General features: G+C 48.6%; 57 protein-coding genes, 1 tRNA gene and 3 pseudogenes (2 of these 61 cut by a window edge). 15 read left to right on the top strand and 46 right to left on the bottom strand.

Annotation, left to right across the window (positions count from 1 at the left end; translation table 11 throughout):
• Positions 1–588, bottom strand: partial view of an SDR family NAD(P)-dependent oxidoreductase gene (locus tag JI735_RS20910; RefSeq protein WP_202676384.1) — the 5' portion only. Its footprint begins 144 nt before the window's first position; 588 of the gene's 732 nt are visible here — the first part of the coding sequence; the start codon lies at positions 586–588; the stop codon falls past the left edge of the window.
• Positions 589–821: 233 nt separating this feature from the next.
• Here JI735_RS20910 and JI735_RS20905 point away from each other — a divergent pair, with 233 nt between their 5' ends.
• Positions 822–1,379, top strand: coding sequence for a TetR/AcrR family transcriptional regulator (locus tag JI735_RS20905; RefSeq protein WP_039837946.1), 558 nt, complete (start codon positions 822–824; stop codon positions 1,377–1,379).
• Between the two features lie 151 nt (positions 1,380–1,530).
• Here the strand turns inward: JI735_RS20905 and JI735_RS20900 are convergent, their stop codons facing one another.
• The 3 genes from JI735_RS20900 to JI735_RS20890 all read right to left on the bottom strand — a co-directional run bounded on the left by JI735_RS20900 (position 1,531) and on the right by JI735_RS20890 (position 3,919).
• Positions 1,531–2,301: an aminoglycoside adenylyltransferase domain-containing protein gene (locus tag JI735_RS20900; protein WP_039837945.1), complete on the bottom strand. Its 771-nt coding sequence runs from the start codon at positions 2,299–2,301 to the stop codon at positions 1,531–1,533.
• Between the two features lie 54 nt (positions 2,302–2,355).
• On the bottom strand, positions 2,356–3,348 hold the full coding sequence (locus JI735_RS20895; protein WP_039837944.1) for a hypothetical protein: 993 nt from the start codon (positions 3,346–3,348) through the stop codon (positions 2,356–2,358).
• Positions 3,349–3,574: 226 nt separating this feature from the next.
• On the bottom strand, positions 3,575–3,919 hold the full coding sequence (locus JI735_RS20890; protein WP_202676383.1) for a hypothetical protein: 345 nt from the start codon (positions 3,917–3,919) through the stop codon (positions 3,575–3,577).
• A gap of 194 nt (positions 3,920–4,113) precedes the next feature.
• Between JI735_RS20890 and JI735_RS20885 the strand changes: the two genes are divergently transcribed.
• On the top strand, positions 4,114–5,370 hold the full coding sequence (locus JI735_RS20885) for a S8 family peptidase (protein ID WP_051052128.1): 1,257 nt from the start codon (positions 4,114–4,116) through the stop codon (positions 5,368–5,370).
• Between the two features lie 66 nt (positions 5,371–5,436).
• Here the strand turns inward: JI735_RS20885 and JI735_RS20880 are convergent, their stop codons facing one another.
• From JI735_RS20880 to JI735_RS20865, 5 genes are all read right to left on the bottom strand, one after another.
• Positions 5,437–5,874, bottom strand: a complete 438-nt coding sequence (locus JI735_RS20880) for a hypothetical protein (RefSeq protein ID WP_039837943.1) — start codon at positions 5,872–5,874, stop codon at positions 5,437–5,439.
• Positions 5,875–5,886: 12 nt separating this feature from the next.
• The gene (locus JI735_RS20875; RefSeq protein WP_039837942.1) at positions 5,887–6,330 is read right to left on the bottom strand and encodes a LytTR family DNA-binding domain-containing protein; all 444 of its coding nucleotides are present in this window, start codon (positions 6,328–6,330) and stop codon (positions 5,887–5,889) included.
• A 123-nt stretch (positions 6,331–6,453) separates the two neighbouring features.
• Complete coding sequence (locus JI735_RS37410; protein ID WP_325175524.1) at positions 6,454–7,143, bottom strand: 3'-5' exonuclease; 690 nt, start codon at positions 7,141–7,143, stop codon at positions 6,454–6,456.
• Between the two features lie 8 nt (positions 7,144–7,151).
• Positions 7,152–8,507, bottom strand: a complete 1,356-nt coding sequence (locus tag JI735_RS20870; RefSeq protein WP_325175523.1) for a HelD family protein — start codon at positions 8,505–8,507, stop codon at positions 7,152–7,154.
• 364 nt (positions 8,508–8,871) lie between these two features.
• Positions 8,872–9,864, bottom strand: coding sequence for a Gfo/Idh/MocA family protein (locus JI735_RS20865; RefSeq protein ID WP_039837941.1), 993 nt, complete (start codon positions 9,862–9,864; stop codon positions 8,872–8,874).
• A 234-nt stretch (positions 9,865–10,098) separates the two neighbouring features.
• On the opposite strand from JI735_RS20865, the gene JI735_RS20860 reads away from it, so the two are divergent.
• Positions 10,099–10,896, top strand: a complete 798-nt coding sequence (locus JI735_RS20860) for a sugar phosphate isomerase/epimerase family protein (protein WP_233475990.1) — start codon at positions 10,099–10,101, stop codon at positions 10,894–10,896.
• A gap of 136 nt (positions 10,897–11,032) precedes the next feature.
• Here the strand turns inward: JI735_RS20860 and JI735_RS20855 are convergent, their stop codons facing one another.
• The 3 genes from JI735_RS20855 to JI735_RS20845 all read right to left on the bottom strand — a co-directional run bounded on the left by JI735_RS20855 (position 11,033) and on the right by JI735_RS20845 (position 13,488).
• Positions 11,033–11,788 (bottom strand): MerR family transcriptional regulator, encoded by a 756-nt coding sequence (locus JI735_RS20855; RefSeq protein WP_039837938.1) that lies wholly within the window; start codon positions 11,786–11,788, stop codon positions 11,033–11,035.
• 191 nt (positions 11,789–11,979) lie between these two features.
• Positions 11,980–12,873 carry a GNAT family N-acetyltransferase gene (locus tag JI735_RS20850; RefSeq protein ID WP_039837937.1) on the bottom strand — a complete coding sequence of 298 codons (894 nt, stop codon included), beginning with the start codon at positions 12,871–12,873 and terminating at the stop codon, positions 11,980–11,982.
• A 156-nt stretch (positions 12,874–13,029) separates the two neighbouring features.
• Positions 13,030–13,488 (bottom strand): DUF1801 domain-containing protein, encoded by a 459-nt coding sequence (locus tag JI735_RS20845; protein WP_039837936.1) that lies wholly within the window; start codon positions 13,486–13,488, stop codon positions 13,030–13,032.
• 192 nt (positions 13,489–13,680) lie between these two features.
• Here JI735_RS20845 and JI735_RS20840 point away from each other — a divergent pair, with 192 nt between their 5' ends.
• Positions 13,681–15,372: a M3 family oligoendopeptidase gene (locus JI735_RS20840; RefSeq protein WP_039837935.1), complete on the top strand. Its 1,692-nt coding sequence runs from the start codon at positions 13,681–13,683 to the stop codon at positions 15,370–15,372.
• A 172-nt stretch (positions 15,373–15,544) separates the two neighbouring features.
• Here the strand turns inward: JI735_RS20840 and JI735_RS20835 are convergent, their stop codons facing one another.
• Positions 15,545–15,928, bottom strand: coding sequence for an iron chaperone (locus JI735_RS20835; protein ID WP_039837934.1), 384 nt, complete (start codon positions 15,926–15,928; stop codon positions 15,545–15,547).
• A gap of 27 nt (positions 15,929–15,955) precedes the next feature.
• Complete coding sequence (locus JI735_RS20830) at positions 15,956–16,543, bottom strand: TetR/AcrR family transcriptional regulator (RefSeq protein WP_039837933.1); 588 nt, start codon at positions 16,541–16,543, stop codon at positions 15,956–15,958.
• A 119-nt stretch (positions 16,544–16,662) separates the two neighbouring features.
• Between JI735_RS20830 and JI735_RS20825 the strand changes: the two genes are divergently transcribed.
• Positions 16,663–17,202 (top strand): hypothetical protein, encoded by a 540-nt coding sequence (locus JI735_RS20825; protein ID WP_039837932.1) that lies wholly within the window; start codon positions 16,663–16,665, stop codon positions 17,200–17,202.
• Positions 17,203–17,442: 240 nt separating this feature from the next.
• Here JI735_RS20825 and JI735_RS36125 read toward each other — a convergent pair whose 3' ends face one another.
• The 8 genes from JI735_RS36125 to JI735_RS20795 form a co-directional block, all read right to left on the bottom strand.
• Positions 17,443–17,541 carry an RICIN domain-containing protein gene (locus JI735_RS36125; RefSeq protein ID WP_233475989.1) on the bottom strand — a complete coding sequence of 33 codons (99 nt, stop codon included), beginning with the start codon at positions 17,539–17,541 and terminating at the stop codon, positions 17,443–17,445.
• A gap of 23 nt (positions 17,542–17,564) precedes the next feature.
• Positions 17,565–18,425 carry a glycoside hydrolase family 16 protein gene (locus JI735_RS20820; protein ID WP_083886877.1) on the bottom strand — a complete coding sequence of 287 codons (861 nt, stop codon included), beginning with the start codon at positions 18,423–18,425 and terminating at the stop codon, positions 17,565–17,567.
• A 416-nt stretch (positions 18,426–18,841) separates the two neighbouring features.
• On the bottom strand, positions 18,842–19,495 hold the full coding sequence (locus JI735_RS20815) for a hypothetical protein (protein WP_051052126.1): 654 nt from the start codon (positions 19,493–19,495) through the stop codon (positions 18,842–18,844).
• Positions 19,496–19,895: 400 nt separating this feature from the next.
• Positions 19,896–20,111: a hypothetical protein gene (locus tag JI735_RS36120; protein WP_233182827.1), complete on the bottom strand. Its 216-nt coding sequence runs from the start codon at positions 20,109–20,111 to the stop codon at positions 19,896–19,898.
• Between the two features lie 91 nt (positions 20,112–20,202).
• Positions 20,203–21,120, bottom strand: a complete 918-nt coding sequence (locus JI735_RS20810; RefSeq protein ID WP_411829937.1) for an IS110 family RNA-guided transposase — start codon at positions 21,118–21,120, stop codon at positions 20,203–20,205.
• Between the two features lie 782 nt (positions 21,121–21,902).
• Entirely contained in the window at positions 21,903–23,198 is a 1,296-nt protein-coding gene (locus JI735_RS20805) for an SMI1/KNR4 family protein (RefSeq protein WP_039834270.1), read from the bottom strand.
• 49 nt (positions 23,199–23,247) lie between these two features.
• Positions 23,248–24,303, bottom strand: a complete 1,056-nt coding sequence (locus tag JI735_RS20800; RefSeq protein ID WP_039834269.1) for an Atu2307/SP_0267 family LLM class monooxygenase — start codon at positions 24,301–24,303, stop codon at positions 23,248–23,250.
• Positions 24,304–24,483: 180 nt separating this feature from the next.
• Entirely contained in the window at positions 24,484–25,554 is a 1,071-nt protein-coding gene (locus JI735_RS20795) for an ABC transporter substrate-binding protein (RefSeq protein ID WP_039834268.1), read from the bottom strand.
• Positions 25,555–25,757: 203 nt separating this feature from the next.
• Here JI735_RS20795 and JI735_RS20790 point away from each other — a divergent pair.
• Positions 25,758–26,860: pseudogene (locus tag JI735_RS20790) on the top strand (FecCD family ABC transporter permease).
• Complete coding sequence (locus tag JI735_RS20785) at positions 26,860–27,627, top strand: ABC transporter ATP-binding protein (RefSeq protein WP_039834266.1); 768 nt, start codon at positions 26,860–26,862, stop codon at positions 27,625–27,627. Before JI735_RS20790 ends, JI735_RS20785 begins: the two are co-directional and overlap by 1 nt.
• A 113-nt stretch (positions 27,628–27,740) precedes the next feature.
• Here JI735_RS20785 and JI735_RS20780 read toward each other — a convergent pair.
• The 5 genes and pseudogenes from JI735_RS20780 to JI735_RS20765 form a co-directional block, all read right to left on the bottom strand.
• Positions 27,741–27,813: transfer RNA gene (locus tag JI735_RS20780), tRNA-Lys, on the bottom strand.
• A gap of 145 nt (positions 27,814–27,958) precedes the next feature.
• A pseudogene (locus JI735_RS20775) lies at positions 27,959–28,141 on the bottom strand (SUMF1/EgtB/PvdO family nonheme iron enzyme); the annotation flags it as partial.
• A gap of 30 nt (positions 28,142–28,171) precedes the next feature.
• Positions 28,172–30,427, bottom strand: coding sequence for an excinuclease ABC subunit UvrA (gene uvrA / locus JI735_RS20770; RefSeq protein WP_233475988.1), 2,256 nt, complete (start codon positions 30,425–30,427; stop codon positions 28,172–28,174).
• Positions 30,403–31,038 carry a hypothetical protein gene (locus JI735_RS36115; RefSeq protein ID WP_233475987.1) on the bottom strand — a complete coding sequence of 212 codons (636 nt, stop codon included), beginning with the start codon at positions 31,036–31,038 and terminating at the stop codon, positions 30,403–30,405. The genes uvrA and JI735_RS36115 overlap by 25 nt, the downstream gene beginning before the upstream one ends.
• A gap of 25 nt (positions 31,039–31,063) precedes the next feature.
• Positions 31,064–31,978 carry a hypothetical protein gene (locus JI735_RS20765; RefSeq protein WP_039834263.1) on the bottom strand — a complete coding sequence of 305 codons (915 nt, stop codon included), beginning with the start codon at positions 31,976–31,978 and terminating at the stop codon, positions 31,064–31,066.
• A gap of 141 nt (positions 31,979–32,119) precedes the next feature.
• On the opposite strand from JI735_RS20765, the gene JI735_RS20760 reads away from it, so the two are divergent.
• Positions 32,120–33,010 (top strand): effector binding domain-containing protein, encoded by an 891-nt coding sequence (locus tag JI735_RS20760; RefSeq protein WP_039834262.1) that lies wholly within the window; start codon positions 32,120–32,122, stop codon positions 33,008–33,010.
• A gap of 548 nt (positions 33,011–33,558) precedes the next feature.
• Here the strand turns inward: JI735_RS20760 and pyk are convergent.
• Positions 33,559–34,644 (bottom strand): pyruvate kinase, encoded by a 1,086-nt coding sequence (gene pyk, locus JI735_RS20755; protein ID WP_202676381.1) that lies wholly within the window; start codon positions 34,642–34,644, stop codon positions 33,559–33,561.
• Between the two features lie 133 nt (positions 34,645–34,777).
• On the opposite strand from pyk, the gene JI735_RS20750 reads away from it, so the two are divergent.
• Together JI735_RS20750 and JI735_RS20745 are read left to right on the top strand one after the other, a co-directional pair.
• Positions 34,778–35,665 (top strand): fructose bisphosphate aldolase, encoded by an 888-nt coding sequence (locus tag JI735_RS20750; RefSeq protein ID WP_039834261.1) that lies wholly within the window; start codon positions 34,778–34,780, stop codon positions 35,663–35,665.
• Between the two features lie 80 nt (positions 35,666–35,745).
• A complete protein-coding gene (locus JI735_RS20745) occupies positions 35,746–36,111 on the top strand; it encodes a VOC family protein (protein WP_051051650.1) in 366 nt (121 codons plus the stop codon).
• 2 nt (positions 36,112–36,113) lie between these two features.
• Here the strand turns inward: JI735_RS20745 and JI735_RS20740 are convergent, their stop codons facing one another.
• The 16 genes and pseudogenes from JI735_RS20740 to JI735_RS20670 all read right to left on the bottom strand — a co-directional run bounded on the left by JI735_RS20740 (position 36,114) and on the right by JI735_RS20670 (position 50,778).
• Positions 36,114–37,484 carry an ABC transporter permease gene (locus tag JI735_RS20740; protein WP_039834260.1) on the bottom strand — a complete coding sequence of 457 codons (1,371 nt, stop codon included), beginning with the start codon at positions 37,482–37,484 and terminating at the stop codon, positions 36,114–36,116.
• Positions 37,484–38,194 carry an ABC transporter ATP-binding protein gene (locus JI735_RS20735; RefSeq protein WP_039834259.1) on the bottom strand — a complete coding sequence of 237 codons (711 nt, stop codon included), beginning with the start codon at positions 38,192–38,194 and terminating at the stop codon, positions 37,484–37,486. Before JI735_RS20735 ends, JI735_RS20740 begins: the two co-directional genes overlap by 1 nt.
• Before the next feature lie 163 nt (positions 38,195–38,357).
• Positions 38,358–39,509, bottom strand: a complete 1,152-nt coding sequence (locus JI735_RS20730; RefSeq protein WP_039834257.1) for a hypothetical protein — start codon at positions 39,507–39,509, stop codon at positions 38,358–38,360.
• Entirely contained in the window at positions 39,506–39,598 is a 93-nt protein-coding gene (locus JI735_RS37005) for a hypothetical protein (protein ID WP_267919298.1), read from the bottom strand. The genes JI735_RS20730 and JI735_RS37005 overlap by 4 nt, the downstream gene beginning before the upstream one ends.
• Before the next feature lie 5 nt (positions 39,599–39,603).
• Complete coding sequence (locus tag JI735_RS37000) at positions 39,604–40,917, bottom strand: sensor histidine kinase (protein WP_267918953.1); 1,314 nt, start codon at positions 40,915–40,917, stop codon at positions 39,604–39,606.
• Between the two features lie 3 nt (positions 40,918–40,920).
• Entirely contained in the window at positions 40,921–41,622 is a 702-nt protein-coding gene (locus JI735_RS20720) for a response regulator transcription factor (RefSeq protein WP_039834255.1), read from the bottom strand.
• Positions 41,623–41,840: 218 nt separating this feature from the next.
• Positions 41,841–42,371, bottom strand: a complete 531-nt coding sequence (locus JI735_RS20715) for a flavodoxin family protein (RefSeq protein WP_051051649.1) — start codon at positions 42,369–42,371, stop codon at positions 41,841–41,843.
• Between the two features lie 20 nt (positions 42,372–42,391).
• On the bottom strand, positions 42,392–42,850 hold the full coding sequence (locus JI735_RS20710) for an FMN-binding protein (protein WP_039834253.1): 459 nt from the start codon (positions 42,848–42,850) through the stop codon (positions 42,392–42,394).
• Between the two features lie 98 nt (positions 42,851–42,948).
• Positions 42,949–43,527: a TetR/AcrR family transcriptional regulator gene (locus tag JI735_RS20705; RefSeq protein WP_039834252.1), complete on the bottom strand. Its 579-nt coding sequence runs from the start codon at positions 43,525–43,527 to the stop codon at positions 42,949–42,951.
• Between the two features lie 106 nt (positions 43,528–43,633).
• Entirely contained in the window at positions 43,634–44,392 is a 759-nt protein-coding gene (locus tag JI735_RS36995) for an APC family permease (protein ID WP_202676380.1), read from the bottom strand.
• Positions 44,311–44,940, bottom strand: a complete 630-nt coding sequence (locus tag JI735_RS36990) for an amino acid permease (RefSeq protein WP_202676379.1) — start codon at positions 44,938–44,940, stop codon at positions 44,311–44,313. The genes JI735_RS36995 and JI735_RS36990 overlap by 82 nt, the downstream gene beginning before the upstream one ends.
• A 302-nt stretch (positions 44,941–45,242) precedes the next feature.
• The gene (manZ, locus tag JI735_RS20690; protein WP_039834250.1) at positions 45,243–46,067 is read right to left on the bottom strand and encodes a PTS mannose transporter subunit IID; all 825 of its coding nucleotides are present in this window, start codon (positions 46,065–46,067) and stop codon (positions 45,243–45,245) included.
• Between the two features lie 30 nt (positions 46,068–46,097).
• Positions 46,098–46,868 (bottom strand): PTS mannose/fructose/sorbose transporter subunit IIC, encoded by a 771-nt coding sequence (locus tag JI735_RS20685; protein ID WP_202676378.1) that lies wholly within the window; start codon positions 46,866–46,868, stop codon positions 46,098–46,100.
• 27 nt (positions 46,869–46,895) lie between these two features.
• Positions 46,896–47,378: a mannose/fructose/sorbose PTS transporter subunit IIB gene (locus JI735_RS20680; protein ID WP_039834245.1), complete on the bottom strand. Its 483-nt coding sequence runs from the start codon at positions 47,376–47,378 to the stop codon at positions 46,896–46,898.
• A 1-nt stretch (position 47,379) separates the two neighbouring features.
• The gene (locus tag JI735_RS20675) at positions 47,380–47,799 is read right to left on the bottom strand and encodes a PTS sugar transporter subunit IIA (protein ID WP_039834244.1); all 420 of its coding nucleotides are present in this window, start codon (positions 47,797–47,799) and stop codon (positions 47,380–47,382) included.
• A gap of 178 nt (positions 47,800–47,977) precedes the next feature.
• Positions 47,978–50,778: pseudogene (locus JI735_RS20670) on the bottom strand (sigma-54-dependent transcriptional regulator).
• A 207-nt stretch (positions 50,779–50,985) separates the two neighbouring features.
• Between JI735_RS20670 and rpoN the strand changes: the two are divergent.
• The gene (gene rpoN, locus JI735_RS20665; RefSeq protein ID WP_267918946.1) at positions 50,986–52,290 is read left to right on the top strand and encodes an RNA polymerase factor sigma-54; all 1,305 of its coding nucleotides are present in this window, start codon (positions 50,986–50,988) and stop codon (positions 52,288–52,290) included.
• Positions 52,291–52,386: 96 nt separating this feature from the next.
• Here the strand turns inward: rpoN and JI735_RS20660 are convergent, their stop codons facing one another.
• Positions 52,387–53,211, bottom strand: a complete 825-nt coding sequence (locus JI735_RS20660) for a Cof-type HAD-IIB family hydrolase (RefSeq protein WP_039834242.1) — start codon at positions 53,209–53,211, stop codon at positions 52,387–52,389.
• On the bottom strand, positions 53,208–53,957 hold the full coding sequence (locus tag JI735_RS20655) for a DeoR/GlpR family DNA-binding transcription regulator (protein ID WP_267919297.1): 750 nt from the start codon (positions 53,955–53,957) through the stop codon (positions 53,208–53,210). The genes JI735_RS20660 and JI735_RS20655 overlap by 4 nt, the downstream gene beginning before the upstream one ends.
• 359 nt (positions 53,958–54,316) lie before the next feature.
• Here JI735_RS20655 and JI735_RS20650 point away from each other — a divergent pair, with 359 nt between their 5' ends.
• From JI735_RS20650 to JI735_RS20635, 4 genes are all read left to right on the top strand, one after another.
• Entirely contained in the window at positions 54,317–55,510 is a 1,194-nt protein-coding gene (locus JI735_RS20650; RefSeq protein WP_039834240.1) for a serine hydrolase domain-containing protein, read from the top strand.
• Positions 55,510–56,328 (top strand): ABC transporter permease, encoded by an 819-nt coding sequence (locus JI735_RS20645; protein ID WP_039834239.1) that lies wholly within the window; start codon positions 55,510–55,512, stop codon positions 56,326–56,328. The genes JI735_RS20650 and JI735_RS20645 overlap by 1 nt, the downstream gene beginning before the upstream one ends.
• Positions 56,329–56,389: 61 nt before the next feature.
• A complete protein-coding gene (locus JI735_RS20640; RefSeq protein ID WP_233475986.1) occupies positions 56,390–57,139 on the top strand; it encodes an ABC transporter permease in 750 nt (249 codons plus the stop codon).
• Positions 57,136–57,671: the 5' portion of an ABC transporter ATP-binding protein gene (locus tag JI735_RS20635; protein ID WP_233475985.1), read on the top strand. It continues 289 nt past the right edge of the window; the window shows 536 of its 825 coding nt (coding positions 1–536); the start codon lies at positions 57,136–57,138; its stop codon lies beyond the right edge, outside the window. The genes JI735_RS20640 and JI735_RS20635 overlap by 4 nt, the downstream gene beginning before the upstream one ends.

Genomic DNA, 57,671 nt, shown 5'->3' with positions numbered 1-57,671 from the left:
GACGGGAGGGATGCTCATCGAAGACCCGCCCCAATCAGTTCGGAAGGCTCCCGGTTCTACGATGGTGACCTTGATGCCGAGCGGTTTTACTTCGTTATGAAGCACCTCCGAGAAGCCCGCAACCGCAAACTTAGCCGCCTGATAGGCTGCAAGCCCCGGTGTCCCTCCCACCCGTCCGCCGACGGATGAAATCTGAATGAAATGTCCGCTGCGCTGCTTGCGCAGGACCGGCAGCGCAGCTTTGGTCACATTGATCACGCCGAACAGATTGGCTTCAATTTGTGCCCGGAAATCCTCGTCAGGCGTCTCCTCAATGGGAGAGCTGTTCGCATAACCGGCATTGTTCACTATCACATCCAGCGATCCGAATTCATCCAGTGCCAGCTGGACTGCCGCTTTGGCTGAAGCAGCATTTGTGACATCCAGCTCAGCTGTGCGTACCTGATCGCCATATTTCTGTACAAGACTATTAAGCTGCTCTGGACGGCGGGCAGTTGCCACCACTTTATCCCCATTGTTTAAGACCGCTTTAGCAATTTCCAGACCTAAACCACGCGAGCTGCCTGTAATCAGCCATACTTTACTCATCATTATGATCTCCTTCAATTTGGAATGTTTAATCCAAAGCAAGTATAGTCCTCCAAAAGACAAAGATCAAGCATTTTTTGGATTATTCATTCCAACAATAATGAGCATAAGTAAATAAAATAGGTTAAATCGCATAAAAACATAAGATTATCCTCAGATTTCCGGAGTAAACATTCCACTAACTTGACACTTCAGCACACGGACACTACATTTAAGCTTACGAGGTGTATATGATGAGTAAACGCGACGATATCCTTAGCGCCACATTGGATCTGATTGATGAGGAAGGGCTGCAGTCTGTGACCATTGCCAAAATCATGAAGAGAGCAAAGGTGGGCTCCGGCACGCTTTTCAACTATTTTAGCAATAAAGAAGAGTTAGTGAACGAGGTGTACAAGGCAGCGCGCCAACATATGGGCGAAGCCCTGCTGCGCAATTACAATCCCGGTCTAAGCCTGTATGAAAGATTCAAATGCCTGCAGCTGAACAGGCTGCATTTTGGATTATCCTCTCCAAAGGAATTTCTGTTCATCGACAGCTATTCCTATTCTCCTTACATTTCGGCCGATCTCCGCAAAATGGAGGATGCTTCGCGGGAGATCATGCTCGCTCTGATTGAAGAAGGACAAACTCAGGGAATATTCAAGGAAATGGACCCGCACTTGTCCCATCAGATTATTCACGGGATTATGGTATCCATTGTCAAGGGCTTCATCATTCAAAAATACCCCCTGGACGAGCTGCAGGTACAGCAGACGCTGGAGGCTTGTTGGAAGGCCATCAGAGTGTAATAAACAGCCCCGGCACAGATCGCATAGATCCTGCCGGGGCTGTTTTAGACAAAAAGTACGTTTACTGAAACCGCTCAAAGCCATCATAATTACGCTGGCGGTAGATCAAATGTCCTGATGGATCAATATAATCAGAATCGCCCTATATTCCTCATGCATCACCTGCCGCTTTCTTATCAATAACACCCAGCATATATCCGGCAAAAGCGGCCCACTGACCGGGCTGCACTTGTCTGTCCTCTGGAACTCCATTATATTGATTCAGGCAGACCTGCACGAGCTCCTTGAACTCCGGCGGCAGACCCGCTGTTCCCCACTCTCCGCCTTCTCTTTTCGAAGCGATCTTGCCCTCCTGTAAGTAATACAGCACGCGGCATAAATTCAAGGTTATGTACATCGGGTTATCCATAATCTCAGCTGCCGCATCCGCGATGTCATGCAGGATAGAGGACAAGTAGGCGCTGGGATTAACCGGAGGATATTGCCTGGCCAGAGGTTCCCCGTATAACGTTCTGCCCCGGTAATAAGCGACAGCGATTTGTGAGGCCAGATCTGCGTCCTCATAACCTCCACATAGATAATCCGCATCAGCCCGGTACCTCTCCCGGTGGTAATCGGAGAAATGCAGCTCACATGGCGTCGGACAGGCCACCGATGCAAGTACTGCTTCCCGGATAACACTAATCTCCAGGCCGTTTGCTATATCATCACGCAGGGCCAGTAGCTTTTGTGCAATTCTTGCTGCGCGGGCATGGGGAAGCGGTGTGCGGATTACCACCAGAATGTCGATATCACTCCCAACCGGATTGAAGCACCCCATTGCCAGAGAGCCATGCAGGTATATCCCTGCCAGGTCTGCTTCTAATTCTTCTCTGAAAATCGCCGTAAACCGGTCCAGAATCGGCTCCACCTGAATATTCATTGTTTTGCGCCTCCTTGCAATCACTAGCTTCCATTATATTTGAATGACATTATGTCAAGGCCCGCCGAAGTCCTCCAGCTCCTGATTGACCCTGCCGATCATGGACTGCAACGAATCCTGGTCATATAAGAACGCGATGCTGGCGGGAAGGGGCTCTGCGGTTTCATGATTGAAGTCGGTAAAATCCATGCCTTCAGGAAGCTGATACACTTTAACGTCCTTCAGTTCATTCCATGCCTTGATGTGAGACTGCCTGCTCAGATCAATCACATTTACCAGTGCATGGCCTGTATCCACATATAAATAGCTGCCCCTTCTGCGGGGCGGCTTGGGACGCGCTGAATTCAGCAGAACCTCACGGGTGAATTCCTTGCCGGACATGTGCAGAATAATGACTTCATCGGTGTCCGCATCCACTCCAAGCATCAGATGGGGAGCCCAACCGGCAAAAAAACGCAGTGCCGCTGAATTCTGCAAATGATCGTCAAATTTCCAGCCGAGCGGCATCAAGGCGTATTCCCCGTCCGGCAGCTCCAGATACGCATTCAGCAGAGCTTGAAGTGTTTCGGTGCCCGGCGTTTCATAAGGCTCCAAGGCAGCCGGGTCCACCACATAATTAACTATCGTCCGCTTAACTCCACTGAAACTGTCCCTTATATCATGGTGTCTGTACAGATCCTCCAGCACCGGCAGAATTCCCGTATGCGTATCCACGAAAAGCTGCCTGGATTCGGGCTTCAGCTCCTGCAGATAGATCGTTTCAATGTTTCCTTCACGTATAACCTGCTTCACATCGGTAAAATGCGGTGCAACTTCCGCAAGGATTAACTCCCGGATATTAGCGTTATCCGCAGGAATCATTTGCTGGAAATCATCAGACAGCCAAGCCTGCTGGGCAATAAAATATTGCGCAGCTGCGGTCATGCCGACAGGTGGCGATTCCAGCTCCAGCCTCTCCATATGGAAGCTTTCATGCCCGCGGAAATCCATCCTCTCTGCTTGCTCGCTGTATTCCACCAGATTATAGCCCTTGATCCACTCATACATCGGTTAGCCCCCCTCTTACCTGGAAACAAAGTGACTTTATCTATACATATAGTAATTTCTTTTTATACCATATCATGGCGGCTGGAAATATAAAACATGGCTGATGTTTCACAAACTACTATTCCCGGGGATAGCCATCCCGGACATTCATATGATTTGAGCAACAACTCCAAAAAGCGCATACCGTCAAGGGTACGCGCTTTTTGGATTCACTCTTTTATCGGGATTAGAATCTGGCTACATAAAACTCGCGGTTGGGCGGGATGTTTCTTTGTACTAATTGATTGCCGGCTGAATCTCTGATTCTCAGGATATAAGATACCGTTGTCAGCGTGCTGATCGTAGGGAACCGAACGACACCAAATTCGTCAAAATCGGCAGTTACCACTGTTGCACCGCTAGTCAAGGAAGCTGTCCAGCCGGTGGAATCCTTTGGCACATTATTCAAGTCTGTAGCCAGCACTACGAATCTGTCAAAGGTTTGTCTGATTCTGCGTCTTCTTCTCACCGGAGTAGCCTTCGCCTTGCGGGCCATCATTGCTTTTTTGGCCAGTAATGCTTTTTTTGCCATTATTGCTTTTTTGTCAGGAGCTTTCATTTGCTTCACCACTTTCTGATAGGATACAGTAGTAGATGCAATTTATACGCGCAGCGAAACCGTTAATGCCTATCAATCGAGAAATGTGGTAGTGTCTTAGAATTATAGATATGTACCCATTGTGCCTTTTCGCGCATACCCTGTATCGGAGAGGTGGGGCGATAGCCATGCGCGAAAAACTGTGGTTGAAGCAGTATGCTTCCAAAATGAACCGTCCGCTGAGGGCCGAAATTCGTAAAACATATCATTCGGCCAAGTCATCAGCGGCGCTGCCTGTTATTGTTCAATTCAAACACAAGATAACCCCAAGCAGAATGTTGGCCTTACACAAGCATCTAGGCGCACATAGTTTTGCTATTAAACACCGTATTCCTATGCTTAACTCCCTTTCCTCCCATGTCTCCGTGAATTGTCTGAAACGGCTGTGCTGCTGGGAAGGTGTTCATAAGGTACATCTGGATCATATCAAATCCATATCGCTGGATATTGCCACTCCTTCCATTGGTGCGGCAGCTGTTCAAAGCAAGCGGGGACTTACCGGAAAAGGCATCAATATCGCCGTACTCGACACCGGAGTATTCCCCCACCCCGATCTGGTCCGTCCCGTGAACCGTATCTTAGCCTTCAAGGATTTCGTCAACCACCGGAAACGTCCTTATGACGATAACGGCCATGGCACACATATTGCCGGGGATGCAGCCGGCAACGGCTGGAGCAGCAAAGGAAAGTACAGAGGACCTGCACCTGAAGCAGGCATAGTAGGCGTTAAAGTGCTGGATATCAACGGAGATGGCTATGACTCTACGATTATAAAAGGCATAGAATGGTGTATTGCGGAGAAGAAACGGTTAAAGCTGCGCATTCTGTCCATGTCGTTCGGCGGATCTATAAGCACATCCTGCAGGGACGATCTGCTCTGCCAGGCTGTTGAAAAAGCCGTCCGGGCCGGACTTACCGTTGTAATCGCCGCAGGCAACAGCGGCCCCGGCCGCAAGACGATTGAGTCACCGGGCATCAGCCCTGCGGCGGTTACGGTTGGAGCTGTAGATGACCGCCGGACCCTCACGCAAAAAGATGACCGCATTACTTTCTACTCCAGCCGGGGTCCAACACCTTGCGGGAAAATTAAACCGGATCTTGTAGCCCCGGGAGAATCCGTCATTTCACTTCGCGCCCCCGGCTCCCAGCTGTCCCGGAATTCCCCGTACCTGCGGATCGGCAAACAATATTTCGTGCTGTCAGGCACCAGTGTCTCTACTCCTATCGTCTCCGGGGCCGCCGCCCAGCTGCTGCAGAGCTGTCCTTCGCTCACGCCCCGCCAGGTAAAGGCCAGACTGAAAAAAAATGCTTTCCGCCTAGGCCTGAAGCCGAATACCGCAGGCAGCGGGGAGGTCAATATGCGGTTTCTGCTTGGAAAGAGATGATTAACTACCTGCCCCGGGCAGATTTGCATATTTTTTGCAGATAAATTTCCAGGCTTATTTTTTGGTTTATGCCTTGCCTCCCTTCTGATATTCGCCCAGCTTCTCATTCAGCCGTTTGGCTTCCTTCTGGCCGTCAATATGCAGCATCGTGTATACCATTCCTTTGATCACAAGGCTGGTAATCAGAAAAGGGAGAAAGCGCTCATTTTCTCTAAACGGACCGGAGCTGAAAAGCCACAGCCACACGATCACAAAAACATCGGCAAGCAAAAAACAGATATAAAAGCAGAACGTTTGCGCTTTTTTACCAAGCCCGGGTGTGCTCACCAAAGCATATTTGAAGCACGTAAATGCCGAAGCCGCCACAATAATCTGCCACAGGATCGATGCTTTTACAGAACCGGTTGAACTCAAAAACTGCACAATGGCCACCAGAATGGTTACACATCCACACACCGCAAACCAATCCTTCACAATATGGGATACAAATTTACCGGTTTTCATGATGGAGCCTCCTCAGAGTCCTAGTTTTTGCCTGAGCACAGGAACATATTGCCGGGAAATGATGACCTTTTCGCCATTGTGCAGCAAAGCTTCGAATCTGCCATAAAGGAGCGGGCTGACGGACTTAATTTTGGCAATATTCAGGACAGTCGACTTCGAGGCTCTAAAAAAATCCCTGTGCGCATAAGCCAGCTCAATCTCATACAGCTTCAGCCTGGATTCATACACCTTCTCGGCACAATAGATAAAAACTTTGTGGTCCACCGCCTCGAAATAATACACCTCATCCGGATCGATGATATGCATTTGAAGATCGGTCATCCCGATCAGCTTCCTGGAAGCCGCCATGGCTTGAATCGAATATAGCAGCTTCAGCACCGCTTCATCCGGATCATTGCACCTTAAAATAATCTCAGGCTCGCTATCTTCCGGTATGCTCTCAATGGTGATTTTCATGAGCGTCCCTCCCGCGCTTCTGCTTACAATCCCAGTATATTTTTGTAAAACTGCATCTTCAAGGGGCTTTGCGCAAGCTGCACCCGGAGGACATTAAGCTGCTGTATAAGCAGGGCAGGATGGCTATAACCATCCGGAGGCTTCACCGCAAAAAGTTAACGCAAGCCCGTGCATCGCTCTGGTACAGGCAATATAGAGCATATTCCGGTCAAGCTCTGTCCTATAATTCACTGCATCACAAAAAGGGATAATCACCTGATCGAACTCCAGCCCCTTAGCCATATGTGCGGAGGTGATCATAATCCCCTCATGGAATCTGTCACTGCTGAAATCCAGCAGAGCTATATCCTTGTGGACCCTTTTTACAACTTCGTACAAACTTTGCGCCTGCTCCTGTGTCTTGCAGACCACCCCCAGGGAATGATGCCCCGATTCGCGGAAGCTCGCGATCAGCCTGTTGATCTGCGACAATTCTCCTTCAGGCGTCTCTGCACCGATGATTACCGGAGGTTCACCATGGCGTTCGACCGGAACGATCCGGCTGTTATGATTAATTTTCTGGGCAAAATGAATAATTTCGAGGGTGGAGCGGTAGCTATTCAGCAATTCAACCGTATCGGCTCCGGGAAAAACCTGTTTGATCTCCGAGATTGATGAAGAAGAATACGGGTTCACGGATTGGCTGCTGTCGCCGAGTATCGTCTTTTTGCATTTAAAAAGAAGTGATAAAACTTTGTATTGGATGGCAGTATAGTCCTGCATTTCATCCACCAAAAGATGTTTTACAGAATCAAAGCCTGCGGTTCCTTCCATTCGAAGCTTCAGATAGACCAGGGAAAGACGTCGCAGAATTCCAGCAGCTTTGCCTTTTTCGGCTTGAACAGCTCCGGCCTGCCGGTATGCCCGTAGAAATCCTTATAGAGAGTAAGCATATTAAGCGATTTGAACATTTTTTTGACAGCGGTTTTGATTTTATTGGCTGTGGCTGAAGGTAAGCTCCGCCCGTTCTCATCCCGGGTCCGGCCTGACAGGATCGATGCCGTCTTCTCCAGCCTTTGTCTAACCGGCAGACTGCGTGCGGACTGATAGGCGCTCTGCACTTCTTCTGCGGGAATCTGCACCTGAGCAACACAGATCCCCGCAGGAATAAAATAGGCTTCGCTAATGTGCAGAATGTAGCTCTCCAGCGCTTGAACAAAATCCATATCCGCCTTGTATCCGATCCGTTCAATTACGGAGTCATCCACCGAACCGGCCAGCTCTGCCACCTGCTGGTTAAAGGTCTGGAAACCGCATATTCCTGCAAGCTCTGCAGAAGCAAGCTCATCGAAGCTGAGTTCCCTGATTTTCTCTTCACCCAGCTCCGGCAGGACATTCGAAATATAATCGGAGAACACTTTATTCGGAGAGATAATCAGGATATTTTGCGAGGTTAAGGTTTCCTTATAACGGTACAGCAGATAAGCCACACGGTGCAGGGCAACAGAGGTTTTACCCGACCCGGCAACACCCTGGATGATCAGCTCATGGGCGGATTCATTGCGGATGATCACATTTTGCTCCTTTTGGATGGTGGCGACAATATTTTTCATTTTCTCGTCCGAGGTCTGGCTGAGCTCCTTTTGCAGCACATCGTCATTGATGTTCATAGAGCTTTCGATCATATATTCCAGCTCACTGTTTTTGATGCTGTATTGTCTTTTTAGCGTGATTTCCCCGGCCACCTCTCCGGAAGGTGCGGAATAGCCGGCCTTGCCGGCATTGAAATCATAGAACATGCTTGCGATGGGAGAACGCCAGTCATAGATTACATTCTCCTGACTGTCTTCTTCGGCAAAAGCATGCACCCCGATGTAGCAGGCCAAGGCTTCCGGATGATGGTCTTCCAGGAAATCAACTCTGCCAAAATAAGGTGTCTGAAGCAGCTTCCGCAGCCTGTCCCGCTTGACTACTGCTTGTTCACCATGATCAATGCTCAAGGAAATCTCAACTTTGTTGGCTGCCCGTTCCGCAGGATCGATCTGCGCGGAGTTCGCCCAGAGGTATTTTTTGGCCGCAAGAATCTCTTCCCCGGCTGAGTGTATACGCCTGTCTGCTGCTTCCAACGCGTTCTGTAGCCTTGCTGCTACTTTCTGCAAATATACTTTTTCATCCGTTTCACTTCGATTAACAATCATATTGCCCCTCTTTTCCTGATGAGAATACTCATAAGTATAGAGAGAAACCAAAAAAAATATAGACTTATACTTTCCGCTGTAGTATTATGCAATTATCGTGGGTCCAAAAAAGGCCATACGCGGGGACTCAAACTCCGATCCAAGATACAGATCTGATGAACTCATAAATGATATTTAATGAACTATAGATGACGTGAAGTACACGCCGTTTTACTGCATTACTGCCTGAGATTTACCGGGCGGGCTGCAGTGAGGCGGCTTTTTTATTTGCCGTAGAATAGAAGCAAGTTTCGGATTTGCTTAAATTTCAGAAATACGGATCTACAGTCCCGAAGCCAAATAAGCGGCACGTTGTGGGTGATTACTACATCAAAGCAGACAATATGGCATCGCACAGCTCCATGGTTCTCACATTATCCCGGCCGCTGGAGACAGGCGTCATCCCTTCACGGCAGCATTTCATGAAATGCGCCATTTCGCCGACGAAGCCCCGCAGATACAGATCTCTGTAGCCGCCGGACATCGCAGATGCGGATGGGGTGAACACCACATCCTGCTCCGCAAGCGATTGCCAGGGCAGTCCGCTGCCCGCCAGCGAATGGTGAACCGACAGCTTCACGACTTCATCCGCACAGACAAAACCGTGGTCGAAGGTAACTGTCAGGCTTTCGCTTTCTCTGGACCATGCGCTCATTCCGGCAAAATAGACACTGCCCACGACGCCATTGGCGAATTTCAGCGAAATGCTCTGGGCGATCCGTTCATTGTCATTGTTCGTGAACCCCGAGATTTGCACGGCTTCACCGAACAAAAAACGCAATAAATCCACAATATGAATGGCGGCAAGCTTCAAGAACTGCTCTTCATCTTTGCAGAAAGGCGTGCTGTCCACTGCGAAGAGGGCCTGGAAAGAACGGGCTGTGCCCAGCGTTCCTCCCGCAATCAGCTCCTTCAGCTTCAAGTAGACGGGGGCATAACGCTTCATGAATCCCACCATCAGCACCACTCCGGCTTGCTCGGCTGCATCTGCAACCTGAAGCGCTTCAGGACCATTCCAGCCAAGCGGCTTGTCCACATAGACATTTTTTCCGGCATGGATACAATCCAGCACCAGGGCGGTTTGATCCTGTGGCTGTGCGACTACCACGACTCCATCGCATTCTGTATCCTGCAGCATTTTCCGGTAGTCGCTGTAAGGTATGCCGCTGCTGCCGAACCGCTGGAGTGCAGCTCTGGAACGCTCCAGATTCCGGGTCGCAACCGCAACAATTTCTGCACCCGCTTGGATGGCCGACGGGTAAATATTCATAGATGCATGAAATCCTGCACCGATAAAACTGAGCTTTGTTGTATTCAAATGTGTTCTCTCCCTTGTATAATGATTCTTGGCCTTTGCATGGAATGATCCATGTACTTTGCGTTGATCCTAATATATCCTTTCTGATGAATCAAAAAAGGACGCCTGTCCTCCCCGCGGAATTCCAGTGGAACCCCTGCCGGATATCCCCTATACTAATCAAGGAAGCGATTGCAGAATCTCACAGAATGAAAGGAGCTCAGGATGCAAATTTCTGTGTTTTACAACCATATAGTGACTGCAAGCAAACAAACGGGACTGCCGCTGCCGGAGGTGCTGGGTCTGGCGCGCGGATATGGCATTCAGGCTGTAGAGCTGGATCTGGATGAGGTGCAGCCAAGCCCTGAGGCTATGAAAAAACTGCTGGAGCAAGCCGGAATTTCCGTAGCTTCCATGTACGCTTTTTTTGATTTCGGCAATGCTCCTGATGTCCGGCCCGGCCTTACATTCATTGATACGGCTGCATTTTTGGGTGCGGGCAAAGTTCTTGTGATTCCCGGCTTCATCGACGGGCCGGCAGACCAGGAGCTGCGGGAACGCTCGCTGCGGCACATGGCTGCGGCACTCAGGGAAATGAGCGAGTATGCCGGGCGCAAAGGGCTGATTGTCACCCTGGAAGATTTCGATGACAGCCGGGCGCCATTTTCCACTTCCGGAGAATTGCTATGGTTCCTGAATGAGGTTCCGAAGCTTGGCATCACCTTCGATACAGGGAATTTCATCTACCGGGGCGAAGATGCACTGGAAGCCTTCGAGAAGCTGAAATCGAGAATCGTTCATGTTCACTGCAAAGACCGCTCACTCGAAGAACACCCTGGTGAAGTTCCGAAGATCAGCACTAACGGGACCCGGCTGTTCCCTTCTCCTGTCGGTTCCGGCTGCATTCCGATTGAAGAGATTTTGGACCGGCTGGAGGCTATCGGGTACAAGAACACGGCAGCCATTGAGCATTTTGATGCTGCTGATCAACTGGCTTACATGAAACAATCAGCAGCATGGCTGCAGGCCAGATTCAACCAGCTTCAGACATAACAAACAGCAAGAGGGGACCACAGAAACTGTGGCCCCCTCTTGCTCTGCATACTTGCCGTTTGCTTTGCACACTACCTACTTGCTCTGCGCACTAGCCGCTTGTACTGCACACACTACCTACTTGCTCTGCACTAGCCTATTGCTGCTGCGCCGCAAACGCATCTGCTGCCGCGCTCAGATAGTACGCCAGTCCGGTCTGCTGCCCTTCAAGCATGCGGAGATGGAAGTCATCGCCGAGAAAAAAACGGTTCTGCGCTGCAAAATCCGCAGCAGATGCCGGATGCCCGTGCTGTCCCAAAAAATCCAGATGCTTGCGGATTAACTCCGCCGTGCTCACATCTCCTGCCTTAACTCCCGACCGCAAAGCGTCTGCCATAGCCGTCATAAACGCTGCGCCTTCCGCTGCCATATCGTTCATGTGCTGAACATCTATCGGAGCACCGTCAGCTAAGAGGTCATAATCGTACGTTTCCTTTAAGTGATCTCCCTGCTCCTGCAGGGCCGCTTTCCATTCTTGCTCACTCGCCAGTCCTTTGAACATTTCCGTATCTTTCATGGGTTCGCCTCTTTCTCTGCTTGTTACCGATTTCCGCAAGGTCTCAATAATCGTATCGATCCTTTGTCTGCGCAGCAGCAGAAGCTGTTCCTGCTCCACAAGTATGGATAAGCGGTCCGGTTCCTCCTTCAGCAGCTGCCCGATCTGCTCAAGCGTGAAGTCAAGCTCCTTATAGAGCATAATTTGCTGCAAGCGCTCCAGCTCCGCCATCCCGTACAGCCGGTACCCGGCTTCACTGATCTCTGCCGGCACCAGCAGACCTGTTTTGTGATAATGATGCAGGGTTTTCACCGTAGTTCCGGACAATACGGCTACCTCTTTTACTGTGTACAGCACTCTGTTTCCTCCTTTCCTTGACGAGTTTACAGGCTCCCCTAAGAGGAGAGTCAATACCCGATGCTGATACCGATCCAGAATCCAAGCTAAAATCCAACCTAAAATCCAACCCAGCTGCCGGGCTGATACCGGTGCGAATCTCTATGTAATTCGGGCAGAACCCGCATTCTATTGCACAAAGTGCAGTCAAACTAGTAATCAACTTCTCCAAGACCCCACACCCCGAACTCCACATCCATCTCAAAACCGATACGCTGGTAAAACGGCTGCATAGGACCTGTATATACCTTAACCATACCGAGCGACCGCAGGCGGTTCAGAGCTTCATAGATTACCGTCTGGCCGAGCCCCCTCAGCCGATAATCCGCATGGGTTCCCACAGGTTCAAGAATCCCGATCCGGTTCACCTCGTCCACAAAAGCATTGCAGAACGCCACGACCTCCCCCTGCCCGTTAACCAGAGACAAGTCGAGTTCGGGACAGTAGCCTGGGGCTTGGCGGATTCCCCCGTATAACTGCAGCATCTTCTCCGCATGAGCAGTCCCCGGATAGTTAAAGGCCATGATATGCCCCTGCGCTTTCGCCTGATCCGATACCTCTTCCCCGCATTGAAGCGAGAAACCCTCAGGGATAACCACCTTCATCTCCTTCTCCAGCCGGATAGAGACAAAATTATCACTTTCATTCGGGAGAAGCACATAGCCTCTGCTCTGAGCCGCCTCTTCCAGCTTTGTCATTACCTTCGGAACTGCCAGCTTCACGGCACCGGGCGCAGACTTCTTTTCAATGAATTCGAACATCTCACGCAGCAGCTCCTCCTCCGGCTGGTCCGTATCCAATTGGAAATAGAAATCCCCATCCCTGCAGACGACAGCAGCCAGTTCACCATTGTCGTGCTCCCACAGCCCGATATTTTGTTCCCACCCGGGAAGTAAGCCCGCCCTCAACTGGTAGAAAAAAATCTCGAACTGAAAACGGGCAATCGTCCAGCTGTTCGGCCGGTTCAGCCTTGAATGGACATGTGAAAGAAACCGGCTCACCTTCATCAGGTCGTCATGTGTATAGGCTCTATATTGGGTCCCCATATGCACTCATCTCCCTAACATCATATTTCCTTTATTGTAATGTGGCAGGTGAAGCAGCGGTATGCCCAGTTTGTATGAAAAAAGTTTTTGCCCGCGCGGATTGCCGCATTACAATCGTGCACCTGAAGCGGCATCCTATGGATTAGATGGTCTGGCTTAGTGTCTGCCTGTTACTTTCTCGTACAACTGAATATATTCTTCCACAGTAACCTTCCTGCATAGTTCAGCGATGAGATCATAGGGAAGACTGTTTACTTTTTTGAACCGGACACAGGATTTACCCATATCCAGCTTGGTCTGGACATGTTTCGGATACTCCGCTTTGAACCATGTCAGCAGTTCAGGGAACATATACATCCCCATATGGTAGAGTGCAATAAAATTCTTCTGCGAGGCTATACTGACAAAGGGAAGCGGCTGCTCCGGATGAACATGATAGCCCGGCGCATAGAGCTGATGGGGAACTACATAGTTGATCATTCCGTAGGACATGGTTTCCTGGAACCCCTCAGGCAGGTTGACCTTAATCGTCTGTCTAAGCTTCGTTACGGCTTCCCTCCGTTCCTCCGGCAACTGGCTGATATAACCTTCAGGACTGCTTGATGCGTATTTCATCCTTGCTCCTCCCTTGTATGGACAAACCGTGATACAGAATAGTACCAATATACAAAGAGCCGGATGGATTAACAAGCGCTAATGCCTCTATAACTCTCGAGTTTCCTTTTACATAGTGCTTAAAACTCTTTCAGATAATATAATAAAATCGAAATGTTTAGGAAAGCTACCCGAAAGGATGTTGATGAATTCATGAAATTTAGCGAATACCGGTATGAACGTCCGGATGTTGCCAAGCTGAAGGTACGCTATGCCGAGCTTTTGAAAGGTCTTAGCGCCGATAGTCTGGAGGAGCAGAGAGCGGCTTTTAGCGAGTTCAACAAGCTGCGGAATGAATTTGATACGATGGCAACCCTGGTCAGCATCAGACACTCGATCAACACAGAAGATGAATTCTACAAAGCTGAGCAAGAGTACATGGATGAAGCGGGACCCGTTATTCAGGAGTATATAACCGACTTCTACCGGGCACTTGTGCAGTCCAGGTTCAGAGGCGAATTCGAACAAGAATGGGGCACACAGCTGCTACAGATTGCCGAAATTTCATTACGGACGTTCAGTCCGGAGATTATTGAAGACTTGCAGCTGGAGAATAAGCTCTCCACCGAATATAGCCAGATTATTGCTTCGGCGAAAATTCCGTTTGAGGGTGAGGAGCGCACCCTGCCGCAGCTCGCACCGTTCGAGCTGTCGACAGACCGCGGGATGCGCAAGCGCGCTTCGGAGGCCCGGTATCAATTCATGGCCGAGCATGAGGCTGAGTTTGACCGGATTTTTGACGAGCTGGTCAAGGTCCGTACCGGCATCGCCAAAAAACTCGGCTACAACAGCTTCGTTGAGCTTGGCTACGACCGGATGCTGCGTACCGACTACAATGCCGAAATGGTCGCCAATTTCCGCAAGCAGGTGCAGGATTATATCGTTCCGGTCTCCCGGAAGCTGAAGGAACGCCAGGCGGCCCGCCTGGGCCTGGAGCAGTTGAAATATTACGATGAAAGCCTGAATTTCAACAACGGAAACGCGACGCCGAAGGGTGATCCCGACTGGATTATTGCGAATGGCGCCAAAATGTACAAAGAGCTGTCTCCCGAAACCGATGAATTTTTCGGCTTCATGCTGGAGAATGAACTGATGGATCTCGTCAGCAAAAAAGGCAAGCAGGGCGGCGGCTACTGTACCTACCTCAGCTTGTATGAGGCGCCTTTCATTTTCTCTAATTTCAATGGAACCTCCGGGGATATCGATGTGCTGACTCATGAGGTGGGACACGCATTCCAGGTGTATCAGAGCCGCCATATTCATGTGCCCGAATACGCTTTTCCAACCTATGAGGCCGCCGAAATCCACTCGATGAGCATGGAGTTTTTCGCCTGGCCCTGGATGGATTTGTTCTTTGAAGAGGACGCCGCCAAGTACCGTTTCAACCATCTGGGTGACAGTCTGCAGTTCATCCCATACGGCGTTTCCGTAGATGAATTTCAACATTTTGTCTATGCCAATCCGGATGCGACACCTGCCGAGCGCAAGCAGGCCTGGCGTGAAATCGAGAAAAAGTATCTGCCACTGCGCGACTATGAAGACAACACTTATCTGGAGCAGGGCGGATTCTGGCAAAAACAAGCCCATATTTTCCGCTCCCCGTTCTACTATATAGACTATACGCTAGCCCAGCTCTGCGCCTTCCAGTTCTGGAAGCGGTCGAACGAGGATTTCACATCGGCCTGGGCCGATTATCTGCAGCTTTGCCAGGCCGGCGGAAGCCTGTCTTTCCTCCAGCTGGTCGAGCTAGCCGGACTGAAATCCCCCTTCGAGGATGGCAGCATCCGTTCCGTGATCGGCGATATTGAAAACTGGCTGAACAGCGTAGACGACAAGCAGCTGTAAGCTTAAGGATGGCTGCCCCGGAGGCTCCGGCTGGCAAAGGGCAGCCATTCCTAGTGGAAAAAGGGCCACTATACAAAAAGGAACCCGCATAAGCGGGCTCCTTTTTTGTATGCGGACGCGGGAATTCCTTCGCCTTTGCGGCCGCGTTTATTCTTTTGCCTTACTGTCACGTTCATTTCTTGGCCTTTGCCGCTGCCTTTTCCCGGTTTTCCGCCGCTCTGAATTTCACGATCCGGCTGATCAAATCAAGCGGCAGCGGCTTATCCAGCGGAAACTGCACAGACCCTTTGGCTCCCTTATACTGCGCCAGCTCCTCCTGAAAAGCCTCAATCCCGCTGGGGGCCGGATACAATCCGATATGTTTCTTGAAAGCCGCGAAATGCACCAGATTCCCGTGCAGGAAGAAGGTCGGCATCTGGTAGCTTATTTTCTCTTTAGCCTCCGGCGCCGCTTCATGAATTACCTTCCTTACCGCTTCAAGCTTCTCGCGGATTTCCGGGGGGGCTTGGGTAATATAATCGTCGATGGACTCATAGGTGATCTTAACAGGTTCCATAACCGGCTCCTCTCTGTTATCCCGTTCTTACCCCTTGCTTATGGAATCCAAATGACCAGTCAGCACGCGGATAATCCGCTGCTTATCCAGGCGCTCAGGCTCCAGCATTGCATGCAGGGCCAGTCCGTCAACCAATGCGTACAGCCTTTCAGCTTCCACGTCCCTATCCAGGTCTTCTTTCAATATTCCCTGCTCATCCAGAAATTCGACCATCTTGTGTATGCCCAGATAAATATTATCGTTCAGCCCGTCATACTCCTCATCCGTATATTTCAGATGAAAAACAAAAGCGAACCATACCTCCATCTCAGCCATGGTACTGTCATCTAGAGGAATCAGCTCCATCAGCACCCTGGTCACCTGCTCCTTGGGCGGCAAATCAAGTTGCAGGACAGTGTCAATCCTGGCTTGGGCCCGGTCCTTGACCAGATTCATGGCAAAAGCAAGCAGCTCATGCTGTGTAGAGAAATAATGGCGCAAGGCCCCAAGAGAAACTCCTGCTTCCTGCGCAATATTCCGTACGGTCGCCCCTTTCATTCCCTGATTCATGATGACGCGCCAGGTCGCTTCTGCAATATGCGATTTTCGCTCCGAATGATCCACAATTTTTGGCATAGCCCTATTGTAGCACACTTAAAACTTCTCGCGCAATTTAATAATACAATTGTATTATTTAAAATTTGCTGCTATAATTTCATGTATTAAGCGTATAAATTAGACATTAGGGGTGGATTATGAATTTCGTTGCCTGGGCGATTGTCGCCTGTGAGGTCTTATTCTGGGTTGTTATTCTTGCCGGTTTTTCAGCACGTTATCTATTCAAACGCCAGAAGCTGGGACTGTTCTTCCTCGCCCTGACTCCGGTTCTGGATCTGTTTCTGTTAATCATTGCCGGCATCGATTTGTACAACGGCGCTTCCGCCACTACGGCTCATGCAGTTGCAGCCATCTATATTTCCGTATCTATTGTGTTCGGCAAAAGCATGATCAGCTGGGCAGACGAACGCTTCCGCTATTATGTAACCAAGCAGGGGTCCCCGCCAGTCAAACGCTACGGTATGGAACATGCCAGACATTATTTCAAAAGCTGGCTGAAGCATTTGCTTGCTTTTCTGCTTGGGGCCGGGATTCTGTACGGACTCATGATCTGGATCGACGACCCGGCCCGTACGGAAGCGCTCTTTAGCATCCTGAAGGTATGGACCATTGTAGTTGGGATTGATCTCCTTATTTCAAGCTCATATTTTATCTGGCCGAGAAAAGCAAAAGCCTGAGCCGCCTGGATTCCCATGCCTAACTTCCAGCCGCCAGGCAAGTAGAAACGGCTACGCCGTCCTTATTAGGAGCCTATGCTTCCGAAGCAGCGATACAGAGTATCGCTTTCAGGTACCCGTTTCAGCGAGAAATAAAAGGATAATTTATAGCGTGAAGCATATAAATTCTTATATTTCAAAAAAACACACCATGCGGTGTGTTTTTTTCTTAAGACAAGATCCTCATTCATCCGCTGGGTGCTAGTTCACCTTGGTCAGAACCCACTTCTGGGCGTCGCTTCCGTTAGTCCATTGCTGGACCGCAGCCCCATCTGCCGTCGAAGAGCCCGATACATCCACGGCCAAACCGCTTGCTTAGGAGATCAGCTTGTAGTAGCCCCCGCCTGCATCTGTGATGCTCCGCCGCTCACGATGTTCGGCGCATTGGAGGCCTGATAGACACGCACATAGTCAACCAGCATTTGGGCCGGGAAAGGAGTAGCGGCATTGGGACTTCCAGGCCAGTTGCCTCCAACGGCCAGATTCAGCAGAAGGAACGACGGCTTCTGGAATTCCTCTGTATTTCCGGTCCCGTTTTCAATATAAAACTCATTAAACTGATTGCCATCCACAAACCAGCGGATATATTTCGCGTCCCACTCAATGCTGTACACATGATACTGGGAGAAGTCCAGAGTTCCGGATATCTGCCCGTAATCGGCCTGGCCGTTCGCATCCCAGTGCACCGTTCCGTTGACAAAAGCATTGTTATTCACACGTTCCATAATATCCGTTTCCCCGCATTTGGGCCAGCCCACGCCGGGTACGTCAATATTGGTTCCCAGCATCCAAAAAGCCGGCCATAACCCCTGACCTGAAGGGAGCTTGATTCTGGCTTCGATTTTCCCGTAAGTAAAGCTCTTCTTGCCTTGTGTTTTTATACGTGCAGAGGTATAGCTGCTGCCGTTGTAGGACTCCTTCAATGCCGTAATCACGAGATTGCCGCCTGTGACCTGCAGATTCTGCGGACGGTTGGTGTAATATTGCAGCTCATTATTCCCCCATCCGCTGTTTCCGGTACCGATTTCGGCAGTCCAGTTGGATGTGTTCAGGGATGTACCGTCGAATTCGTCGCTCCATGCCAGATTCCAATTCGTAGCCGCGTGCGCATTGCCTGAGGGAAACAACGTAATCAGGAGTGCAAACATCACCAGCAAGCTAAGCATTTTACCTCTTTTCAACATCTTATTCCTCCTCGAATGTTACAACTATTTCAATACACGCCGCGCGGACGTGCACTTGAAACCCGACTGTCTTGCATATGTATGGCTTCCACATTAACCAGCCTGCAGTTGCAGGTTTAGTATTTCCGCCGTTTGGAGCTCCGTATCCCCAACCAGTTTCGTTCCTCCCGCAAAATGTCCCCCGCTGCCGCAACCGCTTTCGTAACGCCTCTCTTTGCATTGTATATATCCGCCACCCATAATATTCCTGTTATTCCATAAGCTCCTCTTCCGCTTTGCCGAATTTCCTAAGCCGCGAACAGGAATGCATACACCGTCCCGGCAAGAGAGTAACCTTATATTTCAAAAAAACAGACCTCTACCTTATACTGGAAGAGGTCTGTTTCGGCATTATTTACGGTAAAAAACAGAATGGCTTACTCCATGCCATGTTCTTTCCGGATGTTGTACAAGCCTTGAAGCAGCAGCTCGGACGGATCGCGGTTCAGCTGCAGATGGATTAACAGCATATGCAGCGGAATAGCGCATACGTTATTGCCTTCGGTAACCGCCGGAAATCCGGCTTCAAACACCGGACCATGGGTTTCATTCCAGGCGAGCCCGGCATGAACCTGCTCGGGTGCAAATTCTTCACGCACGGCTTCAATACAATGCGGCACCAGCACGTTATCGATCATCGCCTTGGCTTCTTCTTCACTGGTTGGAGGCGGTGTGAGGGGTTTGCCCCCCTTAACCTTCATCAAGTCGATGAAAAACGAAGCCATCCAGACATTCGGACTGTTGTTCGTCTGGAATCTCGTGACCAGTTCATGGAGGAAAAATCCGCAGGAATAGACATCCTTCGCTTCATCCAATACATGAAATACAAATACCGGGCCATAAACCTCCATGTTCATCACTTGGCCCTGAACTTCATTGAAATGCATCTTAAGGGCCACGATACCATTATGGTGAACCGCCTTTACAAGCTCAGCCATCTGCTCTTCAGTCATGGTTTGCTGTGTGCTGGTTGCTTCTTCGCCTGTTTGTACTTCATTCGTTGCTTCGTCAGTCGTTGACTTATTGTTCATTATCATATTCACCCCACTTCCTATCATACCATCCCAGGGCTGTAAGCGACATCTTGTTATGGACAAGACATGCAATTGACAATTTTGCAAGTAAAAACGGCTGTGCCGTCCTCCACGGGACAGCGCAGCCGTCTTGGTTGGTTCTAGCGTTGCCGGGAGAACGACTCCCCATGAATCCTACGGCAACTCTTGAAGTGGAAAAAGGTTACCTAATTTGCCGAAGTACCCTACCCTTGGGCAGATGAAGTGCAAAAAGGGACACTAATTCAGCTCATTTCACCATTGTTCAAGAAATGTAGCCCAATTTATACGAAAATAACTTTTCCGCTTCACAGCTCGAAAGTGAATTTCGCTTTAAAGATTCCCTAAATCGGAACTTCATTTTTTTAAAAAGTGGTTATCATGTGGTAGGTGTCAGTTCCACTTGGTAGCCTAGCTTTTGAAGTTTTTTAATCAGGTAGTTTGCGGTCTGCTCTGGGGTGTTCAGATATTCCGTCCCGAGCTCTGTATAGGGGACTTTATCCCGAAGCATCACATACATGATTCGGATCATCGCATGGGCTAATGCGATGATGGCTTTCTGTTTTCCTGCCCGTTTCACGATCCGGCTGTACATGGCGGAAAGCCGATTATTCTTGGACTTACTCGCCGCCCAAGCACACTGGACGAGTACGGCTTTCAGACCTCGGTTCCCGCGTTTGTTCTTTTTACTTTTTTTTACCGGCACTCTCATGGTTGGCTGGACACACCCCCACCCAAGAGGCCAGGTGGGCTTCGCTTGGAAAAGGAGACATGTCGGTACCCAGTTCCGCCACGATGCTCGCCGCCGCATCGGTGCTCACGCCTGGAACGGTATCCAGCAGTTCAATTTCCTTCATGTATGGCTGCACCAGTTCCTCAATTTCAGCTTCCAACGTCTGGATTTCACTCTCCAGATACTGCAAATGTTCCAAATGACGCCGGATCATCTTCCGGTGATGCAGGCGCAGTCGGCCGTTCAATGCCTCCACAAGGGAAGGCACCTTCATCTTCAGCCGGGTATGAACCAGCTTGCGGACCTCATGCACATCCAGCACTTCGCCATTCACCATCGAGTCCAGTAGCGCACGCCCGGAAACGCCAAAAAGATCGGAGACATACGTGGTCAGTTTAAGGTTGGCATCTTGTAGAATTTTGTGAATCCGGTTCTTTTCTTGCGTCGCGTTTTGCTTAAGTTTGCGCAGATACCGGGTAAGGTCACGCAAATCGCGGATGGGCTCGTCCGGGACAAAGCTTCCCTCAATCAAGCCGCAGCGGTGGAGCTTGGCGATCCACTCGGCATCCTTGACGTCAGTCTTCTTCCCGGGCATATTGCGGATACGATGCGGGTTGGCCAGCGTGATCGTACAGGTGCTCTCCAGAATGTTCCATACGGGTTTCCAAAAGACCCCTGTACTTTCCATGGCAATCTCGGTACATCCCTGCTGCTCCAGCCACTCCTGTAACCTCAAAAGCTCACGGGTTGTGGTTCCAAACGTCTCGGTCACGGACCTGGGTTTCTTCTCCAGGGGGCCACTCAGCAGACAAACCACCACTGTCTCCTGATGAATATCCAACCCGGCACAACGTTCACGAATGGCATCCATATTCCCTACCTCCAAGCCAAAAGTATGCGTGGATCATGCAACCTAAAGAGATAAAATTTTATACACGTGCTCATGGCAACACTCGGCGATCCTCGTCGTTGCAGTGGGTCAGATTAGGTTTCGGGATGTTTCACCAATATTGAATCGACCTCTGATCCACGGCACAATTTTACCAAATATTCACTCTGACTTCACCTGATTTTCATGACCGACGGTGGCCGCCAGGCCATGGGTGATTAGGTTTACTTTTTCCACTTAACTCTCAGAACTTCTTAATTTTCGGAAAAATAAGTTCCCTTTTTCCAACTAGCACCTGCGAGGAAGCCGGTAAAGACGGATCGCCCTATTCCTTCGCGATCGATCCGCAGCCGTTACGGACAGGGGAGCCGTTATGGATAGAAGATTCGTCTATTCCGCAGGACTACGGACTCAGATGCCCTTATTTGTCCCTTTCCCCTTTATTCCTGGCTCCATCGAACGATCTAACGGCTCCTGAGTCCGTAACTGCTGAAAAAGTAAGATTTTTGGCAAAATAAGGGCTCCTCTGTCCGTTTCAGTCCGCCGATGGAGCCCTATCCTCCTGCATCGCGTATATTCCTGTGAGGCTTCCAAGATATCCACATTATTCCACAATGTATTACAGTTAAATAAGGGGGAAGTCAGTTCCCACAAAACATATAAATTCTTATCTTGCAAGTAAAAACGGCTATGCCGTCCTTATAAGGACGGTGCCTGTTTCAGCGGGAAACAGAAGGATAACTTATAGCGCGAAGCAAATAAGCTTAAGCCAGCCGCCCAAGTGCATCGCGGACAGCCTGCTTTTCCTTTTTCAGCACAGCTTCATCCAGCGCCTGTTCCAGCAGATTACGGATCTGCCGCAATTCTGCAGCGCTAAAGAATGTAGCCCCGGTATTGTCATACAAAACAGGAAACGCAGCAATAACGATCTGGCGCTGGACGTCACTCCCGCCAAGCCATTGTATAATGTCAGACGGCGCGGGCTGCGAGAGGACAAATAGTGTATCCCACCCGCCATAAGGAAAAGCGGTCTTGTCCTCCATCCACCCAATCACCCTGCGGCTGTGAAAATCCTGCAGCAGCGAGTTCGCTTGATAACCGCTCAGCTGTTGCGTTTCCGCCAATCCCTCCAGCAAGCAGAAGACACGCTCCAACCCCTCATCCTCCGGAAGGCAATGAGCAGACAGATAAGCAAGTGTACTCCGGCTTACTGCAAGGGACGAAGTCCCTGACCAGAGTGAGCGTACGAATTCCGCTGCTTTTTCCTTAAGCGCATCCCCCGCAAGACAAAGGATGGCTTCTTTTTTGGAGCTGTCACGCTCCTGCCCCGCCCGTTCCAAAAAAGCCTGCAGCACCTCTTCAGCATGATACCGGCCAAAAGCTTCAGCGGTCTCCTGAGCCATCCCGAACATTTCTGCATAGCGAAGGAGTAAAGGGAGCTCCTTCTGTGCCTGCGCCAGAGTCAACGTCAAATATTCATTCAACCAGGCCATCCATTGTCTGCTGGCGGGCTTCTCCGGGTCCAACCCGGCCTCACCGCAAAATTCAGGATACTGCCATTCCTCCGCACCTACACAACCCAGCGCCGTAATCTTGTCAATGAACTCTGTGATCGACGGTGCCAGGAACAGATATTCCGCCGTTTCGTGGGCCCAATGCACAACTGCGGTTCCAGAGGCGCTATGCAAATCCAGCAGCAGCTCATCCCCGTTACCTGCCGGATGAAAGCTGAGATACCGCTGCGTCTCCCCGGAATCTTCTTCGCCGGGAGGGACAAAAAAATCCAGCCGGTCCGCATCCCAGCCCAATTCTCCGCTCACCTCAAAGGGAAGGAGTGCTGTGTCTGGCAGATTCCAATAGACATAAGCTTGACCCGCCCCCTCTTTCAGCAGGGTACGCAGCTCCTGCGGCAGCCGGATTCCAAGTCTCAACTCCGTTTCAGCAAGCCCGCTTTCCGCCGCAGGAGGACCTGCGTTGAATTGGGTGTCCGCACCTTTTTGCTCAAGTGCCTGAATCAGCTCCTGCCATTGCCGTTTCCAGGCAGCCATTTGCTCTTTCATCAGAGCTTCCACCTCCCCAGGTTGTCAACAGTTGTGTATCATAGGTATCCTACAGGTTGGTCTTCTCCCAAAGCGCTACTTCCTCACGGACACGGGGCGCCACCTCGGTGCCGAGCAGCCTGATCGCTTCCATCACCTCGGCGTGGGGCATCGTGCCATGCGGAACATGCAGCAGAAATCTCGTAACGCCTACATGCTTGCGCAGACGAATGATTTTATCCGCTACACGTTCCGGGTCCCCCACATATAAAGCTCCGTCCAAGCTGCATGCCGCATCGTAATCCGTACGGTGATAAGGCGGAAGCCCCTTCTCCACGGCTCTAACATTCGTCCGCGCATAGGTGGACGGGAAAAATTGTTCCATCGCCTTCCGGGTATCCGCAGCAATAAATCCATGCGCATGCGCCGCAACCGGCAGCCGTGAGCTGTCATGGCCTGCATGGGCAGCAGCTTCTTGATAGAGCCTGACCTGTGATGCAAACTCCAGAGGCTGCACCGGTCCGATCATGGCCAGCGCAAAAGGCAGCCCTAGTGTTCCCGCACGGACTGCGGATTCAGGACTTCCCGCACTGGCAATCCATACCGGCAAAGGCCGCTGCACCGGACGCGGATAAATTCCCAGGTTATGTATGGCAGGTCTATGCCGGCCTTCCCAGCTCACTCTTTCGGACTGCTGAAGCTTCATCAGCAAATCCAGCTTCTCTTCGAATAAGGTTTCATAGTCTTTCAGATCGCAGCCGAATAAAGGAAAGGACTCCGTAAACGAACCACGGCCCACCATAATCTCAGCCCGTCCGTCCGATATACTGTCCAGTGTGGCAAAATCCTGAAAGACGCGCACCGGATCGGCGGACGACAGGATCATCACCGCGCTGGTCAACCGGATTCGGGAGGTCAGGGGTGCCGCCGCAGCCATCACTACCGCAGGCGAGGATGCGGCAAAATCCGGACGGTGATGCTCCCCCACACCATATACATCCAGTCCCACCTGATCCGCGAGCACAATTTCTTCTACTACTTCACGGAGCCGCTCCGCATGGCTCATCGTTTCACCCGTGAATGCATCAGGTGTGGTTTCGACAAAAGTGCTGATTCCAAGTTCCACTATTTTGTTCCCCCAAGCTGTTGTCAAATTCAATTACTATATTCTATATCTTTATAGTTGAATATTCAAAATTAAAATTCCGCTAGATTTTATAGACATGCTGGCCGCAAAAAAACAGATCGGACCGTCACACGGATAACGGCCCAATCTGCTTCTAAAATACGGATTTCTTTACTCCCCTTATTGGTTAGCAGTTATTTGAGAAACCAGCTTCTCAGCCCCATCAAAGATGGAGTAGCTGTACCCCCAGAACTGGTTGAAGTCGATCGTATAAATGGTTTTGTTCTTAACAGCTTTCAGACTTTGCAGGGAAGGATCGGCATAAAAAGCCTTCAGCGTTTTCTCCGGGTCCACGCCTCCGGTATACACCGAGAGCAGCAGGACATCGGGGTTAGTTGCGATCAGCTGTTCTTTGCTGATTTCTCCTGTAACCGTACCGAAGCTGTTTTTGAGTCCCAGCAGACCAAGCACATCTCCGGCAAACGTGTCGGTGTTCCCGCTGTATACGGCAATTGCTCCGTTGCCGCCATCCGACACATAAGCAAAGGTCTTTTCCCCGCTGGCTGCAGCCTTATCCTGTAATGATTGTGCACGCTCTTTCAATTCAGCGATATAGGCGGCTGCATTCTCCTGCACATCAAAGATTTGCCCCAGCTGTTCAATGTCCTTGTACAAGCTGTCGAGTGTGGCTCCCTTAACACTGGTATTTTGCACGAATGTTTTGATGCCCAGTTCGTTCAATCCTTCTACAGTCCCGCTGCCCCAATCCGCATCCGCATACAGGTCACTGCGTCCCAGAACGAGATCAGGACTTGCGCCTACAACCAGCTCTTTACTTGCATATTCCTTGGAGATGACAGGAATCTTCTTGAATTCCTCCTGCACCGCCGGATCGCCCGCACCGTAAAGGGCGGCAACGCCGACCATTTTGTCGGTCAAGCCCAGCTTGATCAGCAGTTCAGCGGCTCCCTGGGTATTGGCTACCACTTTTTCGGGTGCCTTGTCAAAGGTTTGCGGCTTGGCCTTCCATTCCGTTCCTTCACCGTTATTGGTGTAGTTCTCAATAGTTAGCGGATATACCGTCTTGGTGCTTGGGGCAGCTTCCTGCGTACTGGCCGGAGCGCTGCTTGCAGGTGCAGCCGCTTCCCCCGGTTCATTCGCATTCTTCGTACCGGATGAACAAGCTGCAAGCATAACTGCCATTACCAAAACCGCCAGCAGCGGCACATATCTTTTAAATGATTTCTTCATTGCCCAAGTCCCCTTTTCTGTATGTACATTTGTGTATCCTGTATGATTTGTGACAAGACGGTGTCCTGCAAGGGATACAAACGTAGAATATAGAAAGTTGGACTGTCTGTCAATGAGAATAATTATCATTGACAATCATTCTCATTATGAATTATATTCTAAATTAAACACTAAACATATTGATTAAGGAGCCTTTTGAATCCATGCAAACTGAATCAGCGCAAACCGAACCGAAGCAGTCCATTATTCATACCCGTTATGGCTTTATGACCATCATAGGCATTCTGCTGATTATTACGATATTGTCAGCGGGCGCGGCTGTCTCCTTTGGACAGGTCGATATTCCCGTTTCGCAATCGTACCGGATTCTGCTCCACCACATCACGGGCATTCAAATCGGAGATATTCAGGAGCTGACCTCCGGTTCATTCGTCGATATTATATGGAAAATCCGCTTTCCCCGCGTTCTCATGGCCATGTTCATTGGTGCCGGGCTGACGCTGTGCGGAACCATTATGCAGGCGGCCGTACAGAACCCTCTCGCTGATCCATACATACTCGGTATCTCTTCCGGTGCATCGCTTGGAGCAACCTTCGCCATCCTGATCGGCTTTGGTTCTATGGGACTGCTGGGCCAGACAGGCGTCGCCTTCTGGGCTTTCGCGGGTGCGGTCGGCGCTTCGCTTCTGGTCTTGATTCTGGCCAGCGCAGGCGGCAAAATGACCTCCGTCAAACTCGTCCTGGCCGGCATGGTTATTAATGCTTTATGTACGGCCTTTGCCAACTTCATTGTCTACTTTGCCAACAATGCGGAAGGCATTAAGACTGTTACCTTCTGGACGATGGGCAGCCTCGCTGCTGCCAGCTGGGATAAGCTGCCGCTGATCTCGGCAGCTGTCGCAGCCGCCATTTTCTTTTTCCTGATGCAGTTCAGGGTTCTGAACGCCATGCTGCTTGGGGATGAAGCTGCGGTCACTCTGGGGATTCATCTGGGGTATTCCGCAAAGCCTATATGCTGATTACCGCGCTGATAACAGGGGTGATGGTGGCAAGCTGCGGCATGATCGGATTCGTGGGGCTCATTATTCCCCATTTGGTCAGAGGGCTGGTAGGCTCCGATCACCGGAGGCTGCTGCCTGCGTCCATTCTGTTCGGTGCGATCTTCCTGATCTGGACAGATGTGATCGCTCGGACGATTGTACCGAATGTGGAGCTCCCGATCGGGATCATCACCGCCTTGATTGGCGCCCCGATGTTCATGTACATGCTGATCAAAAAAGGCTACGCATTTGGAGGGAAAAACTAATGAATTTGAATGTTGAGCACTTAAGTGTATCTTTCGCCAATGCGAATATCGTAAAGGATGTCTCGCTGAAGGTCAGGAACAAACAATTCGTCGGCCTCATCGGCCCGAACGGCTGCGGGAAATCCACTCTTCTCAAAAGCATTTATAAAGTCATCAAACCGAGCCAGGGCAAGGTATCCCTGTCTGAAATGAATCTGATGAAATCCAGTCCCCGGCTCGTGGCGCAAAAGCTGGGGGTCGTCGGCCAGTTCAACGAACTGAGCTTTGACTTCACCGTGCGGGAAATGGTCGCGATGGGCAGAACCCCGCATAAAGGGATGCTGGAGACCGACAATCAAGAGGATGCAAATATTGTCTCGTCGGCTCTGCACAAGGTCAATCTGGAAGGTTATGCAGACCGCAGCTATAATTCATTGTCAGGTGGAGAGAAGCAGCGTGTAATTCTCGCCCGGGTTCTGGCCCAGCAGCCGGAATTCATGATTCTGGATGAACCCACCAATCATCTGGATATCAAATATCAGCTGCAAATTTTAAATATCGTCAAAAAGCTTGACATCGGCATTCTCGCTGCGCTCCATGATCTCACCCTTGCTGCGGAATACTGCGACTATCTGTATGTGATGAAAAAAGGCCAAGTGGCCGCCTGCGGGAAGCCTGAGGATATATTGACGAAGGAATTAATCGGCCAGGTATTCGATGTGGCCTGCGAGACTTACCGCAACCCTGTAACCGGGGCGCTTGGCATTGCTTATCTGGAGGCACAGTAAGTATTGCTGAGGAATAATGGATGTAGAAAGTTTTACTATGTTTATAAACTTGTTTACCCGGGCAAGAAATTCTACGCAAAAAAAGAAACGGCATTTCTGCCGTTTCTTCAGGATGGACTCTCAGGGACTCGAACCCTGGACCAATTGATTAAGAGTCAACTGCTCTACCAACTGAGCTAAGAGTCCACATATGCAGTACCGTCCTATTCTAATAAAGAGGCTGCAATGTGGATTTGTAAATTTCTCACGTTTAAGAGTGTAACATTTTTGAGCCCACAATTCAAGCTTTTATTTTTTCGAACGGTAAACTGCCTATTGCTTTATTATCCCATTATCGCAACGACCGGGCCAGACGGAAACCAAGATCATCAATATGGAACGTAGAGTGACTCCGGCGGCGGCAGGTGGCTCCGCAGCCCCTGGCCTCCTCCGCCCTGCTGCCGCCGCGGAAAATCCGGTAGGAGCCATACACATTCTCATCATAGATATCCCAGCACCATTCCCGCACATTGCCAGCATATTGTAAAGCCTTCACTTCAACCTCCTATAGCACCGTGCGGAGAAACCTTCCCGTATGGGAAGCTTCCACCTGAGCTACCTGCTCCGGTGTGCCTTCAGCCACAACATACCCGCCCTGATGGCCGCCTTCCGGGCCCATGTCAATAATATAATCCGCGGACTTCATGACGTCCAGATGATGTTCAACAACGATGACCGTATGTCCCTTGTCCACCAGCCTGCCCAGTGACAGCAGCAGCTTCTGGATATCCGACAGGTGCAGCCCTGTGGTAGGCTCGTCCAGGATATACAGGTTACGGGCTCCCCTCTTGATTTTGGACAGCTCATAGGCCAGCTTGACCCGCTGCGCCTCTCCGCCGGACAACGTGGTCGAGCTTTGGCCCAGACGCATATAGCCAAGCCCCAATTCATCCATAATCTCCAGCTTATGCTTCAGATACTTGTGGTCACTGAAGAACTCACGTGCTTCCTCCACTGTCATCTCCAGCACATCGGCGATGCTTTTGCCGTGGACCTTAATTTCAAGTCCTTCTTCGGAGAACCGCTGTCCCTTACACACCGGGCAGATGGTTTCAATGTCCGCCATAAACTGCAGATTGGTGACGATCACTCCGTCTCCGGCACATTGCTCACAGCGGGTGCCTCCCGCATGGGTCAGACTGAAATCAATCGCCTGGTACCCCCGGTCGGCAGCCTCCGGCTGCGAGGCGAACAGATCCCGGATTTTATCATAAATGCCAATGTAGGTTGCCGGATTGGACTTGCTGTTCCTTCCAATGGGGGTCTGGTCGATGTTGATGACATTGTTCAGCAGGTCCGCGCCAAACAGAAAATCATGCTCCCCCGCAACCATCCGCGCAGCCGTCTTGTCGATCTTCAGTTGCTTGAACAGAATCTCGTTGATCAGCGAGCTTTTTCCAGAACCCGAAACTCCGGTAATACAAATGAATACACCCAATGGAATGTCCAGATCCACATTCTTCAGGTTGTTCTCCCGGGCGCCCTGAATACTCAGAAAATCATCTCCCAGACTTCGGCGCTTCCCTGGAACAGGGATGTGGGCTTTTCCCGATAAATATTGGCCCGTTACAGACTGGGGTTCATTCATTATATCTTCCATTGTGCCGCAGGCAACGACATGCCCGCCATGAATCCCCGGACCCGGGCCAATTTCGATAATATGATCTGCACTCTGAATCGTATCCATATCGTGTTCAACCACAATTACGGTATTGCCGATATCCCGCAGTTTCTTCATCGTATCAATCACGCGGCTTGAATCCCGGGGGTGCAGGCCAATACTCGGTTCATCCATCACGTACAGCATCCCCATCAGCTCACTGCTGATCTGGGTGGACATTTTGATCCGCTGCATCTCGCCGCCTGAAATACTGTCGCTTCTCCGGTTAAGACTGATGTAGTGAAGCCCGATATCAATTAAAAGGGAAACCCTGGTCCGGATCTCTTGAATGATCGAGGAAGCCACATCCTGAACCTCAGCTTCGAACGTGAGCGTTTCCAGCGAATGAAGCAGCTCCGGCAGCTGTTTGCGGCTTAGCTGGTCTATATTCTCTTCTCCAAGCGTAACCTGGAGCCGCTGTTTTTTGAGTCTTGCACCGTTGCATTCCGGGCAGATCTTCTCGATCATACAATCCTTGATGAACGTCGGTTCGAAGGCTTCCGAGGTCGAAGTCTTCCGTATGTAATGCTTGTACCAGCTCTCCATTTCATGGACGAACCCCCAGAAAGGCCGGTCCCGTCCGATCATCCAGTTCTTCTTGGTCGAATTAGGGGGCTGGAGCATGGGGAGAACCTCGCCTTTGGTCCCATAAAAGAGAATATCGTGAATCTCCTTCGGAAGATCGCAGAAAGGCGTGTCCAGGCTGAAATGATACTTCTGAGACAGGCTGTACATCAGCACAGAGCGGTAGCTGTCCTTGCCCGCAGGGTTAAAGACTGTACTTTTGAGCGCTCCCTTGCTGATGCTTTTTTCCGGTGCCACCACCAGAAAACGGGGCTCCACCACATAAGACATCCCTACCCCAAGGCAGGTATGGCAGGCGCTTACAGGCGAGTTGAAGGAAAAATGGAACGGCTGCATGTCACACAGGAAGAAATGATGCTCCGGACAGCCAAACTCCTGATAGAAGGACGGGGCCACGCCTCCCGGAACCTCCACTTTGATCATGATATCCTCTTCCAATGCCAGCATTGCGGCTTCAATGGATTTGGTCAGTTGAATATAGGTATCCTTTTTCAGCTGGAAGCGGTCAATGACCATTTCAATGTGATATTCCCGGGTCTCATCGAGTTCTCTTTTTCCGCCAGTGAAAAAGGCTCGCCATCCACCAGCAGATTCTTATACCCCTTTTCCCTTAACTGCTGGAAAGTGAAGCTGTACTCCTCTCCAAATACTTTATAGACGGGAGCCCGCAGCTCTACCACTGTCCCGGAGGGCAATGAGGAAATCCGCTCGGCGATCTGGGCAGCGGACAGCTGTTTCAGGGAATGGCCGCATTCCGGACATCTCCCGACACCCGCCGTAGCGTACAGCAGGCGCAGATAATCGTTGATATCCGTGACCGTGCCGACGGTGGAACGCGGATTGTTATTGCTTTTTTTCTGTTCAATCGCGATTACCGGGGATAGGCCGCGAACATAGTCGACCTTTGCTTTTTTTAGCTGGCTGATTCGGCTCTTGGCGAAGGTTGAGATAGAGTCCAGAAACCGCCTTTGCCCCTCTCCGTAAATGACGTCAAAAGCAAGCGAAGATTTCCCTGAGCCGGACACTCCTGTGATCACTGTTAATTGGTCCCGCGGAATTTCAACGGAAATGTTCTTCAGGTTATTCTGCTTGGCTCCGGCTATCTCGATAGTCGTTCTTACTGACATGCTGAAGCTCCTTTCTGCACTCGTGTTAAGGAATATACAAATAACCAGCTTCCTCTACGGCCCGCTTGCTTTTGGGTGTAATCCGAATCGTCTGGGTCACCTTTTCAAGGATGCCTTGCTGGACCAGATAGTCCATAATGCCAAGCAACTGGTCACTCTGTACGTGGAAATGCTTATTGATCAGCGTTACGGTTTTGATCTCTTCATCCCGCATGAACTCAATGACCGGCTTTGAAAAAACCGGGAGATGACGCTCCAGCACCTGGTCCAGCCGTTCTAATCCGCTCTCTATTTCTTCTGCACTCATATGATGGGACATCGCCTCCTGATAGAACGGAACAAGAACCTCCGGGTTCAGCGTCTGGGCTCTCTGGATGGCTTCCCTGGATATGGCTTCCCCGTGGATGCAGAGCTCCATATGAGCAACTGATTCAGCCGCTTTTAACAAGTAATACTGCGCATAGAGAAGATCCTTTCTTACCGTCAGCCACTTCCGGGCCTTGTCGCGCAAATGCACCAGTTCACTGGCAATGTAGAGCGCTGAAATTGCAATATCATCACTGCCGGCTGTCTTGAGGTCTTCGAAATATTCGATCAGACTGTCATCCGTCGAATACACCATCTTCCCTTTGGAATAGTAGGATTGGGAAAAAGACCCGCCGAGCGCCCGCTCCATCCCCCGTTTGAACGTACTGCGGACCACAAGATACACATTGATCAGAATCCCGTCCTCATCGATACAATAGGTTGTAGTAGTAAGAGGCTGGTCCCTGACGATCATGGTCATGTCAATATCGCTTTTCTCCCAGATCACATCATAGGCCAGACTTCCGCTGACAATAAGGGCTATCACATTCGGATCACTGCTGACCTTGGAGATAAAGCTGTCCTGTGCGGCTATGTATCGTGCTCTCAGCTCTGCCTGCTGTACATTGTCCATCCCTCCTGCACTCCTCCTTCTTCTATAAAAATTTCCTTTTCAGATTTTCCGTTTATGGTAGAATCATACTACACTGCGGCTTAAAGAACCGGACAAAAATTGCTGGGTTATCCGGCACAAGTTCAGCACAAAGGAGCGATTATGGAACTTCATCTCCTGGAAACGATCAACCAGACTACAGAATTTATCGAAGACCATCTGCTGGAGGAACTAAGCCTGGACCGTATCTCAGAGCAGGTGAATATCTCCAAATTCCATTTACTCCGCATCTGGAAAGGGGCCACTGCCACAGGCCTGATGGAGTACGTGCGCAGAAGGCGGATCGCATTGTCGCTTGGAGATCTGATCCATGAACGGAACAGCATTGAGTTTATTTCCTCCAAATACTCTTTTGGCTGCGAACGCACTTATAGCAGAGTGTTCAAGGAGGAATTCAACATCAGCCCGGCCAAATGGCGGCGGAGTCCCACTCCACTGCAGATCATGGACCGGTTTAATGCCGATTTTCTGCACCGGGCGGGAGAAGGTCTTGTCTATTTCCATTCCACGAGCGTACTGCCCCCCTTTTCGATTGCCGGGCTTGACTATCAGGTGGATGTAAATGACAACATGGCAAATCAGACGGCCAACCGGCTGGGTGTCGCCTTCTTTTATAAGGACCGGCCAAGAATCATCAATCCGGTTAACAAAGATATTTATATCGGATATACCACCGTTCCGGAACCGTTTGAGGGCTATACCTGGTACCAGCCGTCCGTCGAAATTAATCAGAGCAGCATCGTTCCGCCGGATATGTCAGTCAAGCATGTTGTTCCCCACAGGTACGGTGTGTTCACCTATATGGGCCCCCACCGGCCCGAAGAGATTAATTCCAAGTCCTTAAGTACCATCTGGAAGTACATCTTTGAAACATGGATGCCCACCGTACAATTTGACCTGAAGGAAAAATTCAGCTTCGAGCTGATCAATTACGCCAGATGCAACAAGCAGTACTGCGAATGCAATCTGTATTATCCGATTTCGCAGGTGTAACTTGTCTGTCTAGAAAAAGAGAGCAAAAGGGGCTGCTCTATGGGGGGTTCCCGTATCCACTTTTTAGTCTAATTCAGAGAAGCCTTTATTTGTCCCTTCCCCCTTTATTCCAGGCTCGATCGAACGATATAACGGCTCCTGAGTCCGTAACTGCTGAAAAAGCAAGGTTTTTGGCAAAATAAGGGCTCCTCTGTCCGCTTCAGTCCGCGGATGGAGCCCAATCCTTCTGCATCGCTTATATCCTGTGAGGCTTCCAAGATATCCACACTTTTTTACATTGCATAATTTCCTATATGAGGAAAAAAAGCCTTGGGATGCGTCCCAGGGCCTTTCAATGCTTCTACTATTCTTAAAACAAGACTCTAATGATCAGGGGAATATTCGTTCCCTCTAACTTACCATAATATGCTATACTGATTGAACAATAGAAGGCTTGCACTATACCACGATTGAAACCAAATAAAAAGCCACTCAGCTCCCGAAACGGCAAAAAAGGCATTTCTGTCGTTCTATCTGTGACCCAAATTAATCCGCCCGGTTATAGATAGCTACCTTCTTAAACGCCTTATCAAAAGGGGCATCCGCGCATAGCTCTTCCAAAGAAATACCGCTCTCCCCTGCTCGCGCATGTTCTCCGCAAATTGGGCAACCGTATTCAGGACCTGCGTGCTTCGCACCGGATACTGTCCGACCGAGCTTTCCGCTGACAGCATCACGCCATCGCTCCCGTCCAGAACAGCCTGAGAGATATCTGTTACCTCTGCTCGTGTCGGAACCGGATGCTCCACCATGGATTGCAGCATTTGGGTAGCTGTAATTACATAGGTCTTGGATAGACTGCACTCGCGGAGCAGCGTTTTCTGAATGAACGGGATTCGCTCAAAAGGCAGCTCCACACCCAGATCTCCGCGCGCAATCATGATTCCGTCAGACGCCTCCATGATGGCTGGAAAGTTACGGACGGCTTGAATGGTTTCGATCTTGGAAATGAGCCCCGGTTGGCTGTATTTCCCCAGCAGGGATACATACTCGCGAATTTCTTGCAGATGCGAGGCCTCACGGATAAAAGAACAAGCGATCCAATCCACATGATGCTCCAGCAGGAACTGAAGATCCTGTTTGTCTTTCTCCGTAATGGCCGGCAGGCGGATTAGGTTCCCCGGAAGATTAACCCCTTTTCGGCTGCCGATCATGCCACCGACGATTACCCTTGTTGTGATCCTTTGCGGGTGCTTGTCCGTCACCTCAAGCTTGACTTCCCCGTCATTGATTAAGATAGCGGCTCCTTGTAAAATATCCTCCATCACACCGGGATTATCGAGCGCAGCGCGCTCCCGGCTTCCCGGCTCATCTGACTGTTCAAGGATAAACGTCTGACCCTCTTCTAATGTAACCGCGTCCCCTTGGATGCTCTTCAGACGGATTTTCGGTCCCTGCAAGTCCCCCATAATCCTTACGGGCTGTCCCGTTTCGGCGGCGGCTGCCCGCACAGCTTCAATGACCCGCCCATGCTCCTCATGGCTCCCGTGTGACATATTGAGCCGGGCGGTTGTCATTCCACCCCGCAGCAATTCCTTGAGGACAGCAGGAGAAGAACTGGCCGGACCTATCGTGCAGATCAAATCAATACTCATATGAATCCACCTTCCCTAACCTGTTTGGCTTCCCTGTCTTTTCGTCTAGTTTGCATTGTTCGTTTTTTCTAACTAAACTATACATGATTGAGACAGCTGTCATTCACTTTACGGAAGGAAAGGGGACATATCCATGAATACGAAACAATTGGACCGGATTCACACGGGGAAAGGCTTTATCGCGGCTTTGGATCAAAGCGGCGGAAGCACTCCCAAAGCGCTGCTGCAATACGGTATTCAGGAAGACCGCTATTCCAATGAAGAAGAGATGTTTGAACTGGTGCATGAGATGAGAACACGTATTATTAAGAGCCCGGCGTTTAATTCCAGTCACATTTTGGGTGCTATTCTTTTTGAGAACACGATGGACCGCTCCATTGACGGCCAATTCACCGCCGATTATCTCTGGGAGCAGAAAGGCATTGTGCCTTTTTTGAAAATCGATCAAGGTCTGGCCGGGCCTGAGAACGGGGTTCAGCTCATGAAGCCCATCCCCGGATTGGATGAGCTCCTGAAGCGCGCCGTGCAAAAAAATATTTTCGGGACCAAGATGCGGTCCCTAATCAAGGAAGCGAATCCCGCCGGCATCCAAAAAGTTGTCGAACAGCAGTTTGCTGTCGCGATGCAAATCGCCGCCTATGGCCTGGTGCCGATAATCGAGCCGGAAGTGGATATTCACATGGCAGATAAAGGACAAGCCGAGCGGCTTCTAAAACAGGAAATCTCCACTCGGTTATCCGCTCTTGGCAAAGACGTAAAAGTCATGCTGAAGCTGTCCATCCCGTCCGAAGATAATTTCTACAGCGATTTAATCCAAGACCCGCATGTGGTACGGGTGGTGGCTCTGTCCGGCGGTTATACGCAAGCGGAAGCCAACGACAAGCTCGCCCATAACCACGGGCTGATCGCCAGCTTCTCCCGCGCTTTATCCCAAGGGCTAAGCGACCAGCAAACAGACGAAGAATTCAATGCATTGCTCGCACAATCCACTGAGGCCATTTATGAAGCCTCCATTACCTGAGGAAGAAATAGCACAACCCCCGTGCTTTTAGCAGCCCAGGGGTTGTTTGGATTAAATGAACTGAACGGGGATGTGAAATCATGATATTGAGCCTGAATTGGATTACCCTCAGAGTGCGCGATCTGGAGGCTTCCCTAAATTTCTATCACGGCATACTGGGGCTTCCGATTGAACGCAGATTTGAGAGCAGAGGAAGACAGATAGTTATGTTAGGCACGGCGGAGCAGCCCAAGATCGAGCTTATTCAGGCAAATGACCAGGCTGTGAAGCCAGAATGCGGTGTTTCTATCGGGTTTGAAGTGAAATCGCTGGATGAGGCCATAGAGTACTTGAAAAGCCGGGGCATCCCCGCAGCGCGCGGGCCGGTCACGCCGAACCCCCATCTGCGGTTCTTTTACATCCTGGACCCGGACGGCTTTGAGGTGCAGCTGGCGGAGCATAGCTAAGCCTAGTCTTTCTTGATCGCAACCAGAGCATTAGTATTGGAAGCACTAATTGCCGGATATATCCCCGATATCACACCCGTCATTACTGCAAATGCAATACCTAGCGGGATACTTTTTGAAGATAGCACAATTGTCATTCCCGTCATTGACGCTCCAAGGGGTATTACAGATGGTGTTGTAAGCAGCTCATTTACTCCTGATAAGGATAAATAAGAAATTAACACCCCGATTACCCCGCCGAGCAATCCAAGCAATGCAGCTTCCGCGATAAACAAATTTCGGATTTGCCATAAATTAGATCCCAGAACCTTCATAATCCCGATCTGTCTGCGCCGCTGATGAGTCGACATCGTCATCGCAACAATGATGGATATAGAAGCAATCACAAGAATAAACAAACCTATTCCAAGGGCCATCTTCTTGATCATGTTGAATTTCTCATTTACCTCTACTTGATGGAACAAGTTTGTTTCTGTAGTTAAAATTAATTTTTGAATTTGCGCTTCTACCTGCTTCACATAATCCTGATTATCCACCCTAACCAAAAGCGAATCGTAGCCCTTCAATTCTGAGGAATCTCCTCTTAACCGGAGCTGTTCTGAAAGTAATTGTGCGGTTTCTATCGAAACATAGGCCTTCTTATCATATGCAGCTTCCTCCGCACGAACTCCGCGTGGCTGCTTTAAGATTCCAGCCACGCGAAGTGAGGAACTGGTTATGCTTTTATTGGACCCCATATCGTAGTACTGATATTGAACCTGCTGCTGAAATAAATTTGCAGGTGCCCTTTCCATTATATTAAATTGCCGGATCAAACTATCATTAAAAGGATCTCCTTGTAACCTCTCCATCATTATTTTGACCGTTTCGGCATCCATCAAGCCAAGAGTCGCTCCAGAGTTTAATACGACCGTTCCTACCGCGTCTGAAGGCCCCCCCTTCAGGAAGGTTTTGTCAAAACCGGTGAGCGATCGGAGATCCGTACCAATGACCTCTACATATGTACTCTTGTTGTCAATCGTGATCATTTCCAGGTTTTGGACCTCCATAAAAGGTGCAACTGCTGTAACATGCTGGAGCTTCTTAATAATCTCTACCTTTTGTTCGGTCAGCCTCCCCCGGTCGAAGTTTCCTTTTTCAGACTTGGCGCTGCTTTTTATAGCTATCCCTGCATTAGGTTTAACGGTGATTTCATTCATCTTGAAGTTCCTGTTCATCTGATCTAATGAGAATTGCTGTGCAGATTCGCCTATACTCATGGCTACTATCAAGGAAGCACAACCTATAGATATACCTGTCATGCACAATGAAGTTACTACTTTGCGTCTTTTGATTTGATCCCAGGCCAAGCTTGTGATGTCGCTGATCCGCACTAAGCCTCCCTCCTTGACGACAAATCTTCTTTCATATGCTCTTGTCCGGTCACCAGATATCCGTTGCGCAGTGTAATTATGCTCTGCATTTGTTCCGCAACCTCAGCCTCATGCGTTACAATGACAAAGGTTGTATTCTTAGCCTTGTTTAAGCGCTGCAGGATGCCAATGATTTCTTCCTCTGTTTTGGTATCCAAATTTCCGGTCGGTTCATCAGCAAAAATGATGGAAGGTTCTGTAATCAGCGACCTTGCTATACTAACGCGCTGCTGTTGTCCACCCGACAACTGTGAAGGAAAAAGATTTGATTTATCCGGAAGTCCTACTTCCTCCAGTAGGGCAAGCGCCTTCTTCCGGCGCACGGAGGGACGTACCGATTGAAATACAAGAGGTAATTGCACGTTTTCGATTACCGTCATTGTCGCGATCAATTCATAGGACTGAAAAACAAACCCGATATGTCCACGCCGGAATTCGGCCAGCCTATTCTCGCTCATCTTTACAATATCCTGTCCTGCAATATAAATTTGGCCTTCTGTCGGTTTCATTAAGCCTGCCATAAGATTCAACATGGTTGATTTACCCGATCCTGAACTCCCTAGTAGAGCGACCATCTCTCCCGGCTTTACTTGAAAGCTGACTTGATGCAGCACCGGTACGATCTCCGTACTATTACTAAAAGCATGTGACAATTTCTCTACTCGCAGCATCTTAAAAGCTCCTTTTCCATAATGAATAACATTTTGTTATCCACAGTATAAAAGATGGTTGTGTCGTGCTTTTAACAGAGCTGTATCCGAGTTGTAAATTGTTTCATATACAAAAATAAGACCAGCATAAAAGTATACGCTGGTCTATAGGCTATTGCCGTATTTAAAATGTAAACCGGTAAATCTCACTTTTATTTAACTGGCTACCGCTAATGAATAGATCGTCCTGATACCATTTCATCGTTTGTACAGAAGGGATGTTTCGATAGATCACCGTATCTGAATTCAGGCTTTCATTATCCAAATTAACCGTATGCAAATCACTCATTTGATTACTGTTCACTAAAAAATAGGCGATTCGGCTTTCATCGGAATGTAATGCAAGATTTGTAATGAAGCCTTCCTGTAAAAGCTTATACTTTCCAGTTCCTTGGTTGTACAGAAAAAGCCCATCCTTATTCTCTATTTTCCCCTGAACCAAGAGATTCCCGTTCTTCATCACCAAAAATTGACCAATCTGTTCACCTTGCGCCACTAATTTTACCTTGTTCGTATTGTTCAAATTCAGCGCAAATATCACTGATTTATTATTAATATCCGCTAAAAGGTACACCTCATCCTGGTTCGCCTTTTGGGTAAGCTCTGCAATAATTGTGATTCCTTTCAGATTACTTGAACCACTAGCATCTGCTAATAATTGCAGCAATTGATCATACGATAACAACTGCTGAACTTTACTCGTTGTGACATTATTCAGCGTAAATTCACTCCCGGTAAAGCCAAAGTAGCGTTCATTATCAATAAATAGCTGGTAATAGGATAAATAATTCCCAATCTGTTTGGTCTCCTTTTTCAACTCTAGGTTATACATATATATTTTTGAGTTCCCGTCTATATTTTCTGCTTTCGTATAAATAAGCTGTTTTGCATCGGGAGTCAAAATCATTCCATATCCAGCATTCTCAGCAATATCAGACAATTGATTATTATCCAGATGCAATTCTGCTATTTTCGCATCACTGAAAGAGTTGGTGTCTGGTACTTGAAAAATAACATTATTGTGGTCAAGCACTTGAAGATCATAAATGGGAAAATCATTGGTCAGCTTGGTTACCCCTTTTATCTCGAAAATCTCAGGAACTCTTGAGGTAAGACTTGTATTGAACTCACTGTTTTCCAAAACCACCGTTCTAGAGCTAATACTGCTCAGGGCATAGATGCCGCCCAGTCCATAGAATCCCAAAATAAATGCAAGCAGCAACAGACTCAAGATTATGTACTGCCGGAAATTCCCCGTTAAACTCCCGTTCTTCATTTCCAATCCCCCGGCAAGCTGATTTTGGTTTCTGTACCCTCGTTAAAAGTACTCCTCAGGTCAATTGATCCACCGTGGTCATCGACAATATTCTTTACAATGGCCAGCCCCAGCCCGGCACTCCCCTTCTCCTTGGGAGTATTCCTTTTCCCCTGTAGAATGGTTCAAAGACATGATTGAGATGTTCTGCTGGAATCCCCTCACCTTCATCCTTGACCTTGACTACTGCAAATGCTCCATCTTTGAGTGATTTCACTTGGATCATAGAGTTTACGTAACCGTATTTAACAGAGTTGTCCAGTAAATTGAGAAAGACTTCTTTCAGTTTATCCCGGTCCCCTAGAACAATAAGTCCTTCTTGAAGCTCGAAATGAATATCAATATTATATTTTCTGGCTTTTATCTGCATATCTTCACATGCTTCTTTAAGAATATCCGACAAGTCGACATTTTCGAAGCGATACGCGGTATTTAATGCTGCCGATTGGGATAGCTGCAGAATGTCAACGACCGTTTGATTCAGCCGCTGACTTTCATTGATAATATAATTAAGGCCTTTCTCAAAAAAAGGAGCATCTGTAAATCCGTTCTCCTTTACAATTTGTGCATATCCGAGAATGGTCGTTAAGGGTGTCTTCAGTTCATGTGTAACATTGTCAAAAAACACCTTGCTTTTGGCCTGGGTTTGCCTCACTTCATCCCGTTCCTGTTTAATAATTCCGATCTGATTTTTGATGTGGTTGATCATGATCTGAAAACGCCGGGCTAACTCACCAATCTCATCCCGCGACGAGATGGTAATATCAATGTCGAAATTCCCTAAAGTGACTTCATTGGAACCTTCGGTCAATTCCCGGATCGGCTTCGTAATTTTTCTGGAAATAAAGATGGAGGCAATAAAGATAAAACTGAAAATTAGAGCAGCAAACATTTTAATAATCGATTGAAAACGGGTATTCCTCTGATAGAGCTGGCTGTAATCTTTCTGATATTTCAGCAACCCAATAGTTGACTGCTTCAGAAGAATTGGAGAGGACAACGTGACAATAACTTGACGGTCCAGCCTGTTAATCGTATAGGTGGTTTGAGACAGGGCAGATTCAACCTGGCTTTTGTCTCCAGTCAAATAAAAAATCGTCACAGGACCGCCAATTCCAGCTGTTAATTCCTGTGAGAGCCTGTTTTTTTCCGAGATTAATGATTCTTTGCTCATCCTCTTTTTATGTACAAGAAAATATTGATTAATATAAATATCCAAATTTGTTTTCGTATTAATCATATCCTCATTAATAATCCGGTACATATTTTGTTCCGTAACTCTGTAGGACACAAACAGCATTGCTGAAAGACCTACAAAAATAATAATTGAAAAAACAACCACCAGTTTAAATTGAATTGGAAATTTCATTTTTCACCTCGATACCAGCTTGTATCCGATCCCGAATACCGTCTCTATCATGGACAAGTTGTGCTCCTCATCCAACTTTTTACGGATTCTTTGCACGTGAATATCCACCGTCCTGGTATCTCCTGCAAAATCAAAGCCCCACACCTTATCTAAAAGGTCGAATCTGCTAAATACTCTATCCTTATGCTCTGCAAAAAATAACAAAAGATCATACTCCTTATTAGTGAGCCCGACTTTTATCCCGCGTTTCAGTACTTCTCTTCTCCCTCTGTGAATCAGCACCTCTGACTCCAAATGGATGATTTCACTGGTGTCGTTCTCCAATGCACCTTCAATTAATTCAATTCTGCGAAAAATCGCCCTTATCCGGGCTATCACTTCTCTACTATCAAATGGTTTGGTAATATAATCATCGGCTCCAATTTCCATGCCCAGAATTTTATCCATGGTATCAGACTTTGCTGTAATCATGATAACCGGGATCGCGGAATTCAAAGAAACTTGTTTACAAATATCAAAGCCGCTCATGTCCGGCAACATCAGGTCCAGCAGAAGCATATCCGGTTTAAAATTCTGAAGAATCTCCAGCCCCTGTGTTCCTGTAGCCGCTTCTTTGGTTACATATCCTTCTTTGCGAAGGATATACGCAAGCAAATCACGTATAGAGTCTTCGTCTTCAATTAATAAAATCTTTTTTGGGTTCATTCTCTTCGCTAGTCTCCCTAATCACAATATGTATTAACGTCCTGGCACCTTCAATATTTTATCAGATATTTCTTCGTTCAACCTGCAGTTTGACCAACATTCCCATAAGTTACAATTTGGATACAACTCTGAACTCAACAAATATACCAATTAGCCGAATCCTATCCGGATCCGGCTCTGCGTTTGGTCTCTTCTTAAGATAATGCCATGAGCGTAGATTAACCCAACCGGTTGTCCTCCCTCAATTTCTTCATCATCGTATGGGTCAATGTATGAATATCGCTGTCGTTTAACCGGTAGGCGGAGGTATCTTTTCGGACAGTCTTTTCGCGATTAGGCAATAGGTCAGCTATATGCAGGTCGATAAGTACAGCGGGATCTGCACCTGCTCTTTTGCGGAGATCGCCTGTCAGCTTCGGGTTGGAGCCGTCCGCTCCACCGCTGATGGACAGGAACCCGTACCTCTGCGGATGTGACTTCAGATACTTGAGATATGCGCGGAGCGGAGCGGCCACATGGCCCATCCAAACGGGCCCGAAAAAGAGAAGCAAATCATATCTTTCCATGGTTTCCGGTGCCGGCTGTACCTGCGGTGTCCTGCTGAACATCATGTCCAGGGCAATTGAGCCCATCGTACGGGTTTTCGGTTCGGAAATTTGGATATGCTCTGCCGACAGCTCTTTGGCTACGCTCCCCGCTAAAGACTTATTGTTTCCGGTAAAAGAATACGAAATGACTGCAATGTTCATATGAATCCTCCTCTTACAAATTATTCTGACTGCGCCTGCTTTAGCGCATTTTCCAGTGCTTTAAGATGTGCTTTGGAGGTAAGCGTCGCGCCGCTGATGACATCTACCTGGAGCGATTGCGACTCTATCACATGGCCAAACAAATCAGCTATGCTTTGCCCCCTCTTCAGTTCCAACGGTTTTCCTTGTTTATCTAAAGCGCCTTTGAGTATTTGAATATCTGAGATCTGTCCCCCGCGGATGGTTACCTGAACCTTGGTATCTCTGAAATGATCCTTAGTGCCTGTGAATTGTCCCACATAAATGCCATTGCGCAGCTTTTTGAAATCTACATCTCCGAAGGTAAGCCGCCCAACTTCACGCCGCCCCGGCGCGCTAAAGAGAATTCCTCCCCCTATTAAGAGTGCAATTACGCCTAACATCATAAAAATAACGGTCCACCTTTTGGTTTTTCTTTTTCTTCCTGCAGAAATGCCCATCCACTCCCTCCTTTCTGGCTGTATTTGATCGATTTTATAAATGAATATAAGTAAATTCATTCATTTTATTCGATAAAGGAACTGCCCCCTTTGATCTGTTAGGAGCAATCCGTCAAACCCTTCATGATCAGTTCCGTCATATGGTCCAGAAGCTGCGGAAAATACTCCGGTCCAATTTCTTCCTTGTGAGTCTCTACGTTGATAATCGCGGTGAACACCATCATGATCATTTTGCTGTCGATATCACTTCGCATCTTGCCTTCAGCCTGCCACTGCTTCACAATCTCAAGAAAGCTGTCATAGAGAAAGTCAACCGACTGAGTGCCGTTTTCCTCCCGGAACAGCTGCTCAATTTTCCCAAACACGCTTTTGTTATACCATTCTTTAAGTATGGGGTTTGCAGTCATGCCTTCCATATTAAGCATCATCATTTGCCGTACTACTGTCAGCGGGCTTTGGCTCAAATCAAGAGCCTGCATACATTTTTGTTTCAGTTTGGCATTTTCTGCGAGAAAAATTTCCATAAAGAGCTTTTCCTTGGAGGAATAGTAGTTGTAAAAAGTCCCTACTGCCATTCCAGCCTTTTTGGTGATGTCCGAAACATTCGTATCTTTAAAACCTTTATCGCTAAACAGTTCTTTTGCACAATCATAAATCAGTGTTTTTTTATCTTCCACATTAAGCAGCTCCATGAATGAATAATTATTTTTTCATTCACATCATATGATCTGGATGAAGATTTGTCAATCATCAACCGCCGCCCTTAAAAGCGGCTCTGCCTTGCTACCGTTTTTGGCGGGACAGCACATAGTAGACCGGGAGTCCGGCCAGCGTAATGCCGATACCGACCAGAGAGCGCAGCGGATCACTGATGATCGTGCTGGCCAGAATATAGATTCCGCCTGCCACCCCGATTATTGGGGTAACCGGGTAGAGCGGCACACGGTAGCGTCCTTTTTCCGGCGGTATTTTTTGACGCAGAATGAATACGCCGAACACCCCCATGGTGAAGAAAATCCACAGCACAAACACCAGCAGATCGGTCAGTGTATTAAAGGTGCCGGAAAAAATATAGATGACCGCCAGCACACTTTGAAAGATAAGCGCATTGGCCGGGGTCTGGAACTTGGGATGGACGCTGCGGAGCACCCGTGAAAAAGGAATCTGGTTGTTCTCCCCCATCGCCTGAGGCACCCGCGCAGCGGTCATCAAATAACCATTCAGCGCACCGAGCACGGACACGATAATCCCTGCCGTAATAAAAGCCCCGCCGCCGCTGCCAAACAATGCCTCTGCCGCATCAGCCCCCGGAGTCGGGGAAGAAATGATCTGATCAAAAGGCAGCGCCTTGAAAACTGCAATATTAAATAACACATAAACAGCGATCACAAAGATTACCCCGATTGAAATGACTTTTGGCAGCGTCTTCGCCGGGTCTTTGATTTCTCCTGCCATATTGGTCACGCTGATCCAGCCGTCATATGCCCAAAGCGTGCCGAGGACCGCCACCCCAAAGCCTGCACCCGCCGCCGAAGTCTCCATCCCCCAAAGCCGGGTGCCAGATTCGAGAACAGGCCTACACCTACAATACCCGCTACCGGAATCAGCTTGCCAACCGTTGCAACGGTCTGGATGATTCCGCCGAATTTGGTGGCAATGACGTTCATAATCAGGATAAAAGCCAGAATAGAAACCGCCAGCAGCTTCTGCTGCCAGCCATTCAGCGGCAAAAAGTAGCCGGAATAAGTGGCAAAAGCAATTGCGAGCGCCGCTGCAGAAGCCGGATAGGAGATTACAGCCTGTACCCACCCCAGCAGATAGCCGAATACCCCGCCGTATAATTCACCCAGATAAGTGTACAGGCCTCCCGACTTAGGAATTGCAGCTGCGATTTCCGCTACGCTCAGGGCCGAAGCCAAGGTAATGATTCCTCCAATCCCCCAGGCCAAGATACTCATCCAGGGTGTACCGGCATTATTCAGCACAATACCGGGCTTCAGAAAAATCCCTGAACCGATAATCATTCCTACAACAATGGCCAAAGCTTCAAAGAATGTTACCGATTTTTTTAACGAGTTCGTAGTGTTCATAGTGAAATTTATAGTCCTTTCATCACGACATTATTGCGTATTCCCAACTGATGATATTACCATGAAATCGTGGATCTGAAAGCGAACAATTTCATTTCCAGACATCTATTGTTCAGTCTTCTCCAATTATGACTGAGCTATTACTATTCCTGTTGATTAGCCCAAAAAAAGGCCGCACATTCGGTAGAATGTTTGTACCCCTACAAACATCCGAACCGAGGCGACCTCATGAGAAAGTTACTTCATTTAATCTTGATTACATCCTGTGAGCCAAAGAGTCCAAGCGAAAACCCTGTCTGCTCCTATGCCAGTACGCCCAGCGCGTATCCGATAATGCCTACCGCAAATAAAGCAAAGATGAGAGCAATGGCATTTACTTTCTTTTTGAGCAGTTTCATGCAGAGGAAGGTTAGAAGCAGGGGCAGCAATCCCGGCATTAACTGGTCCAGAATCATTTGGACTGTAGTGATTACCTCTTTACCGTCCGTACCCGTATATTTGGACACGACAAGCGGCACATTGATGCTGGTCCATTTGGATACGAGTGCACCCATGACGAATAGCCCTAATATGGAGGCCGATTCCGTAAGCTTACGCAACCGATTGCCTGACATGTCGGACACGATCTCCGTTCCTTTTTCATACCCGTATTTCAAGCCATACCACTTGGTCGCCAGCCTGCAGACGTTGAAGAGAAGGAAGAACAGCAGGGGTCCAACAATACTGCCGGTCAGAGCAATGGATGCGCCGAGCGCTGCAAGAACCGGACGCAAGGTTCCCCAGTAAATTGGGTCCCCTACCCCGGCGAGCGGACCCATCAAACCGACTTTGACTCCGCTGATAGTAGCGTCATCAATAGGTTGGCCGTTAGCCTTCTGCTCTTCCATGGCGGCAGTGACACCCATAATCGGGGCCGAGATAAAGGGCTGTGTATTGAAGAACTCAAGATGCCTCTTTAAAGCTTCTCTTTGATCTTCTTTCTTGCTGTATAGCCGTTTGATCGCCGGGATCAAAGTGACGCAGAAGCCGATCGACTGCATTCGTTCAAAGTTGAACGACCCGAGCAGGAACCAGGACCGGAAAAACATGCTGTTCAAATCTTTTTTCGTTAATTTCTTATCTTCCATTTTATAATCCCCTCTTTCTTTAGAAACTTGCTACAGTTCATCAATTTCGCCCACCGCCACGTTCTTCGTGTTATATTTCGGATTCAACTGGATGTACAGAACGGCCAGCACCGCGCCCACAATACCAAAACCTACAAGGTTGATGCCCGTGAAGGCGGCAACGACGAAGCCAAGGAAGAAGAAAGGCATCAGATACTTGGCGGACATCATGTTGATAACCATCGCATAACCGACGACGACGATAAAGCCGCCCGCGATTTGCAATCCTCTCGTTACGACATCCGGAATCGCATTCAGCAGGTCCGTGACCAATCCCGTCTCGGCGGCTACCGCTACCAAAACAGCCGGCAGAGCAACGCGTAAACCTTGCAATAATAGCGCAATAAAGTGACATAGCTCAATTCCCTTGAAATTTGAGGATTCCGCATATTTATCCGCCAGATGCTGGAAGAACACGGTGATCGTCCGGACAAAAATCGTAAGTACCTGACCTGCGGCAGCAATCGGTATGGCGACGGCAATACCCGCACCTATTGACTGATGCCCTACAATAACCAGAATAGTTGATACTATACTGGCAAGCGCCGCGTCGGGAGCCATGGATGCGCCGACATTCATCCACCCAAGCGCCATCAGTTCCAGTGTACCGCCTAGAATAATACCCGTCTTGACATCGCCAAGGACCAGACCGATCAGGGTGCAGGCAATCAGCGGCCGATGCGTCTGCCCTTCGTCCAGCACGCTGCCCATGCCGCAAATGGCTGCAACTATCGCTACCATCACGATTTCAAAAGTACTCATATAATAACCCCTCTCTTATTTCCTTGACTATAAACCTTGAATTTTGGAAATCAGATTCACCTTAGGATCGCTGGCGACTTTTCTGATTTCCAATTCGATGCCCTTTTCATGGAGCTTGCGGAAAGCTTCGAGGTCCTGTTTGTCGACGGATACTGCTCCCGTAATCTGTTTCTTGCCTTCCTTGTAGCACATGCCGCCGACATTCACCGACTTGAATGGTACCCCACCTTCCACTACGCGAAGCACGTCCGATGGATTGGTAAACAGAAACAGCGTTTTGAAGTCAGCGTATTTCGGATTGTTATACGCCTCAATCGCTTTATCGATCGTAACGACGTAAGCATTGATTCCTGGCGGAGATACTTGAAGCAGCAAGGTTTTCCGCAATGTATCCGCTGCCACTTCATCGCTCACGGCGATTATCTTGTTGCACTTTGTTTCTTTCACCCATACCGTTGCTACTTGGCCGTGAATCAGTCTGTCGTCAATACGAACAAATGAAATTTCCATACTATAATTCCTCCTCTGTTTGAATTTCTCTAACGGTGCGGAACGATTTCATCGAATCCTGCCCTGCACGAATCGCCAGCTTCACCAGATCTTCCAATTGCTCCGTCGATCTGCTGACCAGAACGTCAACGACCATGGGGAGGTTAACTCCAGATACAATATCCATATTCTCATAGCCGGCTGCGATCCGGCTGGCTGCGTTATACGGGCTGCCGCCGAACAAATCAACTAGAAATAGAACACCGTCGCTCCATTCAATCGTACCAAGTGCTATTTTGAATTTATCTACAAGTCCGTTAACGCTTTCACCCGGTTCAAACGTAACTCCCACCACGTTCTCCAATTGACCATAGACCATCGACGTCGACCTTAGCAGTTCTTCGGAAAATCTTCCATGCGTGCCCACAATGACTCCAATCATTTTATTTTCACCCCTCAGCTCTCTATGCCCTTAGATATGCAATATCCATGCCAAACTTCTGTATCAGCCGAAAATTTTTCTTGAAACCAAAAAATCCCCGCTGCTCCAGGGATTTTTGTTCGTGGAAAAACGCTTTTTTTGTTCTAATTTGTATCTGTTATACACAAATATAAACGCTTCATACTCTTTGTTCTTTTGATGGGGTCATTTTATATACATCGCTCAGGATTTCACAAATATAATATTGCTCATCATCCGTGAGGGTCAAATTTATACCATCGGCAAATATACTGCAAGCCCGGTTTACCGCATTTAGAACATACGAATCCAGAATGCCCGTCTCGCCGCGGTATACCAGCCCGTCCTGTATGACCATCCGCTCCAGGGCCTGGGCAGTATGAATGACAATTTGGACCTTCACAGCATATTCAAAATCTGTCTGCAGCTCCCGTTCGAGCACCTCGACAAATTCCATCAGGGTCCCCAATATTTTGTGAGGATTCAGATAAGTCAAAAATTCCTTTAAGCCGTCTTCGCATAAGCTCTTAATGACCACATTTTGATCAGCCTGTGTAACGGGCAGCTCATGATGCACCAGCAGTTCTCTAAGCATTTCCTGGCCTCTTGTGTCAATCAACAGTTCCAAAGGAATGAACGGAACACTGTGGTCGCCCGGCCTTTTTACGCCTATTACGGCGAGTACGCTTTGTTTGGCCTGAAACTCTTTAACCACCTTGTCAAGCTCCCTGATTTTTGCCGGAATAACGGTAATTTTCTTCTCCGTCAGATCGTAAACGATTTTCTCGACGAATTCCTTTACCTTGACTGCGGCACCTTTGCCGGAGGAGCAGACTGTGATGATCACCTTGTTGTCCAGTACCGCTGTTAACGAAGCTTCCATGTTGTTGTAGCCTCTGAAATCCATGAGCGACCGGTAGATGTCCTCAAGCTCCATATCGAGAATGCTGGCCTTACGGACAGCCTCAAGCGTAAGCGGTGTGGAAACCATGTCGATCGTTTTGACCTTGACCCCGACCCGTTCCATAATGATCGCCTCAAAACTGAGCAGAGACCCCATATCCACCAGCATCAGTACGCCTCTGCCACAGTCAATCCCCTTAACCTTGTCGACAATAATTTCTAAAATTTCTTTCGGACTGACATTGAGCGGCATGTCAACCGCGCATATATTGGAGCTGCCGAGGAGACTGTTGACAACACCGACAATGCTGCTTGCGGTGCTATTACCGTGCGTGGCCACGATAATACCAACGTTGCCCTGCCTCTCCTCCTCCACCGATTTGAGCAGGATTGCCACGTACGTTATTTCAGCCCCCGGCACGTCAATCCCGAACCGGTACTCTATCATGTCCTTGATGGTCAAAGCCACTTTGTATTCTTCATCATGCTCGTCGACCGGATCATAGACCAGTTTGCCACCGTATTTCTTCTCTCTGATCCGCTTGAGAAAGGCGCTCAAATGAAGACTGAAGGCATAGACGAAACGTTCACTGTATTTCCGGTCTAGCTCCCGCTCGACCAGTTCTTTAACCTCTTCAGAAAATTCAAGAATTTCATTATCCACAATTTTGAGAATTCGTTCCCTGCTGCCTTTCAAGTTATAGAAACGGTTATAAAAGCTTTTAATATGGATATTGACGTCCGTAGTGATAAACTTGTTAATGTAACTGTCGTCAAGCCCCTCATCCTTAAGCAGGCTTATTTTGTCCTCAATCAGCTTGTAGAGATTGAACGGAGGCTCAAGAACATCCTCCTCCAGCAAATGGCTTCCTTCGGGTGTAATATATAGCGGGGATACAATTGCACCAAATTCTTCGATCTCTCTGCGGTTCTTTCCAAGATTGAACAACCCTTCTCTGATATTGCCCGGCAGTAGTTTGAAATCGAGTACAAGCTCCTCCCTGCTCTCGCGGATGCTGTTCAGGAACCCTTTAGCGCAAACGAGTTGAATATTTGATTTGAGCTGTCCGATATTTCCATAAGTGACACTGCCGATTAGCGCTTTGACAACCTCCGGCTCGACTCTGATCGGTTTGTTGACACGAAGGCCTTCACTCTCCAGCAAATGCTTGAGAATCTGAAACTGCTCTGCAGGCGTGCGCTCCTGAAAGGGGGAATATTGATTGTAATCGGAATACGCCGGATAAAGGTCTTGAGCATGGAAGAGGCGGGGTCTTCCGTGGTGGCCGCAACGAGCAGCACATTCGCACTGCGGTCCCGCTCGGATTCACCTAATTTATTGTAAGTATGGGTATCCATGAAATAAAAAATCATTTCCTGGCCTTCCGGCGGCAGGCGGTGAATTTCGTCCAGAAACAAGATACCCCCGTCCGCTTTCTCCACAAGCCCTTTTTTTTCTGAATCGGCCCCGGTAAATGCTCCTTTGACATGTCCAAAGATATGGGAAAGCAGCAACTGGGGATTATTGTAATAATCCGCACAGTTGAATACGATAAAGGGTGAATCGTCGGAGAACCGCTTCATATGCTTGCCGTAGTTGTACATCAGCTTGGCAAACAGTGTTTTGCCTACTCCAGTCTGTCCTACAATCAGTGTATGCAATCCTCTTGGCGGATAAAGAATCGCCGCCTTTCCCTGCTCCACCTGGTTACGCATGCTATCCTTGAAACCGATCAGGGAGTGAAAAGGGTCGACCTGTTCGCTTGGATGCAGAATCTCATCGAGGCTCTGAACCTCAATCTGCTTCTCTTTAAGCTTAGTCTGGAGAATGTACTCGACGGTTTCCTTGTGCAGAAACTTGACGGGTCTTCCCTTAATTTTGATAATATGGTCTGCCCGCAACAGCTCATTCAGCTCTTTACTCACATTATTTCTCAGCATATTCTCATGATCGGCGATCTCCGCCGCAGTAATTCCGCTGCCGTGCCGCAAATCTTCTTCAGCCATATTGCCCGTCTGCTCCGCAATGTATTCTAAAATCCTGTCGATTCTCTTCATTTGCACACCTCCAGCCTGAATCTTTTTCAAGCTAAATATAACAAACTCAATGTGCAAATGGTAACAAAAAAATGCACAAAGAACTCTTTATTTGAGCAGGAAAGTTGGTCATAATTCACGAAATGCTTTTCTATAAATATCTGATACGGGGGAATTGCTGCCATCGGTTACCCGAAAGGAGTGCTGAAGATCATAAACCAATTCAGTTTGAAACAAGAACAGCGGCTGAAACTGACGATGACGCCCGAATTACGGCAGGCCATCCAAATCTTGCAGTATTCATCGGAAGAATTGATGTGCTATCTAAGGGAACAAGCGAATGAGAATCCGGTTATCGATCTGCAGGAATATGATATATCTATCGACGGAGAGAGCAGGGAGAATTTAAAATCTAAAAGCGGGAATACGGAGGAAATGCTGGACTGGGTTGCCAAACCGCCGGATACCCTCTATGAGCATTTGAAGTCACAGCTTGGACTGGTCTGTGGCCTAACTTGCATGCAGCGGAAGACGGCGTTATATCTGATCGGCAACCTGGATGAAAAAGGCTATTTGGCAATGGACGCACTGGAGGTTGCCGGACGGATAGGCGTCAATCCGGCAGAGGTTCTGGCTATGCTCGCCCTGGTGCAGAGCTTCGAACCGGCGGGTATTGCAGCCCGCAACCTGGAGGAATGCATTCTTTTACAGCTCCGGCGCTCGGGTGCAGAGGTTGAGCTTGCCATTGCAGTGGTACAGCGTCATCTGGCGGATTTGGCGGCCAACCGGCTGCAGAGAATCGCGGATGCGCTCGGAGCCGGCATATCTGAGGTTCAGCAGATGTCCGACCGGATACGCAGGCTGAATCCGTTTCCGGGCGCGGCATTTAACCATAACGAGCACCGGTATATTATCGCGGATATTACGGTGGAGCAATCCGGCAGCGGCAAGTATCAGGTGCGGGTGAGCGATACCGGTTCGCCGCAGGTCGCGGTCAATCCGCATTACCGGCAGATGCTTCGGGCTCTTCCCAAGCAGGAGGAAGCCCGGCAATTTATTCATGACAAGTACAGTACTGCTTGCTGGCTTATCAAAAGTTTGGAGCAACGCAGGCAGACTTTGAAGCGTGTCGCCGAGGCTATCGTTGCGGTTCAGCGTGATTTTTTCGACGGTTGCAGTCATGGACTGCAACCGCTCACCCAAAAAGACATTGCAAAAAGCACCGGGCTGCATGAATCCACGATCAGCCGGGCGGTCAACAACAAATACATGCAGACGCCCCGCGGATTGTTCGAGTTGAAATACTTCTTTACTTCCGCTCTTGCATCAGCGAACGGTGAAACCGCTTCCTCGGAGAGCGCCAAAAAACGCATTCGACAGTTAATCGATGAAGAGGATAAGCGCAAACCGCTGGCCGATCAGACAATTGCGGAAACGCTGGCCAAGGAAGGTCTGGAAATTTCCCGCAGAACCGTAGCCAAATACCGGGAGGAAATGCGGTGTCTCTCTTCTGCCAAAAGAAAGCGGTTTTAACTTCCAAATACCAGGTCAGAAAACAGTCATGGCGTGTAATCGGGCCTTTTTGGCGTCAGACGCTTTCTGTTTTCAATAATACTCAACCGATGCTTGCTACTGTTCCGATGTAATCACGTACTTTTCCAAGCAATGCTTCAGTCCATCTTTGTCATTGCTTAGCGTTACATCATCTGCATAGCGTTTGACCTCATCAGGTGCATTAGCCATAGCGATTCCTAATCCGGCAAAGGATAACATATCGATATCGTTGAAATTATCACCAATCGTCATAATTTCTTCTCTTGATAAGCCTAGTCTTTCCAGAATGATTTGAATGGCTTGTGATTTGGATGCAGAGCTATCCATGATCTCTAAATAAGTTTCCTTTGACTTATAGATTGAAACACCTGTGGTTTCGTTCTTTAACGTTTGTTCAAGGTCGGTAATTTCCAGGGAATTTCCCATGCATAAAATTTTATGCGTTTGCTGATTGTTCTCCAGATAAGCGGCAAAATCTGCCTTCCTGGGGTCAGTATGAACGATTTCTTGTTCTTGAGTCACCCAATAATTCCGGGTATCACTAACCAACCACTCATTATAGCTATATAGGCTGATACTAACGGTCGGGTATCTGTCATTTACAATTTTGAGAATTTTTCTGGTTTCTTGATGGGATAAACTCGTACTGTGGATAGGTGCCATGTTCCCTTCACTGTTTTCCTCTAAAACAAGTGCCCCGCTATAACAAATAATGGGGGAATGAATGGCCAATTCCTCTTGAAGAGAAACCACTCCTCCAGGCATTCTTGCAGTAACAAGCACAAAAGGGACCCCACTTTTTACTGTCTTTTGTATCGCTTGCTTTGTCAGAGGAGTAATTTGATGGTCAGAGTTTAATAATGTTCCGTCTACATCACTAAAAACCGCTTTTATCTTCAAGACAGTTCATCTCCCTCTTCATGAGCAATTTCAATCTTTATACTATGCGCTTTCAGTATCCCCATATATTTATCCGGGGGTTCTTCATTGGTTATCAAGGTATGAATGTCCTGGAAAGAAAGTCCCTTATATGAACTGACCAGATTGAATTTATGGGAATCCGTTAAAAGAAATACTTGTTTAGCGCGCTTTGCTACCAGTTGCTTCATATAAGCATCTTCTGGGTTTGCAAAGTATATCCCGTCCTCCAAAATGGCCGCGGCCCCGAAAAACGCTTTATCAAAATAGATATCATTTAACCGGGAGGCAAGAGCAAGATCATAAAAGAAACGATTCTCATGATTAAGCTTGCCCCCGAGCAAGTGTACTTCTATTTCTTTTTGGGTTGACAAGACCACTGCATTGTCCAGTGAATGAGTATACACGGTTATATTTTTGTTGATTTGCTCACATAAAAATTTATTGGTCGTTGATACATCTATGAAACAAAGATCTCCGTTCACGATGTATTTCGAGGCTGCTCTTCCGACCATAAACTTCTGCTTCGAAGCTGTGTTCAGCCGTTCTTTGTACGCTTTTATGGCTTCTTTGAAATGAGGCAGGGCAATTCCTCCATGAGTCCGTATCGCTGCCCCTTCTTCAACCAGCTTGATGAAATCTCTTCGCACGGTATCTCTGGAAATATTCAATAGTTTGGAAATTTCATCATTTGAAGCCTTATCATAACTTTTAAGGTGTTCCAGGATCTTGACTAAACGTTCCTCCTGATAAATATAAATCCCCTCCCTTGTTTAACCATTATAAGTTATTGTGCAAGTTTTGTTAAGTGTTTTTAAGCGTTTTTTTCTTTGGACTTGTCCATGATTCAGCTAGACTTGGATACCTATGTGTTATCACCTAACGGTTGAATAATCACTCAGGCAAGTTTGGTTATAAAACAAACTTTCTATTGTAACATCCATTGTTTGGAAATACACTTAAACGTAATCGTACCAGCTAGCCATTGTCATATAAGAAGGCCCGAATAAACGAGTCATTTTGAAAGCGCTTAGATAGAGTGGTTAGCCTTGCATGGCGTAAATATTTATAAGGAGGCATATATTTTATGCTGCATACACCAGGAGTTACCGACTGTTCACCTGCAGAAGTGGGTTATGACACTTCAAGAATCGAGGTTTTGAATGCCCATTTCCAGACCCTGATCGATCAAAAAAAGATCCAGGCTGCATCTTACTGCGTTTCCAGGTATGGTAAGACATTTTTGCACGGTGCTATCGGACCGCTTTCTTTCCGGGAAGACAGAGCAGATCCGCTTATACCGACAACCGTTCATAATATCGCGTCCATTACCAAAGCCGTTACCTCAGTAGCGGTCGCCAAGCTTGTTGAGGACGGTATTCTCCGGTTTGACCTTCCTGTCAGCGCGTTCCTGGAGCAATTTAACGTGGACCCTTTTAATAAAATCGATATCTACAGCCTTCTGACCCATACCTCGGGTATGTTTCCCGACTGTGCGGGCAGCTTAATTCCCTATCATAAATCTTATTGGCAATTAATCGGTGAATATTTCGAAAGGTATAACCCTGAGAGTGGTGATCCGGACTGGATCACAGCCGCGCTGAGCTGCGGGGTCAATAAAAAAGTCGGCGAGGAATGGCAGTACTGCTCATTCGGCTTCTGCCTGCTCGGAGAAATTATTAAAAAGGTGACCGGCGTAACCGCTGAGCAGTACATAGAAGAGCAAATCCTGAAGCCCCTTGGCATGAAGGATACCGTTTGGGGACTGACTCCGGAGCTAGCCAGACGCGCCATTATAAGAAACGAGAGGCATGAGAAGCGGCTGAACGATCTAATTAACGGTAATCAGCCTGAAGACTCGCAGATGGAGAAGCTGTGGGATACAGTCTCCAGCACCGGCGGAGGCCTGGCCTCTACGCCAGCCGACCTCATCCGGTTCGCCAACATGCTCCTGGGCATGGGAACACTGCACGATACGCGCATTATCGGCCGTAAAGCGGTCGAGAAAATCACAACACGCACCCTATACGGGGTTCCCGATTACTGCTGGGGTAACGATGTCAGCGACCGGAGCTACGGCATTGGTCTGGATATGAGAAGAGGCCCTGCCTTCCTCTATTCAGATACCAGCTATTTTCATGAAGGCGCAGGAGCCTGCTGCATGGCCATCGACCCTACAGAGCAGCTCGCCGCCGTATGGTTTGTGCCTTTCACCGAAGATAATTGGTACGCAGAGGCATTGTATAATGTGACCAATATCATTTGGTCAGGGCTCATCTGATGAACAGCCTTAAACAAAAATGGCTTATTTGCCGGACGGTAGCGGACGTGACCTACAAAGAGTGGAGTGCTTACCGCTCTCATTCCATGGTTTCCATTATCGTCGGTCCTGTATATTTTATGGTGCAATATTTCATCTGGACGGCGGTATACGGAGATCATTCCTCGCTCGGCGGGATTGAGCTTCCCCAGATGATCCGCTACTTCGGTGCTACTGCGCTTATCGGTTACCTGACCATGGATTTTGCCGATTGGAACTTGTCCATGCTTGTGCGCACCGGTAAATTTCTCACCTTTCATTTACGCCCGATTCATCACCGTTCGTTCGCATTATTTCAGAAAATCGGACACCGGTCTTTGGGCTTCCTGTTTGAATTTTTGCCCTGCCTTTTGATCTTCATTTTTATTTTTGGAGTCGATATGCGGCCGGCAAGCTTTCCATGGACAATTCTGTCGGTGCTGCTTGCTTTTCTGATGAATTTTTATGTGAACTACACAATTGGCCTGACTTCCTTTTGGCTTGTCCAATCGGGCGGGATTCGAAACGCATTTATGTTGGTGTCGGGTATTTTTTCAGGAGCGCTTATTCCGCTTGACTTCTTTCCGCACTGGCTTCAGATGATCCAGTTCTTCCTGCCGTTTCAGTACTTAGCCTACCTGCCCGCAATGGTTTTCACCGGCCATTATTCGCTTGGAGGCCTTGAGCTATCCAGTGAGCAAGCGGTAGGCATACAGGCGGTAGCAATGTTGGTTACACTTGGATTCAACGAGTTTGTTCGCCGTCTGGCCATGAAGCAGTTTACCGCTGTCGGCGCGTGAAAGACCCCATGAAAGGACAGTTCTTTACATGAAACGGTATATGGATGTTTATAAGCAGTGTATGTATTCCGCTTTACAGTCGGCTGCTGCCTATCGTATGAATTTCATCGTCAGCAGTCTGATTACGCTGGTCGGCAACATTCTGTTTCCGCTGGTGACCCTGCTGATTTACCGGGCAGGCACCAGTTTTCCCGGTTGGGGCTTGTATGAGGTGTTGTTAATCCAGTCTGTATTCACCATGTCCAGCGGGCTTTCGAGTCTTATTTTCGGTGGTGTTCTATGGACCACAATGTCACATGTCCGAGAGGGAAGCTTCGAGGTTATTCTTCTTAAACCGCTGAATCCGCTGTTTTTTATTATTGCCACTACTTTTTCAATCGATAGTGTGGGACTGTTTCTGGGCGGTGTTTCGCTATTCATATTCGCCGCTATGCATGTAGGCGCTATTCCGGTCTTGTTCTGGCTACAATTTGCCGGGATGTTTATCGCAGGGACCGCGGTCCTGGCAGGATTATCGCTGATGATGGCCGCTATTTCCTTCAAATGGGTAGGCAATTCGAGAATTTCCGAGCTTGCTGACAGTGTGCTTCATATCGGAAAATATCCGCTGCCTATATTTCCGAAGGCTGTGCAGGCTGCGGCCACGATGATCATTCCTGTGGGAATGGTGGGCTTCCTCCCTGCGTCTGCTCTTCTCAGCCGGGTGCATGCCAGCGATTACGCGGCTATTCTACCCTGCTTTTTATTTCTGGCGGCAGGAGTATGGATTTACTGGCACATGATCAGATTGTACGAGGGGGTAGGCGGATGATGCCGGTTATTGATGTACAGCATTTGATCAAAACATATAAAACCTATAAGCGTGGCGCAGGTATGGGGCAGGCCTTGAAGAACTTCTTCCAGCGCGAAGAAGTCGTGGTCCACGCAGTCAACGATATCAGCTTTGCCATTGGGCAGGGGGAGATCTGCGGCATTCTGGGTCCCAATGGTGCAGGGAAATCTACAGCGATCAAAATGCTCTGCGGCGCGCTGTATCCCACAAGCGGGGAAATTCAAGTTCTTGGTTATTCGCCTGCCCGGGACAGAAAGCGCTATGTCAGCAAAATCGGAGCCGTATTCGGTCAGAAATCCCAACTAATCTGGGATATTCCGCCGATCGACAGCTTCCATATGAACAAGGCAATCTACGGAATCGCCAATCCGGATTTCAAAAGACGTCTGGAAGAGCTGACGGAGCTGCTGGATATTGTGCATGTGATCGAAAAGCCGACACGAGTGCTGTCCCTTGGCGAACGCATGAAATGCGAATTCGTCATGGCTATGCTGCACCGGCCGGACATTTT

The organism is Paenibacillus sonchi (assembly GCF_016772475.1).
Classification (GTDB): domain Bacteria; phylum Bacillota; class Bacilli; order Paenibacillales; family Paenibacillaceae; genus Paenibacillus_AQ; species Paenibacillus_AQ sonchi.
The sequence above is the reverse complement of the archived record's forward strand: the minus strand, read 5'-3'. Positions and strand labels throughout refer to the sequence as shown.

What these genes read in the sequence shown, in the direction of transcription:
- JI735_RS20900 (WP_039837945.1), bottom strand. Translation starts at nt 2,301, where the DNA reads ATGAATATTCAGGTGGAGCCGATTCTGGACCGGTTTACGGCGATTTTC.
- JI735_RS20785 (WP_039834266.1), top strand. Translation starts at nt 26,860, where the DNA reads ATGAATTTGAATGTTGAGCACTTAAGTGTATCTTTCGCCAATGCGAAT.
- JI735_RS20645 (WP_039834239.1), top strand. Translation starts at nt 55,510, where the DNA reads ATGAACAGCCTTAAACAAAAATGGCTTATTTGCCGGACGGTAGCGGAC.
- JI735_RS20810 (WP_411829937.1), bottom strand. Translation starts at nt 21,120, where the DNA reads ATGGATGCCATTCGTGAACGTTGTGCCGGGTTGGATATTCATCAGGAG.
- JI735_RS20875 (WP_039837942.1), bottom strand. Translation starts at nt 6,330, where the DNA reads ATGAAAATCACCATTGAGAGCATACCGGAAGATAGCGAGCCTGAGATT.
- JI735_RS20885 (WP_051052128.1), top strand. Translation starts at nt 4,114, where the DNA reads ATGCGCGAAAAACTGTGGTTGAAGCAGTATGCTTCCAAAATGAACCGT.
- JI735_RS20825 (WP_039837932.1), top strand. Translation starts at nt 16,663, where the DNA reads ATGAATTTCGTTGCCTGGGCGATTGTCGCCTGTGAGGTCTTATTCTGG.
- JI735_RS20730 (WP_039834257.1), bottom strand. Translation starts at nt 39,509, where the DNA reads ATGAAGAACGGGAGTTTAACGGGGAATTTCCGGCAGTACATAATCTTG.
- JI735_RS20640 (WP_233475986.1), top strand. Translation starts at nt 56,390, where the DNA reads ATGTATTCCGCTTTACAGTCGGCTGCTGCCTATCGTATGAATTTCATC.
- JI735_RS36115 (WP_233475987.1), bottom strand. Translation starts at nt 31,038, where the DNA reads ATGTCAGTAAGAACGACTATCGAGATAGCCGGAGCCAAGCAGAATAAC.
- JI735_RS36995 (WP_202676380.1), bottom strand. Translation starts at nt 44,392, where the DNA reads ATGGAGACTTCGGCGGCGGGTGCAGGCTTTGGGGTGGCGGTCCTCGGC.
- JI735_RS20750 (WP_039834261.1), top strand. Translation starts at nt 34,778, where the DNA reads ATGAATACGAAACAATTGGACCGGATTCACACGGGGAAAGGCTTTATC.
- JI735_RS20680 (WP_039834245.1), bottom strand. Translation starts at nt 47,378, where the DNA reads ATGGAAATTTCATTTGTTCGTATTGACGACAGACTGATTCACGGCCAA.
- JI735_RS20890 (WP_202676383.1), bottom strand. Translation starts at nt 3,919, where the DNA reads ATGGCAAAAAAAGCATTACTGGCCAAAAAAGCAATGATGGCCCGCAAG.
- JI735_RS20735 (WP_039834259.1), bottom strand. Translation starts at nt 38,194, where the DNA reads ATGCTGCGAGTAGAGAAATTGTCACATGCTTTTAGTAATAGTACGGAG.
- JI735_RS20720 (WP_039834255.1), bottom strand. Translation starts at nt 41,622, where the DNA reads ATGAACCCAAAAAAGATTTTATTAATTGAAGACGAAGACTCTATACGT.
- JI735_RS20850 (WP_039837937.1), bottom strand. Translation starts at nt 12,873, where the DNA reads ATGGGGACCCAATATAGAGCCTATACACATGACGACCTGATGAAGGTG.
- JI735_RS20895 (WP_039837944.1), bottom strand. Translation starts at nt 3,348, where the DNA reads ATGTATGAGTGGATCAAGGGCTATAATCTGGTGGAATACAGCGAGCAA.
- JI735_RS20845 (WP_039837936.1), bottom strand. Translation starts at nt 13,488, where the DNA reads ATGAAATACGCATCAAGCAGTCCTGAAGGTTATATCAGCCAGTTGCCG.
- JI735_RS20745 (WP_051051650.1), top strand. Translation starts at nt 35,746, where the DNA reads ATGATATTGAGCCTGAATTGGATTACCCTCAGAGTGCGCGATCTGGAG.
- JI735_RS20870 (WP_325175523.1), bottom strand. Translation starts at nt 8,507, where the DNA reads ATGATTGTTAATCGAAGTGAAACGGATGAAAAAGTATATTTGCAGAAA.
- JI735_RS20795 (WP_039834268.1), bottom strand. Translation starts at nt 25,554, where the DNA reads ATGAAGAAATCATTTAAAAGATATGTGCCGCTGCTGGCGGTTTTGGTA.
- uvrA (WP_233475988.1), bottom strand. Translation starts at nt 30,427, where the DNA reads ATGGTCATTGACCGCTTCCAGCTGAAAAAGGATACCTATATTCAACTG.
- JI735_RS20650 (WP_039834240.1), top strand. Translation starts at nt 54,317, where the DNA reads ATGCTGCATACACCAGGAGTTACCGACTGTTCACCTGCAGAAGTGGGT.
- JI735_RS20830 (WP_039837933.1), bottom strand. Translation starts at nt 16,543, where the DNA reads ATGCCAAAAATTGTGGATCATTCGGAGCGAAAATCGCATATTGCAGAA.
- JI735_RS20820 (WP_083886877.1), bottom strand. Translation starts at nt 18,425, where the DNA reads ATGTTGAAAAGAGGTAAAATGCTTAGCTTGCTGGTGATGTTTGCACTC.
- JI735_RS37000 (WP_267918953.1), bottom strand. Translation starts at nt 40,917, where the DNA reads ATGAAATTTCCAATTCAATTTAAACTGGTGGTTGTTTTTTCAATTATT.
- JI735_RS20805 (WP_039834270.1), bottom strand. Translation starts at nt 23,198, where the DNA reads ATGAAAGAGCAAATGGCTGCCTGGAAACGGCAATGGCAGGAGCTGATT.
- JI735_RS20840 (WP_039837935.1), top strand. Translation starts at nt 13,681, where the DNA reads ATGAAATTTAGCGAATACCGGTATGAACGTCCGGATGTTGCCAAGCTG.
- JI735_RS20815 (WP_051052126.1), bottom strand. Translation starts at nt 19,495, where the DNA reads ATGAACAATAAGTCAACGACTGACGAAGCAACGAATGAAGTACAAACA.
- JI735_RS20760 (WP_039834262.1), top strand. Translation starts at nt 32,120, where the DNA reads ATGGAACTTCATCTCCTGGAAACGATCAACCAGACTACAGAATTTATC.
- manZ (WP_039834250.1), bottom strand. Translation starts at nt 46,067, where the DNA reads ATGGAAGATAAGAAATTAACGAAAAAAGATTTGAACAGCATGTTTTTC.
- pyk (WP_202676381.1), bottom strand. Translation starts at nt 34,644, where the DNA reads ATGAGTATTGATTTGATCTGCACGATAGGTCCGGCCAGTTCTTCTCCT.
- JI735_RS20715 (WP_051051649.1), bottom strand. Translation starts at nt 42,371, where the DNA reads ATGAACATTGCAGTCATTTCGTATTCTTTTACCGGAAACAATAAGTCT.
- JI735_RS20675 (WP_039834244.1), bottom strand. Translation starts at nt 47,799, where the DNA reads ATGATTGGAGTCATTGTGGGCACGCATGGAAGATTTTCCGAAGAACTG.
- JI735_RS36120 (WP_233182827.1), bottom strand. Translation starts at nt 20,111, where the DNA reads ATGTACAGCCGGATCGTGAAACGGGCAGGAAAACAGAAAGCCATCATC.
- JI735_RS20880 (WP_039837943.1), bottom strand. Translation starts at nt 5,874, where the DNA reads ATGAAAACCGGTAAATTTGTATCCCATATTGTGAAGGATTGGTTTGCG.
- JI735_RS20835 (WP_039837934.1), bottom strand. Translation starts at nt 15,928, where the DNA reads ATGGAACCTGTTAAGATCACCTATGAGTCCATCGACGATTATATTACC.
- JI735_RS20765 (WP_039834263.1), bottom strand. Translation starts at nt 31,978, where the DNA reads ATGGACAATGTACAGCAGGCAGAGCTGAGAGCACGATACATAGCCGCA.
- JI735_RS20685 (WP_202676378.1), bottom strand. Translation starts at nt 46,868, where the DNA reads ATGAGTACTTTTGAAATCGTGATGGTAGCGATAGTTGCAGCCATTTGC.
- JI735_RS20710 (WP_039834253.1), bottom strand. Translation starts at nt 42,850, where the DNA reads ATGGGCATTTCTGCAGGAAGAAAAAGAAAAACCAAAAGGTGGACCGTT.
- JI735_RS20905 (WP_039837946.1), top strand. Translation starts at nt 822, where the DNA reads ATGAGTAAACGCGACGATATCCTTAGCGCCACATTGGATCTGATTGAT.
- JI735_RS36990 (WP_202676379.1), bottom strand. Translation starts at nt 44,940, where the DNA reads ATGAACACTACGAACTCGTTAAAAAAATCGGTAACATTCTTTGAAGCT.
- JI735_RS37410 (WP_325175524.1), bottom strand. Translation starts at nt 7,143, where the DNA reads ATGGAAGGAACCGCAGGCTTTGATTCTGTAAAACATCTTTTGGTGGAT.